General features: G+C 68.0%; 22 protein-coding genes. 4 read left to right on the forward strand and 18 right to left on the reverse strand.

All coding sequences use genetic code 11. From position 1 onward, the window contains the following. The 3 genes from HMPREF2883_RS11035 to HMPREF2883_RS11045 form a co-directional block, all read left to right on the forward strand. On the forward strand, window positions 1-417 hold a 417-nt coding region (locus HMPREF2883_RS11035; RefSeq protein WP_141759107.1), incomplete at its 5' end, for a tetratricopeptide repeat protein. A 51-nt stretch (window positions 418-468) separates the two neighbouring features. Then, on the forward strand, window positions 469-1794 hold the full coding sequence (locus tag HMPREF2883_RS11040; RefSeq protein WP_070662330.1) for a metallophosphoesterase family protein: 1326 nt from the start codon (window positions 469-471) through the stop codon (window positions 1792-1794). Then, window positions 1791-5246 carry an AAA family ATPase gene (locus HMPREF2883_RS11045; protein ID WP_070662334.1) on the forward strand — a complete coding sequence of 1152 codons (3456 nt, stop codon included), beginning with the start codon at window positions 1791-1793 and terminating at the stop codon, window positions 5244-5246. The genes HMPREF2883_RS11040 and HMPREF2883_RS11045 overlap by 4 nt, the downstream gene beginning before the upstream one ends. A gap of 66 nt (window positions 5247-5312) precedes the next feature. Here the strand turns inward: HMPREF2883_RS11045 and HMPREF2883_RS11050 are convergent, their stop codons facing one another. From HMPREF2883_RS11050 to HMPREF2883_RS11125, 16 genes are all read right to left on the reverse strand, one after another. Further along, window positions 5313-7934, reverse strand: coding sequence for a hypothetical protein (locus HMPREF2883_RS11050; protein ID WP_070662337.1), 2622 nt, complete (start codon window positions 7932-7934; stop codon window positions 5313-5315). Window positions 7935-8299: 365 nt separating this feature from the next. Beyond that, on the reverse strand, window positions 8300-9373 hold the full coding sequence (locus HMPREF2883_RS11055) for a hypothetical protein (RefSeq protein WP_070662341.1): 1074 nt from the start codon (window positions 9371-9373) through the stop codon (window positions 8300-8302). A 101-nt stretch (window positions 9374-9474) separates the two neighbouring features. After that, complete coding sequence (locus HMPREF2883_RS11060) at window positions 9475-10458, reverse strand: hypothetical protein (protein ID WP_256277452.1); 984 nt, start codon at window positions 10456-10458, stop codon at window positions 9475-9477. Between the two features lie 203 nt (window positions 10459-10661). After that, on the reverse strand, window positions 10662-11585 hold the full coding sequence (locus HMPREF2883_RS11065; protein WP_070662347.1) for a hypothetical protein: 924 nt from the start codon (window positions 11583-11585) through the stop codon (window positions 10662-10664). 30 nt (window positions 11586-11615) lie between these two features. Then, a complete protein-coding gene (locus tag HMPREF2883_RS11070) occupies window positions 11616-14375 on the reverse strand; it encodes a GAP1-N2 domain-containing protein (RefSeq protein WP_256277456.1) in 2760 nt (919 codons plus the stop codon). Window positions 14376-14413: 38 nt separating this feature from the next. Continuing rightward, window positions 14414-16573, reverse strand: a complete 2160-nt coding sequence (locus tag HMPREF2883_RS11075; RefSeq protein ID WP_176747215.1) for a SaeA-related protein — start codon at window positions 16571-16573, stop codon at window positions 14414-14416. 137 nt (window positions 16574-16710) lie between these two features. Further along, complete coding sequence (locus HMPREF2883_RS11080; RefSeq protein ID WP_070662355.1) at window positions 16711-19440, reverse strand: hypothetical protein; 2730 nt, start codon at window positions 19438-19440, stop codon at window positions 16711-16713. A gap of 1 nt (window position 19441) precedes the next feature. Next, window positions 19442-23023, reverse strand: a complete 3582-nt coding sequence (locus HMPREF2883_RS11085) for a tubulin-like doman-containing protein (RefSeq protein ID WP_070662358.1) — start codon at window positions 23021-23023, stop codon at window positions 19442-19444. Between the two features lie 128 nt (window positions 23024-23151). Continuing rightward, complete coding sequence (locus HMPREF2883_RS11090; protein ID WP_256277453.1) at window positions 23152-25767, reverse strand: VWA domain-containing protein; 2616 nt, start codon at window positions 25765-25767, stop codon at window positions 23152-23154. A 229-nt stretch (window positions 25768-25996) separates the two neighbouring features. Beyond that, window positions 25997-26407: a hypothetical protein gene (locus HMPREF2883_RS11095; protein WP_141759109.1), complete on the reverse strand. Its 411-nt coding sequence runs from the start codon at window positions 26405-26407 to the stop codon at window positions 25997-25999. 199 nt (window positions 26408-26606) lie between these two features. Beyond that, window positions 26607-27194, reverse strand: coding sequence for a hypothetical protein (locus HMPREF2883_RS11100; RefSeq protein ID WP_256277454.1), 588 nt, complete (start codon window positions 27192-27194; stop codon window positions 26607-26609). 72 nt (window positions 27195-27266) lie between these two features. Then, the gene (locus HMPREF2883_RS11105; protein WP_070662366.1) at window positions 27267-28100 is read right to left on the reverse strand and encodes a variant leucine-rich repeat-containing protein; all 834 of its coding nucleotides are present in this window, start codon (window positions 28098-28100) and stop codon (window positions 27267-27269) included. A 147-nt stretch (window positions 28101-28247) separates the two neighbouring features. After that, a complete protein-coding gene (locus HMPREF2883_RS11110; RefSeq protein ID WP_070662369.1) occupies window positions 28248-28763 on the reverse strand; it encodes a hypothetical protein in 516 nt (171 codons plus the stop codon). Window positions 28764-29089: 326 nt separating this feature from the next. Then, complete coding sequence (locus HMPREF2883_RS11115; protein ID WP_256277455.1) at window positions 29090-29632, reverse strand: hypothetical protein; 543 nt, start codon at window positions 29630-29632, stop codon at window positions 29090-29092. A 196-nt stretch (window positions 29633-29828) separates the two neighbouring features. Continuing rightward, window positions 29829-32030 (reverse strand): beta-galactosidase, encoded by a 2202-nt coding sequence (locus tag HMPREF2883_RS11120; RefSeq protein WP_070662372.1) that lies wholly within the window; start codon window positions 32028-32030, stop codon window positions 29829-29831. Window positions 32031-32100: 70 nt separating this feature from the next. After that, complete coding sequence (locus HMPREF2883_RS11125; protein ID WP_070662375.1) at window positions 32101-34545, reverse strand: sialidase family protein; 2445 nt, start codon at window positions 34543-34545, stop codon at window positions 32101-32103. A 148-nt stretch (window positions 34546-34693) separates the two neighbouring features. On the opposite strand from HMPREF2883_RS11125, the gene HMPREF2883_RS11130 reads away from it, so the two are divergent. Further along, window positions 34694-35650, forward strand: a complete 957-nt coding sequence (locus HMPREF2883_RS11130) for a DUF4862 family protein (RefSeq protein ID WP_070662378.1) — start codon at window positions 34694-34696, stop codon at window positions 35648-35650. 125 nt (window positions 35651-35775) lie between these two features. Here HMPREF2883_RS11130 and HMPREF2883_RS11135 read toward each other — a convergent pair whose 3' ends face one another. Together HMPREF2883_RS11135 and rpoB are read right to left on the reverse strand one after the other, a co-directional pair. Next, window positions 35776-39729: a DNA-directed RNA polymerase subunit beta' gene (locus HMPREF2883_RS11135; RefSeq protein WP_070662381.1), complete on the reverse strand. Its 3954-nt coding sequence runs from the start codon at window positions 39727-39729 to the stop codon at window positions 35776-35778. 181 nt (window positions 39730-39910) lie between these two features. Then, window positions 39911-43432 carry a DNA-directed RNA polymerase subunit beta gene (gene rpoB, locus HMPREF2883_RS11140; RefSeq protein ID WP_070662385.1) on the reverse strand — a complete coding sequence of 1174 codons (3522 nt, stop codon included), beginning with the start codon at window positions 43430-43432 and terminating at the stop codon, window positions 39911-39913. Window positions 43433-44362 lie beyond the last annotated feature (930 nt).

Consider the following 44362-nt stretch of genomic DNA (forward strand, 5'->3'; position numbering starts at 1 on the left):
GGCCCCCACCACCCCCACACCCTGGCGTCACGCAATAACCTTGCCGGCGCCTACCAAGCAGCCGGCAGACTCAGTGCGGCCATCCCCCTGTTCGAGCAGAGCCTCAACGACAGCACCCGCATCCTGGGCCCCCACCACCCCGACACCCTCACCACACGCAACAACCTCGCAAGCGCCTACCAAGCAGCCGGCAGTCTCAGTGCGGCCATCCCCCTGCTCGAGCAGAGCCTCAACCACAGCACCCGCATCCTCGGCCCCGACCACCCCAGAAGCCTCGCCACACGCAACAACCTCGCAGACGCTTATCGCGCCGCTGGAATAATTGAGGACGCAGAGAAACTCTTCGAGACACCGTCGGACTCAGAGGACGAGCAGGACGGCACCGAGGAGGACCCGGAACAGGAATCCGGAGACTGACCGCCACAGGGTGCCGTCATTGATGTCGGTGGGCTGTGAGACAGTGTCCGTATGCGGATCCTCCACACCTCCGACTGGCACCTGGGACGCACCTTCCACGGGCGCGTGCTCGATGACGCCCACGCCGCCTTCGCCGACCACCTCGTCGAGCTCGTCACCGCCGAGTCGGTCGATGCCGTCCTCGTCGCCGGGGACGTCTACGACCGCGCCATCCCGCCCAATGACGCCGTCGCCCTCCTGGACGAGACACTGCGCCGACTGACCGAGCGCACCCGGGTGGTCCTCACCCCCGGCAACCATGACTCCGCCCGCCGCCTCGGCTTCGCCGCCGACCTCATGCGCGAGGGCCTCATCATCCGGGCCCGCACCGCCGGCCTCGACCGCGGCATCATCCTGCCCGACGCCGACGGCAACGACGCCGCCATCATCCACGCCCTGCCCTACCTCGACCCCGACGCCGCCCGCGAGATCCTCCCGCCCCTCCTCGCCGAACGCCTCGGCGAAGAGACCCCCGCGAAGCACACAGCAGGAGAAGACCAAGCCGAGAACGGGAATACCGCCTCCCAGCCCGACCCACCGGAGCGCCCACGCCTGCCCCGCTCCCACGAGGCCGTCGTCTCCGCCGCCCTACGCCTCGTGGCCGCAGACCTGGACCGCCTGCGCGCCCGCCACACCCGGCGCATACCGAGCCTGCTCATGGCCCACGCCTTCGTCGTCGGCGGCGAGGCCTGCGAGTCCGAGCGAGACATTCGCGTCGGCGGCATCGACTCCGTACCCTCCGGCGTCTTCACCACCCTGGGCGGCTCACCCCTGGCCGAGCGCAGCGGCGGCCTCGACTACGTGGCCCTCGGCCACCTCCACCGGCCCCAGGAACTCACCCGGCCCGCCGGCCCACGCCTGGTCTACTCCGGCTCACCCCTGCCCTTCTCCTTCGACGAGGCCGAAGGCGCCCGCAACGCCGCCACCAAGTCCTCCGTCCTGCTGGACCTGGACGCCGACGGCGTCACCGGCCTCGAGCGCATTCCCACCCCGGTCCTGCACCAGGTACGCACCCTGACCGGCACCATGCCCGAGCTCCTCTCCCCCGCCTTCGACGACGCCACCGGCGCCTGGGTACGCGTCATCCTCCAGGGCGAGCGGCCACCCGGCGCCCTAGCCACCCTCAAGGAAAGATTCCCCAACCTCCTGGCCTTCCAGCACGAGGCCCCCACGCGCACAGCCCGCGAGCGCATCACCGTCACCGCCGCAGCAGACCCGCTGCGCATCACCGAGGACTTCTTCGACAACGTCTGCGGGCGCGCCCCCGAGCCCTCCGAGCGCAGCGTCCTGCGCAGCGCGTACGAGTCCGCCCTGGCGAGCGCGAGGAGCGAGCGATGAGGATCCACTCCCTGACCATGACCGGCATCGGCCCCTACGCGGGGCGGGAGCACATCGACTTCGACGCCGTGGGCGCCTCCGGCCGCTTCCTGCTCACCGGCCCCACCGGCTCGGGCAAGACCACCATCATCGACGCGATCGTCTTCGCCCTCTACGGGGACGTGGCCGACTCGGCCGACTCCTCCAAGGAGCGCATCCGCTCCACCCTCGTCGGCCCGCACACCGAGAGCGTCATCGAGCTCGTCTTCTCCACCGGCGCCGGCGTCTACCGGGTACGCCGCACCCCCACCTACGAGCGGGCCAAGCGGCGCGGGCAAGGCACCACCACCCAGAACGGCACCGTCAAGCTCTGGCACCTGGCCGAGGTCGGCGGGGAACCGCTCGACGAGCCCGTCACCCGCGTGGGCGACGCCGACGCGGAGATCACGCGCGCCGTGGGCTTAAGCCGGGAGCAGTTCACGCAGACGGTCGTCCTGCCGCAGGGCAAGTTCGCCCGGTTCCTGCGCGCCGACTCCTCCGAGCGCCAGCACCTCCTCAAGGATCTCTTCGGCACCGGCATCTACGACGCCATCCAGGACGCCCTCATCCAGACCTCCCGGGACGGGGCCCGGAGGGTCGAGCAGGCCGCCGCCGACCTGCGCGGGCAGGTCACCTCCCTGGGACGACACCCCCTCCTCACCGAGGCACCCTCCCCCACTGAGACCGCAGATGCCGGGAAGGAGACCGCCGACGCCGATCAGGCGGTTCTCCCAGAGGACTCGTCACCGGATGACTCGTCACCGCAGGCCCCGCCCGGAGGGACCCAGGAGGCGCTGCCGCTGCCCATGGATGACGCCGACCGTGCGGAGCCGGAGGAGGCCGACGCTGGTCCTGCTCCAACGCCCGCCCAGGTGCTGGAGGCGGCGATAGCGGGAGCCGCACCGGACCTGGCGGCTCTTCGCCGCATCGGCGCCCAGGTGCTGGAGGACTCACGCAACCGGGTCGCATCGGCCGACGCCCGGGCCGAGGCCGCGGGGGCGGCCCTCACCCGGGCCCAGTCGGCGCGCGAGGAGGCCCAGAGTCTCCACGACCTCCTGGAACGGCGCCGTGCCCTCATCGAGGAGAAGGAGCGGCTGGCCGAGCGCGCTGAGCAGGACGCCGCCGACGCCGAGCACCTCCGGGATGCCGAGCGAGCCTCCCGGGTGCGGCCCTACCTGGCAGCCGAGCAGGCCACCCGTCGCCGCGCCCAGCAGGCCGTCACCGCACTGGCCGCCCGCGCCGACCAGAGCGGACTGGCCCACCTGGCCGAACAGGCCGGAGTCACCAGTGCCGACAGCGCAGAGGAGGCCACCGGCAGCGCGGCTCGCAGTCACGGTGCCGCGGTGACGCCAGCTGCTCTCATCGAGCCCCTAGTCCGTGAGGCGCAGCGCCAGCTCACCACCCTCGAGGCCGAACCCAGCGAGGCCAGGGCCGGCGCCACCGAAGTGGACACGGCCCCACAGGACTCCGACGCGGCAAAGACCCCTGTGGCGGCCGGTGAATCGGAGACGGACCGCGCTGAGGCCCTGAGCCCCGACGACCTCGACGACCTGGCGCACCACTGCCGTCGCGAGCACGGGCAGCTCGAGACCCTCGTGGACCTCGAGGCCGGTCTCCCTGAGCGCGAAAGTGCCTTGCAGCAGCGGGAGGCGGAGCTGCAGCGCGCCGCCGCCCAGTTGGAGCAGCGCGCGGAGAAGCTCGCCGAGCGCCCCGCACAGCGCACCGCCCTGGTGGAGACGCTGGAGGCGGCGCGCGCGGCCCACGAGCGCCTCGACGGCCTTCAAGACCGCCGGGCCCGGGCCGAGGAGCGCCACCAGGCTGCCCTCGCCGTCGAGCAGCTCAGTACTCAGCTCGCCCAGCGGGACGCCGCCTGCGCTCAGGCGGCCGCGCTCGCACGGGAGGCGACCGAACGAGTTCGCGCCACCCGCCTGGCCTGGATCTCCGGGACCGCCGGGGCACTCGCCGGTGAGCTCACCGAGGGTGAGCCCTGCCCCGTGTGCGGCTCGACCACCCACCCCCCCCCCGCCACCGCCGGCACCGACGGCGCCACCCGTCAGCAGGTCGAGGCCGCCGAGGAGCAGCAGCGGCAGGCCGACGAGGCACTCACCGGTGCCCTCCGGCAGCGCGACACCTGTGCCACCCGGCTTGAGGAGGCCCAGCGCACCAGTGACGGCATGGATGCCCCCGCCGCCAAGGAGGCACTGGAGGCGGCCGCCACCGCCCTGGCCACGGCGCGAGCCGCAGCCGACGGCGCCGAGGAGCTGGCCGGGCGCCTCGACGCCTTCGATGCCGGCACCGAGCAGGAGCGCGCCGCACTCGATGCCGCCCGCTCCGCCCAGGAGTCCGCCCGCAGCCGCCTGGAGGCCGAGCGCGAGGCCCTCACCCAGGACCAGCGGCGCTGCCTGGAGGCGCGCGGGACCTGGCCGAGCGTCACCGCCCGCGCCGCCGCGCTCCTCGTGCGGGCCAAAGAGGCCGAGGACGCCTCCGCCGACGTCGACACAGCCCGCACCGCCCTGGCCCAGGCCCGCAGCGCCCTGGCGGACCTGGCCGCCGCGCTGAAGGAGGAGGGCTTCACCGATGCGGCCCAGGCGACGGCGGCCCTCATGGAGCGCGGTGCCATCGAGGCCCTGACGGCCAGCGTGCGCGCCGCCGCCACCGCCCGCGAGCGGATCCGCCTGGGCCTGGAGGACCCGCAGATCGCCGCCCTGAGCGGCCAGGAGGAGGACCGCCTCGAGGATGCCACCGCCGAGCTCGCCCAGGCAGATGCCGCCGCCAGGCAGGCCGCCTCCGCTCAGGCGCGCACCGCCGAGTCCCACGAGCACCTGCGCCGGGCCGTTGACGGCGTCGAGCAGGCGGCCACTTCCTACGAGGAGGCGGCCGGCTCCAGTGCCGACCTCATCCGGGTGGCGAACCTCGCCCGCGGGGAGAACGAGGCCGGCACGCCCCTGGCCACCTGGGTGCTGCAGGCCCGCTTCGAGGAGGTCCTCGTCTTCGCCAACGAGCGCCTGTCCCAGATGTCCTCCGGACGCTACGAGCTCATCCGGGTCGCCGAGGAGACCAGCCAACGCAGGCGCCGCAAGGGACTGGGCCTGGCCGTCGTCGACCACCTCGGTGACGAGCGCACCCGCGACCCCCGGACCCTCTCGGGTGGAGAGACCTTCTACGTCTCCCTGTCACTGGCCCTCGCCCTGGCCGACGTCGTCTCAGCCGAGTCCGGGGGCGTGAGCCTGGAGACCCTCTTCATCGACGAGGGCTTCGGCACCCTGGACGCCGACACCCTCCAGGCGGTCATGGCCCAGATCGACCACCTGCGCGCCGGCGGGCGCACCGTCGGCATCGTCTCCCACGTGGCCGAGCTGCGCGACCAGATCGCCGAGCGCATCGCAGTGCGGCGCGTCGCCTCGGGCGGCTCCACCCTGAAGGTGACCGCCTGAGACGACGCGCCGCGAACGCATCCTGCTGGCCGGTGCCGACCCAGCGGCCGGCACCGGCCAGTGGCCCTAGAAGACGCTGCTGCTGGACTCGATCGTGATGGTGGGCTCGCCATCACCCTCCGGCAGCTCCACCTTCCCGGAGAAGGTGAACTTCGCCTTGCGGGGGCTGGGGTTCTTGTCGAAGGCCGTCGGCTTGGGAGACCCGGAGATGTTGATCTCGTCGGAGGTGAAGGACAGGTCATTGCTGTCCTCGGAGAACTCCACCTTCGTGGCGTCCTTCTCCACCGACAACGAGGTCATGTCCGAGGAGGTCTGGTAGGGGCAGGTCTTGTCCGAGTTCGTCGGAACGGTCGCACAAGTCTTCGTCTGCTCCTTGACCTTCTCCAGCGCCTTGGTCTTGAGCTCGTCAGTGGGAGTGGCATCCACCTTCTGGGTGCCCACCGACTCGGCCTCCGAGGCGGCACCCTTGCCCGAAGGAATCAGGGTGAAGGAGGTCTCCTTGGCAGAGAGGTACTTACTGACGGAGTCCGGCGCCGACACCGGGTACACACCGGGGTAGGCGAACTGGGTCGAGGTGCGGCTCCCACTCCACCCGTCCTTCTCCTTGGCCAGGTCAATGGCAACCCCAGCGACCTTCAGCCCCGGGAGCGAGGAGGAGCTGAAGTCCGCGGAGACCACGAGGGGCTTATCCACCTTCCAGCTGTCCAGGCCGAAGGAGCCCGACGACTTCGAGGCGGTGAAGTCGTACTCGAAGGCCTTCCCGTCCAGGGACAGGTGAGCCTTGATCGTGGCGGTGTCACCGGAGATGGTGGGCTTGTCGATCTTGGTGACCTTGATCCTCGCCTTGGCGGCCTTGAGGGCGTCGTCGGTCAGCAGCTTGCGCTGGTCGTTGGGAACACCGGGGTCCACCATCTTGGTGGCCTCGGAGGCCTTCCCCTCCGACAGGAGCGTCAGGTAGCTCTCGACCGCCTTCTCGGGTCCGCGCATGCCGTTGACGACGTTGAGCGCGACGACGCCGGCAACCACCAGCGCCACCACGACCCCGAAGACTGACAGTCCCAGAATGACCTTCTTGCGCGAGGCCGCACTCATCGGGGCGGGCTCGGGCAGCTCACCCGACGCAGTCGCGCCCGCGGCAGCCACACCGCCGAAGCCGGGAGCCGGGGCCTGCGAGGCCGGCGTGGTCTCCACCCACTGGCCGGTCGCCGGGTCCATGGAGAAGACGGCACCGGTGGCCGGGTCCGTGGCGATGCTGGCCCCCGTGGCCGGGTCGGTGCTGTACGCCCACTGCTGGGCCGACGACGTCGGAGCCACGCCGGAGGTGCCCGCACGCCAGGCCGCACTGGCCTTCTTCCCACCGGCCAGCCGCAGCACTGCCGGGAAGGAGGAGTAGACCCACAGGGGCAGCAGCTCCGCCAGCACCGAGATGATCGCCACCACGACCCCGGTCAGGAAGAAGGTCAGGGCGTTGGGCTGCATGCTCACAGACATGTAGTGGCCCGATCCACCGCCCGAGGAACGCATCGGGGTGTCAGCGCCTGAGAAACGCAACGGAAGCAGCCCATAGAAGACGATCGCCCCCAGGACCAGTGACACGAGCGGAAGCTGCCAGACGCGCTGCCACTCGGTCCGCCCCGTGCGGGCACGCCTGACGCCCACGCGCACCGCCGCCGCCACGATGGCCACGATCATGGCCGCGAACAGCAGGATCGACCAGCTGCCGAACCAGGTCCAGGCGTAGGCGTCGCCGCCGTCCTCGCCGCCCAAGGACGGCAGGAAGTAGGCCAGAGCCGCCGCGGCCTCACTCTTGTCCAGGGTGATACCTCCCAGGGACCCCATGCCCAGGGCAAGCAGAACCAGGTTCGGCAGGAGCACCGGCAGCAGAAGAATCGAGGCGAAACCCGACCCCTGGATCAGTACCGCAGCGATGTAGGCGACAATGATGAAGTTCCCCAGGACCACACCCAGTGCGGTGCTCAGGGCACCCAGCTCACGGCCGATCTGCACCACCGGGCTCGGCAGGCGCTCAAGCAGCGCCCCGCCACTGCGAGCCACCACCAGCGCCACGAAGACCACCACAGTCACCAGCAGGATCGTCATCAGCGCGGAGGAGGAGACCGTCATGACCTTCAACCCCATCATCTTGGCGGTCATGGAGAACGGAGCCGTCACCAAGCAGGCCACCAGCGCCACAGCCAGAGCCTCGGCTCCGGCCCGCGCCAGAGTCGGGACCAGAGGGGCCGCCGACCCGTCAACCGCAGCCCGGCGGCGCGCCAGCCAGAAGACCCCGATGCCAGCGGCGGTCAGCGCCCCCATGGGCAGCAGCGTGAAGGTCAGGGTGACGGTCTCGTACTCGTTCGACCCTGACATGACGAACTGCCCACCCAGGCTCCAGCCCATGAGCAACGGCAGCGTGGAGAAGGTCGTCGGGAACGTCTTCGTCGAGTCCGTGGTCGACACGGCCACCATCGTGAGGATCGCGCTGATAGCTGCGGATCCGAGCACGATCGCCAAGCTCAGGGCCGTGGAGGTCAGGCCCGGGCCGCGGAACCAGGCGGTGAAGGTCTGCGCCAGGGGCGAAGGCTGAGCGGCCTGCCCGGGCTGCACGAACCCGCCTTGAGCCTGTGGCACCGGCGCTCCAGGAGCGGGGGCGGCGGCCGGGACGCCCATCGTGTTCGGGGCGGCCACGGCTTCTCCTCCGGGGGCGGCGGCCGGGGGCGGCGGAGGCGGCACGGCCGCACTGGGCGCCTCAGGCACGGGGGCACTCGGCGGAGGCGGCACGGGCACAGCAGGGAAGCTGCCGGTCTCCGGCCCCGACGTCATCGGGGGCGCAGGGACTGGAGCCTCACCAGTGCCATACGAAGGGTCGGGAGGAAAACTGCTGTTGGACACAGGGCTGCCTTCGATAGGGAATCAAACACGGCAGTTTTACCCTACAGAAACCGGCCGCGCACCAGTTTCGTCACCCAGTCTTGACATGCGATCAGCACCGCCCGCGAATAAGCACTGACAGAGCCGCCCTCGGTGCGCCCAACGTCCCACCGCGCCCGAGGCTAGCCCTGGCCGCCGTCCGAGTCGCCCTCACCCTGCTGGCCGTCCCCGCCGTCCTGACCGCCACCGTCCTGGGAGCCGCCGTCCTGGGAACCGTCCTGCTGGTCCCCGGACTGGTCGGTCCCCTGCGAGTCCGTGTCCGACGGGGCGACGCCCTGCTCCGCGGCCTTGTCCTTGACCGTGTTGAGGATGCTGATGAGGTCGTCCCGTCCGGGGAAGGAGGCGCCGGACTCCAGGGCCTTGAGGGCCTGGTCGACGTTGCCGATCTTGATCTGACCGGAGAAGCTCTCCGCCTCGGCCAGGGTGTGCGTCTTGAGCACGCCCGCCCCGTAGTAGACGCCCGCTCCTGTGGCCACCAGGGGCAGGAACAGTGCCGCCAGGACCAGTAGGACGGCAGGCCCCTTCGGCTTGGCTCTGGCCAGGGCCGAGCAGGACACGAGGAAGGCGAAGAAGGCCAGCACCGCGCCACCGCCGGCTGCGCCGATGGCGGCCCAGTTCGGTGTCCAGCTCCGAGTCGAGAGGATCTCGAAGACGTGCAGCGTGCTCAGCAGCGTGTAAGTCCCCCACCCCAGGGCTCCGCAGGCCACGAGCACCATGATCGTCCCCACCGGAAGGGCGGCGGTGCGACGGCGCTCAGGCGGACGCGGAAGCTGCACCGGGGGCTCCGGCTCGGGCTCGCTCCAGGTCCCCTGCACCGGCACCTGGGAGACCATGGGCCGTGCGGGCTCGGGGGTGACGTAGACCGGCTGGACCGGCTCGGCCGGGTAGACCGGCTGCGTCTCCATGGCCATCGTCTGCGGCGCCGCGGGCATGGGCTGAAGGACCTGCGTGTACTGGCTGCGCTGGTCCGGGGAGGCGGCCAGCTGCGGGGTCGACGTCGACGGCGGCAGGTACCCCCATCCCTCGTCCCCCGGCGGCATGGCGATGGCCTCCGTGGCCCCCGACTGCGCCTCCATCTGGGCAAGATCGATCCGCTCGGTGGGCCGACCACGGTCAATGTGATCGGTACAGTCGACGGCCGCGTCCGCCTCTGCGTCGTCGTCGAACTGCGGTCCACGGGAGAGAGGACGAGACACGATAAGGCTCCTTGCCTGAGGGTACCGATGGGGTCGCTACGACCCCGAGGCTACGCCACCGGCGCCCTGGACACGAGGAGCCGACGGCCTTGCCGAGTGCGTCACAACGACAGCCCCCTGACGTGCATGCCCCACAGCACCGGATCGAGCACCCTGAACGGGGAGATACCTCGTTCGGTGAGCCGCCCCTTGTGCCGCGGAGACTCACCGACCGCAGACACGGCAAAGTGCCGATACTCATGGATCTGCCGGTTCGCCTTCGCCTGCTCAGCCAGGAGCGTCACCGACTTCTCTCCGATCAGCTGGAACAGAGACCTCACCTCTGCGTCCAGGAAATCGAGGTCGTCCATGAGCACCCTACCGGCGTCAGGCTCCTGCATACCAGCCAGGATCATGGTGTCATCCCGGTTGATGTGTGCCGCCGGGTTGGCCAGCGCCGGCGCCATCGGGCTCATCGCCTGGGGCAGCTGATGCAGGGAGTCGAACTTGGAGACCGTCAGGGCCAGGAGCGCCCGACCGGACTCCATGAGCCCCATGATCGCCGGCAGCACCTCCCCGGATCGCGCCCCCAGTCGCCCCTTATCGACGTCCGGAATGATGCCGGAGAGCACCTGACGCACCGAGTCCAGCAGAATCGGGTCGAAAAGGAAGATGACCAGGTCGGCTCGATCGTGGAAGCTGAACGCGGGCGGCCGACCAGTGAGATTCTCCATGTCCTCACCCGGAACATCACGCATCACGATATACAGACGCCCCGATCGAGCCCCTGAGACCTCCCAGATAAGAGGATCACTCTCGAAGGACGCCCCCACACCCAGCGGGTGGGTGCCCTCCATGGCCACATTCTCTTTGAACAGCGGCCGATAGTACATGGCATTGTAGGCATCGTGGGTGCGGCGCGTGTATGGCTGCACCGTGCACGCCCTCTCCTGCGCATACCGACGCAGCACATTGACCATGACGGCGATGTAAACAGATTTACCCGCCCCCCGCGCTCCCGTGATAGCCATGGTGAACACGTTGGCATCGCGCCAGCCCTGTGGAAGGTCTCGATGGCAGACGCCGCAGATCTCCTGCACGCACATCGACTGGCAACGCCGACACTTCACCGCGCTCGGAAGAACCTTGACGTCCTGCCTCAGAGTCTCCCGATAGAAAGGAGTACGATTCATCTCATAACCGGCGTAGGCAGAGGCCTGAGGATCCGGGACCTCAGCACACCCTCCGGTGCACCTCAGGAATATCTCGGACGGAGAGATCGGAGTGAAGCAGTACGGGCACGCAGAACTCATGATGACGTTCCAATCGACGCATTAGATGAAGCGGGCTGAGAGAGCCAGTCCAGAAGGGGGCCCATGGTGGCGAGAGTCTGCGAGGTGAAAGCCGCATCCTCCCGCAGAAGCTCGTTCCACGCATCACCATTGGGCACGAAGTAGGGCGCCCCGCTGTGGGGGGCGAGCGCACGAACGATCTCCGGGCTGCCAAGGACAAGGCACTCGCAACGCCCCGCCTCCAAGGGAATGTCAGTCACGACGATGCGCCTGCCCCGGGCATCGGGGTCCACCTGCACCGAGCCGACCCCGCCCACCCCCCTTGACGAGGCATCGACCGAGCCACCGACACTGAGGGAACGTACATGAGGTGCAGCGACGCCGAGAACCGCGTACAAGTCGGCCACAAAGTCCAGGAACGACTCCACGCGGGACCGGTGCTGCACCATGGACGCGGAGGCGTCAACGACGACCTCCGTGACCGTCGGCACCAAGGACGCCCCGGACTCCTGCCTGCGCTTGGCGCACCAGCCCCCCAGCCCGAGCGTCGCCGCACCTCCCTCACCTGGACGGACACGAATCGCCTCACCCTCCAGCGTGAGCTGGAGGAGGGGGGCACTGGCCTGGCCAGCCACCGGGATTGCCCTGATGAGGTAGGCGTGCTCCCCGCCGGCGGCGTCGAAGGACAGGTCGACGACGCAGTCGCCGGGGAAAGCCTCCTGGGATGACGCGTTGGCACGAACGATGACGGGCCGCTCAGCCGAGACCGCTCTTCCGGGGAACGCGACGGCATCGCGCGAAGCCCCGAGATACTTCGGAGCACTCGAGGTGCCCACGACCTCCAAGGTGGCGGGCACGGGAGCGACCAGACCGATCTCAAGAGCGCCTCGATTGCTCACCGAGAACTCTTTCCACTGCCCACTGGCGAGGATGTCAGGCATTGGCTTTCCTTTCCCACAGCAGTCTCAGTATCATCTCAGTATCCTCCGACGACTTCCGGAGCCACGCCCCGCAGCCGACAGCAGGGTCTTATCGACCCAGCGGCGCGCCCCGGCATCATTATTGAACAGGCCATAAAGAATTGGTCGTGACAGCTCGACCCCCCTAGCACCACCGCGAGCGATAACAGCACGAGCTGTCGCTAAAGCCGCGTCGTCCTTACCTGAGAACAGGGCGGAGGACTGCATTTCAACTCGCTCCAGCTGACTCACCTGCGCATCAACCAGGGCCCCCATGTCTTCGGACATGCGAACGCCACTGCTGAAATAGAGGTTCCGAACCAGGGGCGGTATCAGTACACCCAACCCGTTATCCTCGTCGGCGACCAGGTACTCCGGGTGACGTTGGAGAATATCAGGAAGCTCCGTCATCACCTGCTCCAGCTTCTGATTCACCAACCGAACCTCGGGACCGTTGCCTCTCAAGACGACGTCCTCAAGAACGACGCGCCTGCCGCCCCAGACTCCGGCCAGCAGCACTCCCAGGGCCTTGATCATCGCCTGATGCACCGATTCGCGGTTGAGGTCTTGACGTTGAGCCGCCAGCGCACAGATGGCGATCAGGATGTTTCCAGCGTAGGTCAGGGCGGCATCGACGCCCAGCTTGCTCATCAGAGGCATCTTCCGACTGAGCACGACCAGGCTCATGGCAGCAGAAGGGGAGAAACGATGATCCAGCCTGGTAGTCAGGGAGTGATCGGTGAATCCGCGGCGGTTGAGGTAGGTCCGGGCCACCTTGTCCACATTCTTCGAGTCATAGCTCCTGGCCAGGACCTCGGTGAAGATCTCGTGGAAGTTCTGACAACTATGAGGGAGGTGCTGCACCATGTCGGGCGTCGCCCGCTGTGACAGCGCCGTGACCACCGTGGGTTGAAGCCTGAAGAGGCCTCCCAGACGCTCCAGCGCGCGACATGCCCGGCCGACGTCATTCCCACCAGCGGCAAGCCTCGTCAAAGCGACCTGGGCTTCAATCTGTACTCGATTTCCGGGCTCGTTGTCCTGGCTCAACCAGTCCAGGACCTCGGGACTGAGACTGGGCAGGACCCTCAGTCGCCCAGAGTGCTCCTCACTATCGAGTTGCCAGTTCACCCGGTCGGCCAGCATGCTACGGGTGAGTGATATCGCCGGCACAGCAAGAATCTCACGCTGCTCACGGGAACCGTTGGCGGCCGGCTGCATCATGTCGGCGTCTCCTTGCAGGAGAACATCGCACGTCCTGGTTGAGATGTTGACGTGCTCGCGGAGCATGCGATCCAAGACGCGCAGGCTCCCAGCAGTTCCCGGCTGCTCGGCCTCGACACGCTCTTTGGCGTGCGCAAGTGCCGCATCGACCGCGGAGCGATGCTCCGGCATCCCGCTCCACTCACGCAGGCAACGGTTGGCCTGCTCGGAGACGGGGCGCTCGAGGTCGGTCAGCCACCGGACCTCACGGCACGCGGCATCGAGGTAGCGTTCGCAGAGCCCGCTGACGAGTCCACTCACTGGCGCCCAGCGGGGAATCTGAGAGAGTCGCTCATACCAGGCTGCAGGGCTCCGCGTTGATGAGCCGAGTACGCGATCAGTCACCACGGCCGCGAGGTAGTCGTTACCGACCATGGACCTGGGATAGCACGACACGAGCTCAACCTCGATGAGCTCCGCCTCGTCCTGCGTGCGCGCCGCCGCGTCCTGTGAAGAGCGCGGCGTCCCCTCCTGCTGAGGCTCGAGGAGCCCAGGATCGCAGGCCTCGGCCGCGGCCAGCGGCCACCCCGGGCTGAGATCGGAATGATCGGGCAGAAGGCTGAGGACGTCCTTCATCCCTTCGTAGGCGGCGACCCACGCTCCCAGGTCCTGACTCATGAGGGCCACCAGGCGTCCCCACGACGTCGTTGGCGCCGGCTCGACGGCGCCGCCCTCGTTCGGGTCGATGACGATCAGGCCCGCTCGAGACTCCCCCATGTTCTTCAGGTCCTGTCTCGGAACGCAGGCCACGTCGATACGAGACTGCACGAGCATCTCGACGTCCGAGGGCGTCAGGATCCTCTGAAGGACGGAGTAGCTCAGGTACCGCCCGGTGGCTGGGGCACAGGTGCGCAGCAGCGCGCCGATCCACAGGGCGGCTTCATCGGTCGAGGACACTGCGAGGATCACAGTGTTCCTCCTGCTTGACCGGTCAGACGGGAGGCCATCCCATCGGGCACGGATCGCCTGGAGCAGCCCCGGCTCGAGAGCATCGGCCATGGCGACGAGGGCCGGGCTCCGTGAGCCGTCGGAGAGGAACTCGGCCACCGTGTCATCGTCGACGCTGGCGCCGGGTTGCAGTGACGCCGGGTCGGGTAGCTCCGCCTGCCTCACCTGCTCGGGCCCGAAGGGAGTCACCCATCCGAGTGATCTCCACAGGTCAATGGTCCGCAGGTCGGGCGCCGGTTCATGGTGCTTGACAAGCACCACATGAGTCATGGTGTTGGGCCGTCCCGTTGTGTCGTTCCCCGCCGGGGCGGTGTGGACGAGTACCAGGCCCTTGTCCGTCGAGAACTGCGCCAGGCGTCGATCAGCTGCCGCCACCTCCTGCTCCGTGGGGAATCCGGACAGGGGCGTCACGGGGTTGAGGGTGGGGTCGATCAGCGTATACAGCGTGCTTGCATCGTCTTCACTCAGGCCGGGAGAGTGCGCCATTGTCTGCCACCCCGAGCGTTCTACCCCGTCAACGACATGATCGACGTTGGTGTAGAGAAGCTGCTCGCATCCCGGCATCAAACCGACAGTCGGATCAGAGTCGTCTCCCACGAGGGTCACCCCTTCTTGATGAGATCCGAGAGTGACGGATCGACCAGACCGAAGTGCTCGAGCGCCTGATGCTTAGCCCCCTCGTCAATGGCGCTCAGCGGATAGGAGTCGACAACCAGCCTGAAGTATCCGGCAGGGAATTTCGAGTGATCGAACCATAGTGACAGCGGCTGTCCGTTAGGCGGCACCAGAACGGACATTGCAGGCTCTTGGGGGTTGTCCTTGGTGGGGCGCTCCAGGAACAAGCCGACCCTCTGCCCGTCGGCGGCGTGAAGAGGAAGGTGCGAGGGGTTGTGCAGCAGCGTCAGCCCGATAGCTCCTGACTGGTCAGGAACCCCCCTGAGGGCCTCAACGGTGACCTCGACGACGGTATGCCCGAAACGCGCCACCGCTTGACGCATGAAACCGCCCATGACTTTCACGTCGCCCGGCCACTTGAGAGAGTACTGGTAGGTCCACAATGAGGGAACCTCGATACTCACTGGCGGTGAGGAGATCTGGGTGCCGGACATGTAGGTGATCGCATTGAGGTGGAGGCACCCGCCGGGAGCGGGCAGGCCGTTCTTGATGACGCAGCCACCATCAGCCTGGTAGTCCTCATGGGTCACGGACATGAAAGGTGTTGTCGAGGCATCGAACGGAGCGTCCGGAGCCGTCATGCGCAGCTCCACAAGAGTCGCATCGCCCGGCCAGGTGAATGTCACCAGATCCCAGTTCAGACGGCGAGTCAGCGTGACGTTCTCGATGCTGGTGGCGCGTTTGCGCTGGGAGGTCGTCCCGATCGTCACCTCCCCGTCACCGTGGAAGGTCACCGGGGTGAAGTAGATGGTGTCCCACTCGTGCCCATCAGGCCATGGAACCGCAGAGATCGTGCGCAGCTGCCGGGCGGGAGTGTCGAGCTCCTCGATGCCTGCGGCCGCGGTGATAGCCGCATCCTGGGGAAGGCCCGCGCTCGCCAGTGCCTCCTCGGGAACCGTGGCTCGATCGGATGCCGCCGGGTCCACGGGCCTCTGAGTGCGGTAGACCGTCACGGAGGACTGAGACAGCTGGGTCCACGTGAGTCTCAGAGCCGATCCGCGCGCCGGGTCGCCCCCTTCGTCGTCAGCGATGGCCAGGTCGACGATCTTCTCGCGCTCCACCTCGGGAGTGATCTGCTGGCGGATCGGCGTGGAGGTGTAGGTCTCCCCCGAGATCTGGGCCTCGACGGCGGCAACGTAGTTGTACCGCTTTCCCCCCACGAGATTCTCAGAGTCCTGAAACCCCGCTCCATTATTCGGGATCTCGCAGCTGAGCCAGGCGCTCCCGCGCAGATAACGCCCTACTGGTTGTTCCAGAGGAAGGCGGGCGGTACGCACCTTCACCGTGGCCCCGGGGGGAGCCACCGGAGGTTCCCAGGAGGCGTCAACGCACCGGGACTCGGAGTTGAAGCTCAGGGACCACTGCGCCACGGGGTGAACGACGACGCGACTGGCGACTCGCCGGCACTGCCCCAGATATTTCTCGCCATCGCCAAGGCGCTCGTAGCCCCATACGGTGACGAAGCGCACGGCCGTTGTCCACGGGGCCGAGTCCAGTGCGTTCAGACCCTCGGTGACAGCCGCCTCGTCGAAGTCATCCGGGCTATAGGGATCCTCCAGGTCCGAGATGACCACCCGATAGACCTCGGACTGTCCCGCGTCGGGCCAGGTGTAGCGCAGGCTGCCTCCGACGTCACTGACGGTGACCGGGACCCGCCCTCCTTCCTCAGGCCGGTCAAGATCCTCGCGAGAATAGTCGTAGGCGGGAAAGATCCAGTCGATCGTCTCCTCATCGGAAGGGGCCTGCGAGGCCTGGTCCGGCTGCGGCGTCGGCTCCTCGTTGGTGGCCTCCTGCATGCCGTGCGCGTCAGGCAAGGGGGCGCCCTCGGGCAGAGGGTCACCGGCGTCGGCTCCCTGCTCCTCCAGCTGGACACTGATCCCGTTCTTGGGACCAAACCTCCTGTTGAGCATGAGCGCAACCGGCAGGGCCACGGTCATGGTCAGCTCATCGTTCCCGTCCAGCACGCGGTCGACGATCTCCTGAGGGGAGAAGACCGTTCCGCCGTCGACATCCTTGCCGGTGAGCATGAGGGACTTCCATGACGAGGCACGGACGTTCTGCTTGACCTCCTCGGGTGCCTCGGTCATCCATTGCGTCATTGCATGCGTGAATTCACGAAAAGTGATAGCCATAATTGAGTGTCCTCAGGATCGGTATGTGAGGGGGGACAACGGGCTCAGTGACGCCGCCACGGTCGATGTGCTCGGGCGCGGCCCGTTGCCCACTAGTACTCGAGAGGACCGGACAAGGATTCCGGCCCTGTGGGCGTATCGCCCGGAGCCCCGTTGGAGGAGGAACCGGCGCCGGCCGGAGGCGCCGTCTGGTCCCGTCCGACGTTGAAGTAGTCCATCCCAGCGAGCGGGCCACTCGGGCTCTGGTCATGATCCGGGTAGATGAAGTCAGCCGGCGCAATCGGGTTCGTGGTTTCGACCAGCACCATCGTGGGAGACAGCCCGTCATTCCACTGGCTGAGCCAGGACTGGTCGGGCACTGTCAGGGACTGCGGTCCTGAACGGGCCACCGGCCCGAGAATATCGAGCACCACTGATCGTGAGCCCCCGGTCGTCAGATCGTGGCAGTAGGCGGAGACCTGACGCCGCTCCCCCGAGGGAGTCACCACCGTGAGCCTGGGGTCGGGGCCCTGGTCCCCCGAGAGGATCGCCAGGCACTTCTGCCAGATAAGACCCGCCTGGCCCGAGCGCACCCCCTTGGTCTGCAGACCCTGCGCCCAGTTGCTCAAGGCGCTTCCCGCCTCACCGGACTCCGCCGTCAGCACCAGCTGCCGGGTCGCAAGACGGTTGCGCTGCTCAGGGTCCAGGTCCGCGCCGATGCCGGCCCGCATCGTCTCCCAGGCCTGGGTGAGCCACCCGACGGTGAAGACGCTGGTGCGCAAGGAGGCGGCGGCATCGGCGAGGTGCTCAGGCGAGGCTTCTGCCTCGACCCGCTGGATGGCATCAGGGAGCGCAACCTTCTGCGAGGTTCGGTTAGGTCCTGTGTCACGTGCCCCGAGCGGGTCGTCCAAGAAGGCGGAGACGATCGTCGCCCAGCGCCTGAACTGTGAGTACGCGGCCCCCTGTGCGGCGAGGTCCTCCACCGCCAGACGGAGGTTCGCGGTGAGCAGGGGGATGCGCTGGTCGCGTTCCTCGATCCTGAACAGGATTCGGAAGACCTCGCGCTGCTGCGACACGAAGGTTGATATCGATACGGCCAGCCACCCGATGATCGTTACGACCGCAAGGAGCGCGAAGTACAGCCAGCCAATGCGGCCCATGGCCTTGCTCACCACCAGGACCACCAGGACGATCGCGAGGACCAGCAGGAACAGACGCAGAATTCTGGCCAGCCTGCGCTGACGCTGCTCCAGCTCCCCGCCGGGCTCCTGCCCGAGAAGCGACTGGAGCTCGTGGGACAGGGCGGCGACGTCGTTCCTGGTGGAGGTGAAGCAGCTGGAGAGAACGGCACCCAGGCGCGGGAGGAGGCGACGGCTGTTGTCGGCTCGCCACCGGTCTATCTCCGCGAGCCGGCGTGCCGCCTCCGGGGCCTGGGAGTGCTGGGACTGAGAGAGCTGCTGCAGATAGGTGCGGACGCGGTCGACCTCGAGCTGGTCCCAGGAGTGGAGCACGGTGCCGGCCGGCAGGTCGCCCAGTGGCTCGGTGAGCTCGATGCGACTCCTCGGGCCGGGAGGCGCAGCGATGGCGTCACGCCGTGGCAGGTACCCCTCGTAGGCCTGGATGCCCAGCGCCGAGTGGGCCGAGCCGTCCAGCAGGGCGATCGTTCCTGAGACCAGGTCCTGCCACAGGGCCCCGAAATCCCGTTGGACGGGTTGACCCGACCGCGGGAAGTCCGCGGGCAACGTGTCGCTGGCGCGCCTGGCGGCATCAGTCAGCTCGTTCCAGCCAACGGTCCGCCCGTTGGAGTCCACGCCTCCGACGACGACCTGCACCGCGGATCCTTCGCCGAAGACCGCCGACGCCACTGCGGAGGCTATCGAGGCCTTGGCGGCCCGCACACGACTGCGGAGCCATTCGCCGGGAGCTCCGATGAGCGCCTTGACCAGGAAGGAGAAGAAGAGCTTGAGCGCCTCGAGGGCCCCCATGCGGCGCGCACCGGCGCGTTCGGGCATCGGCACCTGAGGACGCCTCAACGAGTGGATGTGGCGCTCCTGCCAGGCCTGTGCCACAGCGGCGACCCTGGCCTCGGGATCCGCGTATGCCGGGACCCGGACACCGGTATCGGCGCGGGTGGGTTGCGGGAAGCTCTCTCCGACCTCAGTGACCTGACGGCGCAGCTGGTCCTCCACGCTGTGGGCGTCAACGATACGGACGAAGCTGCGCACGACGTTGATGTCGTAGGAGACGTCTTCACGCTGTCCGTCATGCGGCGCTGCATTGACGGCCCCGCACAGACCGGCCTGCACCGCCAGACCGACCGCTGCTGCTCCCGGTATCGTCTCCGGCCTGGTCCACCACGGGATGGCGCTGTAGGCCGGATCGGAGGTGGACTCCGGGGAGAGCATGATCTTGCGCCAACCGATGCGCCCCAGCTCGGCAGCCAGCGGCTGCGCGGAGTAGGGAACCATGACCCGCAGGCTCTCCCGGCGCGCGTGCTGCGGCACCCCCAGGAGCTGATAGAACTGCTCCGCGCTGGCGGGCAGGGCGTCCTGAGCGGGATGCCCCACAGGAACGACGACGAGCAGCCGGACCGTTTCCAGGTCATGACGGTTGACGATCCGGGAGAAGGTGCTCACTGTCACCTGCCCGTGATCTGCCCGCACGGCGACGGGGTCGTAGCGGTCCGCAGCCTTGTCCGGCTCGCCGTCGCTCTCGATCCAGGCGAAGGGAGCGAGCAGCCCGGCGGCGGACAGATCGACCAGCGCGGACAGAACAGGCCGTTGGCTCGGCGGAGCAACGAAGACCGATACAGACCGGGACTCGGCAGGCCCTGATGATTCCATGTCAGTACTCGATTCCGGATCCGAATGATGTCGGCGAGGCGCCCAGGTCCGAGGCGGGCGGAGCTGAGGCGACAACGCCACGAACGCGACTGAGCTCGTCGTGCATGTCCTGGGCGAGATCGATGGTCAAAGGCGTCGTCTCCACCAGGGAACGTCTGCGGTAGTTGGTGAAGTGCCCGGGTTCATCGGCCTTTCCAGGGCCAGGCAGGTAGTTCTGCTCCAGGTCGCCGAGGATCACGTCGCAGTAGCTCAAGAGCTTCTCACGTCGAAGCTCGGGATCCGTGAGCTGATCGATTCCGGCGGCCGGAGTGAGACCGTCGACCTGTCCCCGTCCCAGGAGCGTTGATACGGTCTCGTCCACCGGGGTCGTCACCCCGAAGGCGATCTGCGGCTCGTTGACGGAGGCGTCGGCCCACCGGCGCAGCACCCGCCAGGGCCTGAAGGCCTGCAGACCGTCCTCGCCCACGCGCAGGTACGCCAGAAGGGATGACTCCAGCACCGCGGGCAGCCAGGCGTTGGCGGTGATCATTCGTGACGGCGGAGTGAGCATGGGAGCGGGGAAGGCTACCCACTCCTGCTCCTCGGTGTCCCAGACACGCACCGGCTGGGTGTCGGAGTGGCCGCCCCACGGCGCCCGTTCGATCCCGCCGGCCAGGGTGGCCGTCCACCAGCCACGCACCATGGTGAGGCGTTCTGCGTCACCGAAAGGCAGTCCTCCGCTGAGGGGACGTGCTCGCCTGAACCGCCAGAACGCGTCCCTGGCTCCCGCCGAGCTGTGGGCCCGGTCCCAGGACTCGCGCACGGAGCGCAGCAGGCCGGAGTACGCCACGGGAAGGGTGCGGGGGTAGGAGCCGAAGACGTCAATGCGGGCGACGTCCTCGTCCCCCAGGGCCTTGTCGACTCGGTCGTGCACCAGCTCACGATCGATGGTCGACTCCTGATCGAGGTAGTCGAGGAAGTCCTGGGCGACGCTCTGATTGCGCAGAGGGATGGGGGAGAAGGTGTATGCCAGCGCGGGCGTATCACCGTTGTGAAGAGAGCGGTAGGTCTCGGTGCTGATCTCCACCAGGGGCCGTGCCATCTCCAGTGTCCGTTTCAGGCCGGTGAGAACGGCCTGCGAGCGCTGGGACCGCTCATGCTCCCCCACCGTCTCGTCGGTGAGGAAGCTGCGCAGGGACTGGCTGCAGAAGACCTCGAAGGCCTCACCGCGCCGTGCGACGAACGCTCGGGCGCGGCCCAGGACCTCCGAGGGGCGCAGACGCAGCTCGTAGCGGGCGGGGGTGGGAAGGGCGCTTCCGGTGGCGCCCTGGAGGCCGGCGGGGACCCATGCGGTGGTCACGGTGAGCAGATCCTCCGGAGGCTTGTCCCCCGCCCCCTGCTCCCAGGTCCCGGAGATGACTTCCTGGACAGTACGGGAGTAGGCCTGGTGGAAGTCGCGTTCACCGCCGACGGCGTCGACGATGTGCTCCTCGAACCGTCCGGGATACTGTTCCACCGGCATGAGGACGACCTCGTTGTGGGCGGTGGCGAACCGCTGCGGCACGATGCTGCCGTCGGCCTGGCCGGGTTGAGGCTCCTGGGGCCATGCGCTGTAGACGTCCGTGGTGACGTCGGCGATGCCCTGCTGGCTGGCGCGGATCGCCCGCGCGTCCACGAGGACCTTGCGGGCGTCGTCCAGGACATCTTCCAGGGGCTTGACAGCTGAGGTCATCATGTCGCGCATCGCCGTGGCGAGGTGCGCGGCGGTTCGCGCGCTGAGCCAGTGGAACGCCGACTGCTGCAGCTCGGACTCGAGCTTGCCGGTCACTTCCCCGAGCCCTGCTCCACCGAGAACGGCCTTGCCCATGCCGCGCAGCTGGTTCAGGAGGGAGTCGGGGAAGGACAGGGGGTGCTGGGGCGCCAGATGCTCCATCGCCGCGACCCGGGGAATGAGCGTGTCCAGGACGCCCCCGGGCTGGCGCAGCCGCCCCAGCAGATACAGGGCGTAGGGAAGTCCGAGGTCGGCGATCGCCTGCCGGGTGGTGGCCACGAGGCGGTCAGCCATCTCCTCGACTCGTTTGAGCGCGTAGTTGAGGCTGGCGCGCTCGAGCTCGGAGACGAAGGCCGACTCCTTGGAGGTGGTCAGCCACCGGTTCATCCCGTCGGCCCATTCGGTCACCGGCATTCCCTCGGCCTGGGGCCGTTGAGCCAGCACGGCCTTGACCGCGTCCTTGGCGTGGCCCCCCAGGACGGACTTGTTGACGGTCGAGGAGACCGCATCGCTCAGGAACCAGTCGATCGTGGCCTGGTCCACCGCCGAGCTTCCCGCCAGGACCGGGGAGCCGGAGGAGGTGGGAAGCCCCAGGCTGTGCAGCTCGCTGTCCTGACGATGCGCCCACAGGTCGGCGAGTCGCTGGGTGTCACCGGTGGTGTCGCCCACCAAACGGAATCCGTCCAGGCTGTGGTCGACGGAACGCCGAGCAATGCGTTGGGCGGCGTACTCGGCGTACCGGTCCCGCCCGGTGCTCAGCGACGCGTAGCCGAAGGAACCCCACGCCGTATCCGTGGGGTCCACTCCCCAGCTGGTCATGTCCCGACCCGGAATGGAGACCTGGTTGGCGATGTCGTAGGAGACATAGTCGTCGAAGGCCGACGACGAGATGTAGCGGGCCAGGCCGCGCCCCATCCCCCGGAAGACGCCCTCGGTGGTGCCGTCCCCGAAGACCGCGCCGGAGCCCCCGGCGCGCAGACCGATCGGGGTGACTCGCTTGAAGGCCCGTCCCGCCCGATTCGTCAGCCCGAGCGTCTCGTAGAGCCGCTGGTCGAGCGCGGCCGCGGCGCCGTCGGCCCCCGCCTGGGCGGCCACGATCTCCCCCAGCATGGCCAGGGTGTTGCCCGGCATGCCCGAGCGCATGTGCGCCGGCACCGAGGCGAAGGCCTCGGCGGTGTAGAGGAACACCGAGATGAGCTGGGGGTCGATCGCCGGCGTCGAGTTGACTCCGGCGATGAGGCGACACACATCCAGGGTCATGGACGCCCCAGACCCTCCAGCCATCGAGGAGACGACGAGCACCAGGGGCGGAGCGGTGGTGTCGGGGGCGGAGCCGGCTCCAGGCACCACCTGCGACACCAGGGCCGCCTGCTCCTGAGCCTTGGGGCTCACCATGCGCGCGAGAGCCGACTGCACGGCCTGTGAGATGTCACGCAGCCTCGTCAGAACGAGTAGACGACCGATCCCCCGGAACTGTCCGGCACCCACTGTCACGGGGAAGGCGACGTCCTTGGGTCGGCGGGGCATCCAGGTGGCCAGCTGTCGCAGCCCCTGACTGCCGTTGCGTTGAACCGACTGGGTCAGAGCCTCGTCGACGACGCGGTACTCACCGTTGGCGACGCCGCAGGCCACATAGGAGCCTCCTTGGCGGCTCACCGAGGCCACGGCCTCGCCCTGCTCCTCCTGAAGGGGGGTGTCAACGTTGAGGAACTGCCAGCAGCCCGGTACCTCATCGATACCGTGGACGGCCAGGTCCGCGTGCAGCTGGTCCAGCATGTAGGACAGCGTTCTGGCGCCCGACCCACCGCATCCGACGACGAGGACCTTGTGCATGGTTCGATCGTTCCTTTCTGCCGGCCTTCGGCATTATATGAGTGGCTGTATCACCGCAGGTCACGGACTGATAACCACCATGATTCCGGTGCGCTCTCTGCGCAGGCGCGTCCCACTGAGACAGGACGCTATAACGTGGGGAGGGCGGCCGGAGGGTCCTGGGGGTCGGAGTTGGACGGGGGACGCTTCGTAGCCTCCTGCACCTCAGAGCTGGATGCCCCCTGAGACGGCGCGCCCGGGCTGATCGGGAAGCCGGCGAAAGGACTGTCGTCGACGGGGCCGAGGGAGCCGAAGCCGCCCCCGGCGTCCGGCACCGACGTCCCCACCGTGGGCAGGGCCCCGGTCCGCTCCTCGGCTGCTGAGGTCGATGCCCCGGCCGGCTTGGTGGGAAGAATCGAGTCGACACGAGACGCAAGATGGGCGCGGGCATCGTCCACAACCTTGGCGAGGACGGCGTCGTCCAGTGAGGCTGCCAGCACGATCAGGGTCACCCGCCGCGCATCGTCCGCCTGCGACGGCTGGTCGGCAACCGCGATCCACTGACCCCGGACCCCCAGGGGCACGACCGCCCGCCCCCCGCGTGATCCAGGGGTCGCCCCGGAGACCGATGGAGCATCCGGCTCGACAAGCTCAACCCGGGGGACTGCGGTAGGAGACAGTCCCATGATGGCGCGCAGGCGATAGCCGTCCATCTCAAAGGTGCGCGTACGGCCCCGAAGGGAGTACATCCTCATCCGTTGGGAGGGCAGCTCGATCCTGGGAGAGGTTCCGTCACTGGGAATGTCCACGACGGTCGTACCCACGACCAGTGACCCTGAGGGGATCACCGCCGACAGGTACTTGAGGAGGTAGAGGACTCCGATCGGGATCAGCACTCCGCACAGCAGCGCGATGATGAATGCCGTCCATGCGGTGCCGACGTTGAGCGGGCGGCGCATATCGGCTTTGAAGGGGACGGCGACGCTTTGGGGCTCTCCCTGGTTGTTCAGCGGAGCCACCGTGACGGTCACGGTTCCTGTCACCGCGCCGTTGGCGTGCTCCTGAGTCGCCAGCTTGACCGGTACGGTTCCCGTCTTCCCCTCCTCGACCTTGACGCACGTGTCCTTCGACGACGCCTGGGCCGAGAGCGTGACGGTTCCGGCTTCCTTCGGAGAGCCGGTGAGCGTGGTCTGACCGTCCCCGATCCAGACGCAGCCCGGGCCGGTGACCTTGAGGTCGGCGCTGGCCTCGGTCTGACCATCCATGCGACCGAAGTCGATCTGGTCGCCCAGGGTCGGATAGTTCGACGGCGGCGAGACAGTCACCGCCGTCGAGGCCAGCGATGGCGAGAGCGTGGTGCCTTTGACCGGTGAGCCGCTGGCGCTGGTGGCGTCGCCTGTTGTCACGGTGAGGCTGGTGGTCACCGTGCCGCTGCCTAGAGCGGCGTCCTTGGGAATCGTGATCCGTTGTGGCGTGGACAGTGAGGCCGGGTCGGTGCTCGTGAAGAGGGCGTGCTCCTTCCCCTTCGCATCCTTCAGCGACACGTTCAGGGAGACTGGACCGGTGAGATCGGAAGCAGGAACCTCAGGGCCTCCCACTCCGTCAACCAGCTTCAGGTCAGCGTTCGACACCGTCTCCCCTTGGCGCAGGGTCGTCTGCCCCAGGTTCTTCCAGGCCATCGACAACGGCGAGCTGAGGTGGAGATTGACATGAACCTCATGCCCTGCCGACGCTGCCCGCCTGTCGACGAAGACCAGGCGCCACTGCCCTGTCCATGCGGCGGCGTTGGCGGAGTCGAGGTCGATTCGTAGTGTCCGCCCTGTCATCCACTCGTACGAGACGCCTTGCTTGTTCTGCGGCCCATTGGAGTCCGGTGTCATCACGATGGGCGTCTGAGAACCAGGTGCGTAGAGGTCGGCCTCCAGTCCTTGCGTATCCGAGGAGGCCAGAATGTGTACGCTGCGCAGCGACCGGTCCAGGACGAAGCTGGTCTCTCCGTCGGAGCACACGTCGCCCTGACAGATCTTGGTCGCGCTGCTGGAGACCGAGCGCCCCGGAGCAGAGATCGAGTCGAACGCCATGAGCAGCGAGTCGATATCCGTCACGGGATAGAATCCACCCGGAGGATCGGAGACATTGCCGCACGACTCAACGGAGTTTTTAGCGGCATTCGCCCCTCCACCCAACGTGATTCTCTTCATGAAATCGAAGTTGGAGTCTCCGCTGCTCAATCCAATGCCCAGCAACGTGATATGGGAGGAACGCAACTGGTCAGCGAGTCCGGTCGGCCGACACATGTCCTGCTTTCCTGCGGACTCGGCCGTCTTCACGCCCGACTCGTCAGTCAAGGCGGAGCCAGGGGCATAGGGCTTGGTGGTGCCGAACTCCTGCTGGGACTGCTCAGAGTCCCGCACATCGAGGTCGTAGGCGCCGTCCGAGAACCAGGCCACCGCCCGGCACTCTGACTGATCATGTCCCGCCAGGTCCTGACGCGCTCCCTCCAGAGCGGTCCAGTAGTCTGTGTCGTAGTCCTTGAGATTGTCCCCGGCCGCGGTGATCTGCTTGTCGACCTCAGCCAGGGAGCCTGAGTTGATCGTGACCCAGTCGCCCAGTGCGTGATAGTCGGAGGCGAATCCCGCGACCCTCACCTTCAACGTGACCTTGGAGGAGTCGGCGAAGGCCGCAAGACGCTGCGCAAGGTACTTGCTCGCCTTGACTCTCGCCTTCTCCGGATCCGACTGCCGCAGGGAGCCTGACTGGTCCATCAGGAGGACCAACGACCCCTCGCCTTTACCTGAGAGGCAGGCTCCGAAGGCACTGAGAGGCCCAGGGGTCTGATCCTTCTGGGGTGCGGCGAGGGCCTGAGGAGCAGGAGACAGAGTGCCCCCTGCGAGCAGGAGGATCGTGACGCCCAGAACTGCCAGGACGTTGACGGCCAACCGCCTCATTCGATGGATCAGTTCACAGCAACTGTGACGCGGGTTCATATGCCACTCACATCCTACCCACGAACAAAGCGATTCTGACAGAGGTGGCCGCAATGGCCAGGAAGCATAGCAGCACCGACAGTCGGTACAGGAGCTGGGGGCGCGAAGAATAGAGATACCATGGGCTTGTCTGGCGCTTGGCGTTCTGAACCACAAAGACCGTAGCGGCCCCCAGTCCCACCAGTACCGCAAGCACCCAGCCGATGCCCGCCACAACCACGGACTCACATAGTGCGGACAGGGCGATCGCGACAACGGCCGCTGTCAAGGCGACGTAGAGGAGCCCTTCGGGGGCCTTGGTCACGTGGATCGAGGAGCTTTCGGAACGCCAGATCGAACCATCGGTCCCCGAACCGAACCCGACACCACTCCTCGTATCGGCGTCACTCGATCGGAGGCTGCCGGATGCCTCCTGCATCCCGCCTGCCCCTGAGGGCGAACCCCCCGTGCTGCTGACGTCCCCTGCGGAGGGCTGCTTCGTCCAGGAGCCCGCGCTAGGAACCTTCGGAATCTGCGCCATGATCGTTCATCATCCTCTCGTCTGCTGGACACCGCCGGAGCAGATCCACACCATCACGTTCGTGGTCCCGCGACCCTTCTCACCGTCTTGAACACGATCAGGAAGCTCCTTCCTTGCCCTGGCGCAGCAGCTCGACAAGATCGTGGCGCCAGGACAGAGGAATCCCCATCGACTCCACCTTGGCAAGGACTGCATCGACACTCTCGGGGCGCACGTCACCGGCATAGTGGCGAGCCTCGATGAAGGTGTTCCTCCGTAGCGCCTCAACTCCCGCATAGCCGGCAGAGCCTGCCGCGATCGCGGGCAGGACCACACCGCACAGGAGGACGATCGCGGCAACCGTCTTCGGCCTGGATCTCACGATTGCGATGATCGCCATGACGACGGCGACGAATGCCAGCAGAGCCCCCGCAATCACGGCGATGACCGCCTTCCAGCTGACGAGTGTCGCGCCATCGAACACGATGGCGAACACGCGGATCGATGTGAGGAGTGCGTAGACACCCCACCCGAGTAGGCAGCATCCGATGACGGTCAAGACAATACTGGCCGACATCGCCCTGCTGCGCCGAGCTGTCTTCACCGAGGGCTCAGACGAGGACAGCTCAAACTCAGCGGGTGAACTTCCCTGGAGCATACTCAGGGAGGAATCGGCGGGCGGCTCAGACAACGAGGGGAAACTCATCCTCAACTCCTCTCGACAGCGAAAGAAGCACAGCCGGCCCTCGCTGCACCAGCAGCATTCCGATCCTCGCCGTCAGAAGAGCTCATAAGAGTTCCTGTTCAAGGTGAATCCTTTTCCTGTCCATTGATTCCAGCACTTCACTCCGTCCTCACTGGATGAGCAGGCGTAGTTCCCGTCCGAGCTCTCGCTCGTTGTCCCATACTCCAGGGTTTGCATGTTCTCACCCTCATGTCCATCCAAGATGAGTCCGCACGCCAACGCAGCGTCCGCCTTGCCGACACTCAGGGCGAACAGGGTTTCATCACAGTCCTGCTGGCCGTTGTCAGCATAGAAGCGTTCATTGATGAAGCAGTTTAGCTGACCATCCACAACCTCGCACACGATGTTCTTCGAGGGGGTTTGAAAGAGATCCGTGGTGATCGAACCCGCCGGCGCCGGGCTCGCCTTGTCCGGTGTCGCACTAGCCTCCGACCCGGAATGCGAGGAGCCGAGCTTATCGACGGCGTGGATGCAGCCGTACATCAGCGCCATGACGACCACTGAGATGACGAGGCAACCCAGCGCCATCGCCCCGCATGACGAGTTGGCGCGGGAATTTGCTCGCACGGGTGCTTGCTGCATTCCCTGAGGCGGGGCCTGCATCGGCACCGGCGGCATCTGCTGGGTCTGGTGCGCCTGCACCGGAATCGTCTGGGTGGCCGCCTGCCGGGCCTGGTGGCGACTCCATGCCTCCGCCGCCTCCTTGGATCCTCGCTCCTCGATGATCCACTGGCGCAGCTCTGGGGGGCACGAGGGGTTCATGACGATGAGGGCGTACAGCTCGGGATACAGGTCCGCCAGCTGCTCCAGCCTGTCTGCAGAGGTCTCTGGATCGCGAGCCTCAGCGGCTTCAGGAATCTCTCTCATATCGTTACCTCAACCGAACGATGACGCTCCGAGAGTCACCCAGTATCGGCGCCCCTCGTCAATCAGTACGGGCTTCATCGTCTCAACAATGTACTGCCGCGTTTGACGTGCCGGCGACCTTCACGCAGGCACAGCCGCACCTGTCGACTAATCCAAGAATACGTGCCACAAATGCCTGGCAACCGAGAAGACCAGCGCAGGAATACCAACCATCACAGCCAAACCGAATTTCACAATGTACAGAAAGTAAGGAAAGAGTAGCATCAAATAAAATATAAGCGGAATGTCAACCCTTCCCTTGGACTTGAAAGAGAATCTCAGTGAATTAATGATGGGATCCATGAACGACAGTGCGCGCCATCCGAAGGGGAATCCAGCACCCATGCCGAAGAAGATCGCATAGCCGGATAGTTCATCAAAGGACCTGGTCACAGCATAGAAAATTCCCATGCCGGCAAGCGCTCCCAGAATCATCATGATGGCATCCTTCATGATGCTGTGGGAGATCTCCGGTGTCATGTTCATGCGAGAGCGGAGCGTCTGACGTCCGACCGGCTGCGCGGATGACACCGCCCCTTCGGTGTACGCATAGGGATGCGTTGTCGGCGGCTGGTTCATGTAGTACTGCGACGAGTCTTCAGGGATGCCGTTGGGGATCGTCATAGCGACAGTGTAGACGCCGCCACCTTCGTGTGATGTCCTGTTGAGCAGCTACCTTGTAGTCAACCCCGTGACGCCGCACCACCGCTGAAAGCTCACCACCAGGCGCTTTCGATCCCCTTACTGCCTCACGTCAGGGTTGTGCTCGAAAAGGAGGTCTGAGCGCCCGGCGGGCGGTGCACCACGACTCCGGCCACCTCAGCGGCCCGGTCGGAGTGGTTGAGCAGGAAGAGAACGTCCCCACGCCGCTGGGCCTCGACGCCGTGGGCACGAGGACCCCAAGGCCCTCCGAGAACCTCACGACCACCGCCCCTCGCACGGCAGCATCGTTATGACACGATGTCCTTGGCTGAGCGAACGGTCTTGATGATCTCATCACGCCAGGGAATCGGGACGCCCAGGGCCTCGACCTTGCCAAGCACCGTGTCGACCTGCTCGGGCTCCACCCTCCCCGCGTACTTCAGAGCCTGATCCATCGTGTGGTCCTTCAGCGCCGAGGTGCCGTAGTGACCGCCGGCCGTCATCGCGGCGGCGGGGAGAACCAGTGACGCTAGGACCAGGACAGCCGCCATGGTCCTGGGGCGGGTCCTGACCATTGCGACGATGGAGATGACGACAGCAACGAAAGCCAGGGAGGCACCGGTCACCACCACCGCGACGGACGGCCAGCTGATCAGCCCGGCCCCTTGGAAGATCACGTCGAATACACGGATCGAGGCGAGGAAGGCGTACGAGCCCACCCCCAGAAGCGCACAGGCCAGGGCCACCATGACGATACCCGCCCAGAGTGCCCGGGAACGCCGGGGCTCAGGAGACGTGGTGACGGCTGTTCCCGGTGCGAGCCGCGCAGACATGTCAGGGGCGGCTCTCACCTCTTCTTCCGAGCCAGTGACCTGAGAGCCTGCAAGAGGCAAAGGCGATGACGACGGTGAGGAGGAAGCAGGCATGGGACGCTCTTTCGGAGGTGAGGACACGTCGAACCTGAACGGCGCCGACGTCATGAGTGTGGCGTTCCTTCGGCTTGCGAGGAATGGAAAGGCCTCCCCATGAAACAGCGTCGGGGAAGCTCTAACGCACCACGAGCGCCGAGCGTGGAGCCAGGATCACGTGGCCCGTGCAGGACCCACCGGTCAGCAGGTCGGTGCCCACGACTCCGGTCACCTCAGCGGCCCGGTCGGAGTGGTTGAGCAGGAAGAGGACGCTGCCGCGCCGCTGGGCCTCGACGCCGTCGGGCAGGTCGGTGACCACGGGGCGCAGCCGGGCGTGTGCGCACACCAGTGTCAGCAGGGCGGCCCGGCTGAGGGCGTCGAGGTCGGCGGCCACGTACCAGCCCGCTCCTGCGCCCTCAGCCACCCGCCGGGTGATGGCGGGCCGCCTGGCCAGGTCCGCTCCCCCGCCGCGGCCGTCGAAGACCGCGACGACCTCGACCGCCTGGCGGCCCTGACCGGTCTGAGCATTCTCGGCCGCCTCCTCAGGCGCCTCGTCGATACGGAGCTCCTCGGCCCAGCCGCCGGAACGCAGATCGGGGGTGGGCGTCCCCATCCGGTCCAGGACGCGGCGCAGGGGCTCGCTGACGGCCTCCAGTCCCGTCCATGTCTCTGCAGCGGGTGTCCCGACGGCGCGGCTGAGGCGGTTGACGAGCGCGCTCCGGGGATCGGCCTGCCCGACCGGGCCGGTCAGGGCGGCGTGATCGGTGACCCGCACCCCCAGCAGCGGCCGCAGGGAGCCCAGGTAGCCGCCTAGGACAGCGCCGGCGTTGGCGTCGACGACCCCGGTGGGGCCGGTCACCACGACCTGGACGCCCGCGGCGACCGCTTGCTCCAGGTGCTCGGCGAGCTCGGGACGGTCGATGAACACGGCGGGAACGATGATGAGGCGATAGCCCTCCAGTCTCCGGCCCACCGGGACGATGTCGGTGGCGATCCCGGCCTCCCACAGGCTGCGGTGCCAGGCACGGGCCGCCTCGAAGCGCTCGCCGACCTCGACCGGGCCGATGGCGGTGCTCAGGGCCCACTGGCTCTCCCAGTCCAGGACGAGGGCCGCCTCGGCCGACACCGGTTCCCCCAGGACCGGCCCGAGGCGTGTGAGCGCCTGCCCGGTGCTCACCGTCTCCTCCCAGGTGCGGCTGTCGCGCCCGGCGTGGGGGACCATGCCGGAGTGGAAGGTCTCGGCGCCCTGGCGGGACTGTCGCCACTGGAACTGCAGGATGCCGTCGGCGCCGTGGGCCACGCGGGCCAGGGACCACAGGAGGAGCTGGCCGGGGCGCTTGGGCGAGTTGCGCCTGCGCCACTGGACGGCGCTGGGCGCCTGCTCCATGAGGATCCAGGGGTGCCCTCCGGCCAGGCCCCGCATGAGGTCACCGGCCCAGGCGACCTCGTGGGCGGCGGCCGGGTCGGCGGGGTCGGGGTAGGAGTCGTCGGAGACGATGTCGAGGGACTCGGCCCAGCGCCAGTAGTCGGTGGCCGGGAAGTCGCCCATGAAGTTGGTGGTCACCGGCCGCGTTGAGCGCTCCCGCAGGATGCGGGCCTCGGCCTCCATGAGGCTGCGCAGCTGGTGGTCGCTGAAGCGCCTCCAGTCCAGCATCTGGGCGGGGTTGGGGAAGGTGGGCATGGCACCGGGCGGGGTGACCTGCTCCAGGCTCGTATAGCGCTGGGACCAGAAGTCGGTGGCCCAGGCGGCGTTGAGGCGCTCGACGTCGCCGTAGCGCTCACCCAGCCAGGCCCGGAAGGCCTGGGCGCAGGCGGGGCAGAAGCACTCGGCGGTGTGGCAGCCGTACTCGTTGCCGATGTGCCACATGACGACGCCCGGGTGGTCGCCCAGGCGGTCGGCCAGCGCCGCGGCCAGGGCGGCGGAGCGCTCCCGGTAGACGGTGGAGCTGAGGCAGTACTGCTGGCGCGAGCCCAGGCCCAGGCGCACGCCGTCGGCGTTCATCGGCAGGGACTCGGGGTGGTCGGTGGCCATCCAGGCGGGCGGGGAGGCGGTGGCGGTGGCCAGGTCGACGGCGATACCGGCCTCGTGGAGACGGTCGACGATCTCCACCAGCCAGTCGAGCTCGTAGACGCCCTCGCGCGGCTCGAGGCGCGCCCAGGAGAAGATGCCTAAGGAGACCAGGTTGACGCCGGCCTCGGCCATGAGCTCGAGGTCCTCGGCGAAGGTGGCCTCATCCCACTGCTCGGGGTTGTAGTCGCCGCCGTAGGCGGGGCTGGTCAGTCCCAGCAGCTCGTGCGGGGCGAGGCGGGGTGTGGAGGCTGAGGGCGAGGGACTCGTCATGGGGCGATTCTCCCCCACTCCTCCCCGCCCCGTGCACCGCGGGCACCGGGGCCGGCGGGGCTGGGCGGGCTCAGCTGATGGTCGAGCGCGAGCTCGTCAGCCAGGCCAGCGGCACGGTGGTCAGGAACAGCCCCTGCCACTCGCGCTCCCACAGCAGGGCGATGTCACCGCTGGGCAGCTGGGCCATGCACTGGTAGACATAGTGGCGCGGGTTGATGACCCGGTTGTGGGGCCAGGTGGCACCGTCGTCATAGCTCAGGCGCAGGACGCCACAGCCGCGGAAGGGCAGCATCCGGGAGGCGTTGGCGAAGACGATCCCCCGGCCACCCTCCCCCGTGGCGCCGTCAGTGACGCCCTCAGTGTCCTCCGCGACCGCTGAGCGCTCCAGGCCGGTGACGGCGATGGCGTTGGGCTGGGAGAAGATCTCGGGGAGCTGCTCGTCGTAGTCGATCTCGCCCCAGGTGACGCCCCCGTCGTGGGAGACGGCGTGGGCGACCCTCCCCGAGGGGTGCTGGTTACGAGCCCACACGTGCACGGCGCCGTCGGTTCCTTCAACGAGGACGGACTCGTACAGGCTGGCCCGCTCGTCGACCAGGTCCCGGGAGTGGACGACGGCGCCCAGCACCTCGCGTCCGTCGTTGGGTGAGGTGCCCAGGGTCCAGGTGGTTCCGCCGTCGTCGGAGTAGATGGCGGCGCAGGACAGGTAGCTGGTGCCGCCGGCCTCGTGGCTGTAGTAGACGGGGGCGAGGATGCGTCCGGCGTGCTCCGACGCGGTCAACTGGATGGCGTTGCCGGGGCCGGTGCCCAGGAAGCACATCCAGTCGGCCTTGACCTGGGCGGTGATGTCGATCGGCTCGGACCAGGTGGCGCCGTCGTCATCGGAGGTGAGCATGAGCAGGTGGGAGCCGCGGTGCTGGAAGAGGCAGTCCTCGGGGGCCTGCTCGTGGGCGAGGTAGATGCTGCCGACCGCCCGGCCGCCCAGGAGCACGTCACCGGCGCGCACCCCAGCAGCATCGTCGCCGCTGAGGACGATGCGATAGTCGGTGGCCTCGCCGGTCTCCGTGACAACGCTGCCGTCGGGCTCGACGGCGAAGCGCTCGCCGGCGCGGTTGTGCAGCACGCGGCGCCCCTGCTCGTCGAAGCCGGTGCCGACGGCCGCGTTGGGCTGGCCGATGCCGCCGGGGAACTGGTCGACCAGGCAGATGACGCGTCCGGTGGAGCGGTCCTGGACCAGGACGGAGTCGATGAGGCTGGCCCCCAGTGCCCCGGTGCCCGGGAGGCTGAGCAGGGTGCGCATCTCCTCCCAGGTGGCCCCACCGTCCAGGCTGCGGCGCATGACGAGGTTGATGTCGTTGGGGGCGTCGTTGGGGATGGAGACGCGCTGGTCGGCGCCGGCCAGGATGACGCCGCTGTCCAGGGTGAGCAGGGAGGGGATCCGGTAGGACCGGGCGCCGTGGTAGCCGGTATCGAACAGGGCGCGCGTGGGCAGCGGGGCAGCCCCGACCAGGCGCTTGACCTGGGCGTCGGTGAGGGCGGCGTCGTAGATCATGGCGGACTGCGCCTCGCCGAAGAGGCGCCTGCCGTCCAGGTCGGCCCCCACCACGACGCGCGTCACCGGCGCGATGTCGGCCAGGAAGGCGCCGCCGGGGACCATGGCCACCTGGTAGCCATCGACGTGGATCTCCACCGCACCGCGCCCCGAGGTGACCACGACGTCGTGCCAGGTCCCGTCGTCCCAGTGGCCCGGGGCTCGCGCCTCGATGAGGGGCTCGGTCTCCGACGAGTCCTCACCGGGGAGCACCCGGTAGCTCAGACCTCCCGCGTCGATGTCGAGGTGCAAAGTGCCGCCCTGGCCGCTCGCGGCGATGATGGTGCCGCCCTGGCCGCGGCCCCGGGTGCGCAGCAGCGCCCGGATGGAACCGGTGGTCAGGGCGCCGGTGCGGCGGGCGTCGCGGGCGGAGAGCTCATTGGCCGCGAACTGGACCAGTGGGGTGGCTGCCAGGGACTGGGCCATGACGGCGCGGTCGCTGAGCGGCTCGGCCCAGGCGGCCAGGCGGGTGACCGTGGCGATCCCGTCGGGGTCGATGCGCACGTCGGTCAGCCCGATCTGGGCGAGGAAAGCGGTCAGCGTCGTGGAGAAGCACTCGTAGCCATCGGCGTACAGGTGGGTGCCGGTCTCGTTGACGGTGATCGCGATCGTGTGGGGGCGGCCGTCGTCCAGGCCCAGGGCGTCCTCGGCGTCGAGGACCCGCCGCTGGATACCGCCCTCACTCCCGGCTCCGGAGGGCCCCTCCAGAAGGCCGACCGCGCCGAGGACCTGCTCGCCGTCGAGGCGGCCTGCGCGAAGCGACAGCGTGATCCGCCCGTTGGTGCCGGTGAACGCGATGAGGGTGGCGTCGGCGCGGGCGGCGACGTCGAGAAGAATCGTGCCGCGCCCGCAGGCGGCCAGGGCAGCGACGTCCTGCTCGCTGAGGCTCAGGGGGGAGGTCTCGGTTCCAATGAGGTCGAAGAGCATGGGGAGGTCCTTCGTGCCGGCATCAGCGCTCCACCGGCGTTGAACGACTGGCAGTGCCGTGTGCAACGGTGCGCCACTGCACATCCAGTCATATGATGTCTGACGTATCGCGCACTGTAGCACGATCCCTGAACCTCAAGGAGACCACATGTCCGCCACCTCAGAGAATCGGACTGAGGCACCCGCCCAGTCCCGCACCGTGCCGTTCGTCGTCGGCGCTTACCCCATGCTTCCGCCCGACGACGAGGACCGCCGCGGGGCCGCCGCCCTGTACGCCGCGCTGGCCGACCTCGGTTGGGTCGACGGTATCGAGCTGCCCTTCCGGGAGGCCCTGGACGCACCCGAGCCGTGGCTGGCCGAGCAGCTGGCCGGGCGCTTCGACCAGTGCGTCGTCACGGCGATCCCGGGAACCATGGGGCGCGCCGGGGCCGATCCCGTCTTCGGACTGGCCTCCCCCGACGACGACGGACGTGCTCAGGCGCTGGCCTACACCCGCTCGCTGCTGGAGGCAGTCGACCGCCTGCACGAGGCTGCGGGCGAGCAGCTCGTCACCCGGGTGGAGCTGCACTCGGCGCCGCACCACCAGGCCACCCCCGAGGCCTTCCACGCCTCCTTGAGCGAGCTGAGCGAGGACTTCGCCTCCCGCGGCCTGGGGATGATCGTGGAGCACTGCGACGCCGAGGGCGGCGTGGGCCCCTCGGAGAAGGCCTTCCTGCCGCTGGCCCAGGAGATCGCCGCCTGCCGGGATACCGCGGCTCTCATCACCGTCAACTGGGGGCGCTCCGTCATCGAGACCCATGACCCGTCCACCCCGGAGAGCCACGTAAGCCGGCTCGTGGAGGCGGGCCTGCTGGGCGGCGTCATGATCTCGGGCGCCGGTCCGGAGGAGACGCAGTGGGCCTGGGCGTGGGCCGACGCCCACCTGCCGCTGGCCGAGCACGAGCCCACCAGCTGGCTCACCCCGGAGCGGGTGGCCGCCACGATGCGGGCCGCTGACGGTGCCCAGGTCTACGAGGGCCTCAAGATCAACACTCCGGCGAGCGCCTCCCTGGAGGACAAGCTCGCCTGGGTCAGCCGTGTCCGCGAGACCATGCTCAGTGCCTGAGCCCCACTCCTCCGAGCCAGGCTCCTCCACGCCCGGTCTCTGACGGCGTTCGGCCCGCTCCCCTGCTGGGGAGCGGGCCGAACGCTATGCGAGCCTCAGGTCCCGTGGACCCGGTGGGGGCTCGGTCAGAACTCGACGTCCTCGCTGCTGGAGAAGCCGGTGCGGAAGTCGTCGGAGAAGTCCGCACGCAGGTCCCCGCCGAAGTGGAAGTCGTCCAGGGCGACGGACTCGCCGAAGACGCCGTCTCCCAGGTCCACGCGGGAGAAGACCTCGGCCTTGACCTCCTCGGTGGGCTCGACCTCGATGTCCGAGTAGCGGGCCAGGCCCGTACCGGCGGGGATGAGCTTACCGAGGATGACGTTCTCCTTGAGGCCCAGCAGCGGGTCGGACTTGCCGTTCATGGCGGCCTCGGTGAGCACGCGCGTGGTCTCCTGGAAGGAGGCGGCGCTCAGCCAGGAGTCCGTGGCCAGCGAGGCCTTGGTGATTCCCATGAGCTCGGTACGGCCGGTGGCGGTCTTGCCACCCTCGGCCATGACCCGGCGGTTCTCGGCGCGGTAGTGCATGACGTCCACGAGGTCGCCCTGGAGGAGGCGGGTGTCCCCGGAGTCCAGCACGGTCACGCGGCGCAGCATCTGGCGCACGATGACCTCGATGTGCTTGGAGTGGATGTCCACGCCCTGGGAGCGGTAGACCTCCTGGACCTCCTCGACGAGGTGGCGCTGGGTGGCGGCCACCGAGCGCAGGCGCAGGACCTTCTTGGGGTCGACCGGCCCCTCGGTGAGGGCCTGGCCGGGCTCGACGTGGTCGCCGTCGCCCACCAGCAGGCGCTGACGGCGCGAGACCGGGACGATGACGTCCTCCTCGCCGTCGTCGCGGGTGATGACCAGGCGCTTGCCGTCGGCGTCGTCCTCGATCTTGAGGGTGCCGGCGGCCTCGGCCACGGCGGCCTCGCCCTTGGGGGTGCGGGCCTCGAAGAGCTCCTGCACACGGGGCAGACCCTGGGTGATGTCGGCGGCGCCGGCCGCACCACCGGTGTGGAAGGTACGCATGGTCAGCTGCGTGCCGGGCTCACCGATGGACTGGGCGGCGATGATGCCGACGGCCTCACCGATGTCGACGCGCTTGCCGGTGGCCAGCGAGCGGCCGTAGCAGGCGGCGCAGGTGCCGACGTTGGAGTCGCAGGTGAGCACGGAGCGCACCGTGATCTCCTCGATGCCCGCGTCGATGGCGGCCTGGATCTCGGCGTCGCCCAGGTCGGCGCCGGCCTCGATGATGAGGTTGCCCTCGGCGTCGATGGCGTCGCGCGCCAGGGTGGTGCCGAACACGGTGGTGCCCAGGATCTCCGAGGGCTCCTTGATGCGCTCGTCGCCGGCGTCGATCCAGGAGAAGATCCGCTTGGTCAGGCCCTTGCGGGTGCCGCAGTCCTCCTCGCGGACGATGACGTCCTGGGAGACGTCGACCAGACGTCGCGTGAGGTAGCCGGAGTCGGCGGTACGCAGCGCCGTGTCCGCCAGGCCCTTACGGGCGCCGTGGGTGGCGATGAAGTACTCCAAGACGCTCAGGCCCTCGCGGTAGTTGGACTTGATCGGGCGCTCGATGAGGCGCTGCTTGGGGTCGGCCACCAGTCCGCGCATACCGGCGAGCTGGCGGATCTGGTCCCAGTTGCCTCGGGCCCCGGAGACCACCATCTGGTAGACGGTGTTGCGCTGCGGGAAGTTCTCGCGCATCGCCTCGGCGACCTCGGCGGTGGCCTTGGTCCAGATGTCGATGAGCGAGGCGTAGCGGTCGTCCTCGGTGAGGGCACCGAGCTCGAACTGCTCCTCGATCTCGGCGGCCTCGTTCTCGTAGCGCACGAGGATCTCCTGCTTGGCCTCCGGGGAGACGACGTCGGCGAAGGCGACGGTGATGCCGGACCAGGTGGACCAGTAGAAGCCGTTGGCCTTGAGGGCGTCCAGGGAGGCGGCGACCTCGACGCGCGAGTAGTTCTCCGCCAGGGCGTTGACGATGTTGCCCAGCTGCTTCTTGTCCACGACGTAGTTGACGTAGGGGAAGGTCTCGGGCAGCGAGGTGTTGAACAGGGCCCGGCCCAGCGAGGTGCGCAGGGTGATCGGGTCGCCCTCGCTCCAGCCCTCGGGCGGCTGCCAGCCCTCGGGCGCGGCAATGCCCTCCTCGAAGCGGATGTCGCAGGCGGCGTTGACGTGGAGCTTGCCGAAGTCGTAGGCCATGACCGCCTCCGCGAAGGAGGAGAAGGCCGGAACGACCTCGTTGCCCTCGGCGTCGCGCTCGACCTCGACCGCCGGGTCGGGGTCGGAGGTGAGGTAGTAGGTGCCGATGATCATGTCCTGGCTGGGCATGGTCACGGGGCGCCCGTCGGAGGGCTTGAGGATGTTGTTCGAGGACAGCATGAGGATGCGGGCCTCGGCCTGCGCCTCGGCGCCCAGCGGCAGGTGGACGGCCATCTGGTCGCCGTCGAAGTCAGCGTTGAAGGCGCCGCACACGAGCGGGTGCAGCTGGATGGCCTTGCCCTCGATGAGCTGGGGCTCGAAGGCCTGGATGCCCAGGCGGTGCAGGGTGGGGGCGCGGTTGAGCAGCACGGGGTGCTCGCGGATGACCTCGGCCAGGACGTCCCAGACCTTGGGGTTGGCGCGCTCGACCATGCGCTTGGCGGCCTTGACGTTCTGGGCCTCCTTGAGCTCGACGAGCCGCTTCATGACGAAGGGCTTGAACAGCTCCAGGGCCATCTGGCTGGGCAGACCGCACTGGTGGAGCTTGAGCTGGGGGCCGACGACGATGACGCTACGGCCGGAGTAGTCCACGCGCTTGCCCAGGAGGTTCTGACGGAAGCGGCCCTGCTTGCCCTTGAGCATGTCGGACAGGGACTTCAGCGGGCGGTTGCCCACGCCGGTGACCGGGCGGCCACGGCGACCGTTGTCGAACAGGGCGTCGACGGCGTCCTGAAGCATGCGCTTCTCGTTGTTGACGATGATCGTCGGGGCGCCCAGGTCCATGAGCCGCTTGAGGCGGTTGTTGCGGTTGATGACCCGGCGGTAGAGGTCGTTGAGGTCACTCGTGGCGAAGCGGCCACCGTCGAGCTGGACCATGGGGCGCAGGTCCGGCGGGATGACCGGGATGTTGTCCAGGACCATCGACTCCGGGGCGGTGCCGGTCATGCGGAAGGCGTTGACGACCTTGAGGCGCTTGATGGCGCGGGTCTTGCGCTGGCCGGTGCCGTTCTCGACGATCTCGGCCAGGGCGGAGGCCTCGACCTCGAGGTCGAAGCTGCGCAGGCGGGCCTGGATGGCCTCGGCGCCCATGGAGCCCTTGAAGTAGATGCCGTAGTCGGCGACCATGTCGCGGTAGAGGACCTCGTCACCCTCCAGGTCACCGACCTTGAGGCTCACGAAGCGGTCCCACACCTTGTCCATGTGCTCCAGGGCACGCTGGTTGCGGCGGCGCATGGCCGTGATCTCGCGCTCGGCGGTCTTGCGGAGCTTGTCGCGCTGGGAGGCCTCGGCGCCCTCGGACTCGAGCTGGGCGAGGTCCTCCTCGAGGCGCTGCTGGCGCGCCTCGACCTCGGCCTGGCCGGACTCCTCGAGGTGCTTCTTCTTGACCTCCAGCTCGTTGCGCAGCGAGGGCAGGTCGTCGTGACGGCCCTCCTCGTCCACCTCGGTGACCATGTAGGCCGCGAAGTAGATGACCTTCTCCAGGTCCTTGGGCGCGAGGTTGAGCAGGTAGCCCAGGCGCGAGGGGACGCCCTTGAAGTACCAGATGTGGGTGACCGGCGCGGCGAGCTTGATGTGGGCCATGCGCTCGCGACGCACCTTGGAGCGAGTGACCTCGACTCCGCAGCGCTCGCAGACGATCCCCTTGTAGCGCACGCGCTTGTACTTGCCGCAGGCGCACTCCCAGTCCCGGGTGGGGCCGAAGATCTTCTCGCAGAACAGACCGTCCTTCTCGGGCTTGAGGGTGCGGTAGTTGATGGTCTCGGGCTTCTTGACCTCGCCGTGGGACCACGAGCGAATGTCCTCCGCGGTGGCGAGGCCGAGCTGGATCCTGTCGAACACGTTGGCGTCGAGCACAGTTCCTACTTCCGATGGTGAAATCTCATCAGGTGGTGGTCTGGGGGGCGTTCCGTCGTCGTTGTTCCATGACTCCGACGGCGCCTGCGAGCCTGGTGGGAGGGCGGGCGGCGGGCTGGCCGCCCGCCCTCAACCGGGGCTCGATGAAGTTGTCACGAAGTCGTCACCAGGCGGTGGCCACTCAGATCTCGTCAACCGTGGAGGCCATGGCCCCGCCCGGACGCCGGCCCAGGTCGAAGCCGAGCTCGTCGGCGGCGCGCGAGCCGTCGTCGTCGGTGTCGTCCAGGGCGATGGCGACGCCCTCGGCGTCCAGGGCCTCGACGTTCAGGCACAGCGACTGCATCTCCTTCATGAGCACCTTGAAGGACTCGGGGATGCCGGGCTCGGGGATGTCCTCGCCCTTGACGATGGCCTCGTAGACCTTGACACGGCCGTTGACGTCGTCGGACTTGACGGTGAGGAGCTCCTGGAGGGCGTGGGCGGCGCCGTACGCCTCCATGGCCCACACCTCCATCTCACCGAAGCGCTGACCACCGAACTGGGCCTTACCACCCAGCGGCTGCTGGGTGATCATGGAGTACGGACCCGTGGAGCGGGCGTGGATCTTGTCGTCCACGAGGTGGTGGAGCTTGAGGATGTACATGTAGCCCACCGAGATGGGGTACGGGAAGGGCTCACCGGAGCGGCCGTCGAACAGACGGGCCTTGCCGTTGGGCTCGACCAGCTGCAGGCCGTCGGAGGTCGGCAGCGTGGAGCCCAGCAGCCCCATGAGCTCGTTGTCCCGCACACCGTCGAAGACGGGCGTGGCCACGGGCGTGCGCGGCTCGGCCTTGATGCCGTTCTCGGGCAGGTTGGCGGTCCAGGCCTCGCCGGCCTCGCGCGCGGCGGTGGCGTCCCAGCCGCGGGAGGCGACCCATCCCAGGTGCAGCTCGAGGACCTGTCCGACGTTCATACGGCTGGGCACGCCCAGCGGGTTGAGGATGACGTCGACCGGGGTGCCGTCGGCCAGGAAAGGCATGTCCTCCACGGGCAGGATCTTGGAGATGACGCCCTTGTTGCCGTGGCGGCCGGAGAGCTTGTCACCGACGGTGATCTTGCGGCGCTGGGCGATGTAGACGCGCACCATGCGGTTGACGCCCGCGGGCAGCTCGGCGTCGTCGGAGGCGGCGTCGATCTCTCGCACACCGGTGACGATGCCGTACTCGCCGTGGGGCACGCGCAGGGAGGTGTCGCGCACCTCGCGGGCCTTCTCACCGAAGATGGCGCGCAGGAGGCGCTCCTCGCTGGTCAGCTCGGTCTCCCCCTTGGGGGTCACCTTGCCCACGAGGATGTCACCGCTGCGGACCTCGGCGCCGATGCGGATGATGCCGCGCTCGTCGAGGTTGGCCAGGGTCTCCTCGCTGACGTTGGGGATGTCGCGGGTGATCTCCTCGGCGCCCAGCTTGGTGTCGCGGGCGTCGACCTCGTGCTCCTCGATGTGGATCGAGGTGAGCATGTCCTCGGCGACCACGCGCTGGGAGACGATGATGGCGTCCTCGTAGTTGAGGCCCTCCCAGGTCATGAAGGCGACCAGGAGGTTCTGGCCCAGGGCCAGGTCGCCCTCGTTGGTGGCGGGGCCGTCGGCCAGGACCGTGCCGACCTCGACGCGCTCGCCCTCGGTGGCCACGACCCGCTGGTTGTAGCAGTTGCCCTGGTTGGAGCGGCGGAACTTGGCGACCTTGTAGACGATCTCGGTGCCGTCGTCGTTGGCCACGCGCACGAAGTCCGCGCAGACCTCGGTGACGACACCGGCCTTGTCGGCCACGAGGACGTCACCGGCGTCGACGGCGGTGCGCCGCTCCATGCCCGTGCCCACCAGCGGGGCGTCGGGGCGGATGAGCGGCACGGCCTGGCGCTGCATGTTGGCGCCCATGAGGGCGCGGTTGGCGTCGTCGTGCTCGAGGAAGGGGATGAGGGAGGTACCCACCGACACCATCTGGCGCGGGGAGACATCCATGAGGTCCACCTGGGAGGAGGGCACGAGGGCCGGCTCGCCGCCGGTGACGCGGCACAGGACGTGGTCCTCGGCGAAGTGACCGTCCTCGGTGAGGGTGACGTTGGCCTGGGCGATGACGTGGCGGTCCTCGTCGTCGGCCGTCAGGTAGTGGGTCTCGTCGGTGACCTGGCCGTCGACGACGACGCGGTAGGGGGTCTCGACGAAGCCGAAGGGGTTGATGCGCCCGAAGGTCGCCAGCGAGCCGATGAGGCCGATGTTGGGACCCTCGGGGGACTCGATGGGGCACATGCGCCCGTAGTGCGAGGTGTGGACGTCACGGACCTCCATGGAGGCGCGCTCACGGGACAGACCGCCGGGGCCCAGGGCGCTCAGGCGGCGCTTGTGGGTCAGACCCGCCAGCGGGTTGTTCTGGTCCATGAACTGGCTGAGCTGAGAGGTGCCGAAGAACTCCTTGATCGCGGCCGTCACGGGCCGGATGTTGATGAGCGTGTTCGGCGTGATGGCCTCGACGTCCTGGGTGGTCATGCGCTCGCGCACCTGACGCTCCATACGGCTCATACCGGTGCGCACCTGCGCCTGGATGAGCTCGCCCACCGCGCGGATGCGGCGGTTGCCCAGGTGGTCGATGTCATCGTACTCGACGGCGATCTCGGTGATCTCGCCGTCACGCACGCCCTCGACGGTCTCGGCGCCGGAGTGCAGGGCCAGCAGGTAGCGCAGGGCCGCGACGATGTCCTCGATGCGCAGGGTGGACTCGGTCAGGTCCGAGGCCAGGCCCAGCTTCTTGTTGATCTTGTAGCGGCCGACCTTGGCCAGGTCGTAGCGCTTGGGGTTGAAGTAGAAGTTCTCCAGCAGGGTGCGGCCGGCCTCGACGCTCGGCGGCTCACCGGGGCGGATCTTCTTGTAGATGTCCAGGAGCGCCTCGTCCTGGGTGGTGATCTTGCGGTCCTCGTCCAGGGCGGAGGTCAGGGCCGGGTAGTCGGCGAACTCCTTGCGGATCTCCGACTCGTCCATGCCCAGGGCCAGCAGGAAGACGGTGACGTCCTGCTTGCGCTTGCGGTCGATGCGCACCGCGACGCGGTCGGACTTGTCGATCTCGAACTCGAGCCAGGCACCGCGCGAGGGGATGAACTTGACGTTGTAGACGTACTTGTCCGTGGCCTTCTCGGTGGTGCGCTCGAAGTACACGCCCGGCGAGCGCACCAGCTGGGAGACGACGACGCGCTCGGAGCCGTTGACGATGAAGGTGCCCTTGTCGGTCATGAGCGGGAAGTCGCCCATGAAGACCGTCTGGGACTTGATCTCACCGGTGGAGAAGTTCTCGAAGTCCGCCACCACGTAGAGCGGGGCGGAGTAGGTGAGGTCCTTCTCCTGGCACTCCTCCGCCGTGTACTTCGGTTCCTCGAAGCGGTGGTCGTGGAAGGACAGGGCCATGGTCTCGCCGAAGTCCTCGATCGGGGAGATCTCGTCGAAGATCTCCTCCAGACCGGAGGTCTCGGGCAGGGAGCCCGGGTGCGCCTTGTTGGCGGCAGTCATCCGCTCGCGCCACCTCTCGTTACCGACGAGCCAGTCGAAGCTCTCGGTCTGAAGGGCAAGCAGATTCGGAGCCTGCATGGGCTCGGCGATCTTGGCAAAGTTGATACGACGCGACGCGGTACGGGCGGCGATGTCAGCAGCAGTGGGTGCGGAGGTGCGCGAGGCAGCCAAAGGGGGATCCTTCCCTCAGATCGGGGATCACACAACGCACACCGCGAGCACTGGGTTGAGTAGAATCTGCGTTGCCGGGCTCACGCCCGCCAGGGTTCCGACGGGTCGGGGCCCGCGCGGAGGGCAGATACTCCTCGCACCAATACACACAATGCACGCAAAGCGCTAGCGTACACGGCCCACGTCAAGGACTCCACGCCGATCCTCACCGGATCCTTGCGATTCCCACCACAGTCGCGCATACTGCCCCACCCGTGTCCACCGCGTGACCTGAGTCCCTCAGCGGGCACCATCCTCTGAGCGGCTGCCGGGCCGCCTTGCGCCCGCTCCTCACAGCCCCTGCGCAGCCAGCCACAACAGCGCCTGCACGTCTCTGTCCGGCCCCGTTCCCCCGACCGACACCGTTGCCGACGTCGGGGACGTACTTTCGGCGCGGCGACTGCGTTCTCCCCCAAACCACTGGGGACGGACCTCAGTCACCTGCAGGACATCGCAGTCCTCGACGCACATGTACGTCCCCGATCCCCACTGTGCTGTCTCCTCGCTTCTGAGGCACTCGCTCGGGCGGGAACCCGGGGCGTGCTGGTGGTCCTGGAGGTGACGATGCACGGAGGGAAGAGGCCTGACGGGTCGCTGGTGTCCATGGTGCTGACATCAACCCTGCATCGGTGCTGCGCACCGAGGAAGAACCGCAGTATTCCAACGATCTCCGCTGGAAACATTGACGGCAGGCTGGTTCATGTCAGCGCTGTGGACACCGGGCCGCGCAGGAGCGAGTCCGAGGTCCTCGGTGACACAGCCCGGCGCCTCCATCACAGGCCCTCCTGCACCGCTCCCTGACCGCCGTCTGCGCAGGGGCCCGGAGGCCATGGTCCGACGCCGGCTCCACCCCGAGTCGGCCCGAGTCGGTCTACTCCACGAGGGTCGGGA

The sequence above is a fragment of the Actinomyces sp. HMSC075C01 genome (genome assembly GCF_001812965.1).
GTDB lineage: Bacteria > Actinomycetota > Actinomycetes > Actinomycetales > Actinomycetaceae > Actinomyces > Actinomyces acetigenes.

Coding starts and splice junctions, on each gene's coding strand:
- HMPREF2883_RS11040 (WP_070662330.1), top strand. CDS start 469: ATGCGGATCCTCCACACCTCCGACTGGCACCTGGGACGCACCTTCCAC.
- HMPREF2883_RS11045 (WP_070662334.1), top strand. CDS start 1,791: ATGAGGATCCACTCCCTGACCATGACCGGCATCGGCCCCTACGCGGGG.
- HMPREF2883_RS11060 (WP_256277452.1), bottom strand. CDS start 10,458: ATGTGCGTGCAGGAGATCTGCGGCGTCTGCCATCGAGACCTTCCACAG.
- HMPREF2883_RS11065 (WP_070662347.1), bottom strand. CDS start 11,585: ATGCCTGACATCCTCGCCAGTGGGCAGTGGAAAGAGTTCTCGGTGAGC.
- HMPREF2883_RS11070 (WP_256277456.1), bottom strand. CDS start 14,375: ATGCCGGGATGCGAGCAGCTTCTCTACACCAACGTCGATCATGTCGTT.
- HMPREF2883_RS11075 (WP_176747215.1), bottom strand. CDS start 16,573: ATGACCGAGGCACCCGAGGAGGTCAAGCAGAACGTCCGTGCCTCGTCA.
- HMPREF2883_RS11080 (WP_070662355.1), bottom strand. CDS start 19,440: ATGGAATCATCAGGGCCTGCCGAGTCCCGGTCTGTATCGGTCTTCGTT.
- HMPREF2883_RS11085 (WP_070662358.1), bottom strand. CDS start 23,023: ATGCACAAGGTCCTCGTCGTCGGATGCGGTGGGTCGGGCGCCAGAACG.
- HMPREF2883_RS11090 (WP_256277453.1), bottom strand. CDS start 25,767: ATGGACCAGTCAGGCTCCCTGCGGCAGTCGGATCCGGAGAAGGCGAGA.
- HMPREF2883_RS11095 (WP_141759109.1), bottom strand. CDS start 26,407: ATGCAGGAGGCATCCGGCAGCCTCCGATCGAGTGACGCCGATACGAGG.
- HMPREF2883_RS11100 (WP_256277454.1), bottom strand. CDS start 27,194: ATGAGTTTCCCCTCGTTGTCTGAGCCGCCCGCCGATTCCTCCCTGAGT.
- HMPREF2883_RS11105 (WP_070662366.1), bottom strand. CDS start 28,100: ATGAGAGAGATTCCTGAAGCCGCTGAGGCTCGCGATCCAGAGACCTCT.
- HMPREF2883_RS11110 (WP_070662369.1), bottom strand. CDS start 28,763: ATGACGATCCCCAACGGCATCCCTGAAGACTCGTCGCAGTACTACATG.
- HMPREF2883_RS11120 (WP_070662372.1), bottom strand. CDS start 32,030: ATGACGAGTCCCTCGCCCTCAGCCTCCACACCCCGCCTCGCCCCGCAC.
- HMPREF2883_RS11125 (WP_070662375.1), bottom strand. CDS start 34,545: ATGCTCTTCGACCTCATTGGAACCGAGACCTCCCCCCTGAGCCTCAGC.
- HMPREF2883_RS11130 (WP_070662378.1), top strand. CDS start 34,694: ATGTCCGCCACCTCAGAGAATCGGACTGAGGCACCCGCCCAGTCCCGC.